This window comes from Streptomyces sp. NPDC046915 (assembly GCF_040644935.1).
In the GTDB taxonomy this organism is placed as follows: Bacteria; Actinomycetota; Actinomycetes; order Streptomycetales; family Streptomycetaceae; genus Streptomyces.
In genome coordinates this window covers 1-57,365 of record NZ_JBEYXB010000019.1, presented here as the reverse complement: position 1 = coordinate 57,365, position 57,365 = coordinate 1, and the positions used below count along the sequence as shown (strand labels likewise).

The window sequence follows — 57,365 nt, the reverse complement described above, 5'->3', positions numbered from 1 at the left end:
TCCTCGGCAAGACCAACATGGACGAGTTCGCCATGGGGTCCTCCACCGAGAACAGCGCCTACGGGCCGACCGGCAACCCCTGGGACCTCACCAGGATCCCCGGCGGCTCCGGCGGCGGCTCCTCCGCCGCCCTCGCCTCCTTCCAGGCGCCGCTCGCCATCGGCACCGACACCGGCGGCTCCATCCGCCAGCCGGCCGCCGTCACCGGCACGGTCGGCGTGAAGCCGACGTACGGCGCGGTCTCCCGCTTCGGCATGGTGGCGTTCTCGTCCTCCCTCGACCAGGGCGGCCCCTGCGCCCGTACGGTCCTGGACGCGGCCCTCCTGCACGAGGTGATCGCCGGCCACGACCCGCTCGACTCCACCTCCATCGACGCCCCGGTCCCGCCGGTCGTCGAGGCCGCCCGCAACGGCAGCGTGGCGGGCATGCGCGTCGGCGTGGTCAAGCAGTTCCGCGGCGAGGGCTACCAGGCCGGCGTCATCCAGCGCTTCGACGAGTCCGTGGAGCTGCTGAAGGAGCTCGGCGCCGAGATCGTCGAGCTGGACTGCCCGTCCTTCGACCTCGCCCTGTCGGCGTACTACCTCATCGCGCCGTCCGAGTGCTCCTCCAACCTCGCCCGCTTCGACGGCCTGCGCTACGGCCTGCGTACCGGCGACGACGGCGGCCACTCGGCCGAGGAGGTCACCTCCCTCACCCGTGAGGCGGGCTTCGGCCCCGAGGTCAAGCGCCGCGTCATGCTCGGCACGTACGCCCTGTCGAGCGGCTACTACGACGCCTACTACGGCAGCGCGCAGAAGGTCCGCACGCTCATCACGCGCGACTTCGAGAAGGCCTTCGAGCAGGTCGACGTGATCGTCTCCCCGACGACCCCGACCACCGCCTTCGCGATCGGCGAGCGCGCCGACGACCCGATGGCGATGTACCTGGCCGACCTGTGCACCATCCCGACCAACCTGGCGGGCAACGCGGCGATGTCGCTGCCCTGCGGTCTCGCCCCGGAGGACAACCTCCCGGTCGGCCTCCAGATCATCGCTCCGGCGCTGAAGGACGACCGGCTCTACAAGGTCGGTGCCGCTGTGGAAGCCGCCTTCGTGGAAAAGTGGGGGCACCCGCTCCTGGAGGAGGCTCCGTCGCTGTGAGCAAGGCAATGTCGAAGGCCAAGGGCTTCAAGAAGTCCAAGTCCGGCCTGTACCTGTCCATGGCCACCACCGCGTTCGGCGCGTTCGGCGTCGCCAAGCAGGCCAAGCTGGCCCGCGCCGAGAGCGACACGCTCCGCCTGGTCGACGCCGCCGTGTCCGCCGCCGCCATCGTCACCGGCCTCGCCATCCTCTACCGCGAGCTGAAGCGGTTGGGCGACGACGACGTCCTGCTGGGCTGAGAGGGAAGTTTCACCGTGACCACCACGATCGACCTGGTGTCGTACGAGGACGCGCTGGCGTCCTACGACCCCGTCATGGGCCTCGAGGTCCATGTCGAACTCGGCACCAAGACCAAGATGTTCTGCGGGTGTTCGACCGAGCTGGGCGCCGAGCCCAACTCGCAGACCTGCCCGGTCTGCCTCGGCCTGCCCGGCGCGCTCCCGGTCGTCAACGCGACCGGCGTCGAGTCCGCGATCAAGATCGGCCTCGCGCTGAACTGCGAGATCGCCGAGTGGTGCCGCTTCGCCCGGAAGAACTACTTCTATCCGGACATGCCGAAGAACTTCCAGACCTCCCAGTACGACGAGCCGATCGCCTTCAACGGCTACCTCGACGTGCAGTTGGAGGACGGCGAGACCTTCCGCGTGGAGATCGAGCGCGCCCACATGGAGGAGGACACCGGCAAGTCGACGCACGTCGGCGGCGCGACGGGCCGTATCCACGGCGCCTCGCACTCGCTGCTGGACTACAACCGCGCCGGCATCCCGCTCATCGAGATCGTCACCAAGCCGATCGAGGGTGCCGGCGAGCGTGCTCCCGAGGTCGCCCGCGCGTACGTGCGTGAGCTGCGCGAGCTCATCAGGGCGCTCGGCGTTTCGGAAGCCCGCATGGAGATGGGCCAGATGCGCTGCGACGTGAACCTGTCGCTGCGCCCGAACGGCACCGAGAAGTTCGGCACCCGTTCCGAGACGAAGAACGTCAACTCCCTGCGGTCCGTGGAGCGCGCGGCCCGCTTCGAGATCCAGCGGCACGCGGCCGTCCTGTCCTCCGGCGGCACGATCATCCAGGAGACCCGGCACTTCCACGAGGACACGGGGTCGACGACCTCGGGCCGCGTGAAGGAAGAGGCCGAGGACTACCGGTACTTCCCGGAGCCGGACCTCGTCCCGGTGGCCCCGTCCCGCGCATGGGTCGAGGAGATCCGGGCCGCGCTGCCCGAACTGCCGCTGGCCCGCCGTACCCGGCTGCTCGCCGAGTGGGGCATCTCCGCCACCGACATGCAGGCGATCATCAACGCCGGTGCGCTGGACCCGATCGTCGCCACGATCGACGCCGGCGCCGACGCGGCCTCCGCCCGCAAGTGGTGGATGGGCGAACTGGCGCGCAGCGCCAACGAGTCCGGCACGTCCCTGGACGAGCTGGCGATCACGCCGGAGCAGGTCGCCCGGGTCACCGAGCTGGTCTCGAAGGGTGATCTGAACGACAAGCTGGCCCGCCAGGTCATCGAGGGCGTCCTCGCGGGCGAGGGCACCCCGGACGAGGTCGTCGACAAGCGCGGCCTGAAGGTCGTCTCCGACGAGGGCGCGCTCACCGCCGCCGTCGACGAGGCCATCGCCGGCAACCCGGCCATCGCGGACAAGATCCGCGGCGGCAAGGTGGCCGCGGCCGGCGCCCTGGTCGGCGCGGTCATGAAGGCCACCCGGGGCCAGGCCGACGCGGCCCGCGTCAAGGAGCTCATCCTGGAGAAGCTGGGCGTCAGCGAGGGCTGAGTCCCCATGGTGTACGGCCCCGGAGGCAGGACCTCCGGGGCCGTTCGCCTGCCTACGGCGTTGAACGGGCTCCTCGCGTGCTGCGTAGGGAAAGGGTATGCGCAAGAGTTCGATGGCAGTCGAAGCCGCTCCCCGTACCTGGACCACTCAGCGACAGGTACTACGCTCGCCCGCCATGAGTGGACGTACTGATTCCGGCACACGAACCGAGATAGCCGAGGTGAACGACGTAGCGGGCCCTGCCGAGGAACCCGCGGGAGACCCTGCCGAGGGCTCCGCGGAGGACCAGGCCGAGGACCTCGCGGAGGACCAGGCCGAGGACCTCGCGGAGGACCCCGCCGAGGACGCGCGCCGGGCTCGCTGGACGGCCGGCGGCACCGGAGCCGTGCTGACGCTGGCCGGTGTCACCGCGTCGCTGATGCGCCTGAGCGGTGTACCGGCCCTCGTGCCGGCCGCGTACGCCGTCGGGGCCGGTGTGTGCGCGCTCGCCGGTGTGCTGGGCGCCAAGGGCCGTACCCGGCGAGCGCTGTGGCTGCTGATCGTGGGCACGATGATCATGGCGCTCGGAGACCAGTTCGACTGAACTGCGCCGAGGGGTGACAGAGTTCGCGTGACTGTCCTGTGATGTGCCTCCCAGTCGTGTGAACAAGCCCGTGAACGCGGCGATCGGTCACTTTCTCCTGCAAGAGTTGCACTCCCCTTGCTCACACGTTCTTTGCGGGCTGTTCCGTTTCTGGACGATCGTTCCCGGCCAAAGACCCACATTCTGCCCCTGGGAGCACGTCCGTGGCATTCCTTGCCCGTTGGTGTGTCCGGCACCGCCTGGTAGCCGTCCTGCTGTGGCTCCTCGCCCTCGGCGGGGCGACCGCGGCCGCGGCCGTCACCGGCTCGGCCTACTCGAACGACTACGAGGTACCCGGCACCGAATCCGGCCACGCCGCCCAGCTGTTGCGGCAGGGCTTCCCGGGCCTGGCCGGCGACGACGACACCGTCGTCTGGCACACCACCTCCGGCACGGTCCGCGCCGCCGACGTCGAGCAGACCATGACCCACGCCCTCGACAGGATCGCCGACCTGCCGGGCGTGGCCTCCGTGACGAGTCCCTACGACGGACAGGGCACCGGCAGGATCAGCCGTGACGGACACACCGCGTACGCCACCGTCACCTTCGACCGGCAGGCCGAGGACGTCAGCGGGTCCGAGGCCCAGGCCGTCGTACGCGCCGCCAAGTCCGCCGAGGCCGACGGGCTCCAGGTCGAACTGGGCGGCAGCGCCATCGCGCTGACGAAGTCCTCCGGCGGCCACCTGGCCGAGGCGGCCGGCGTGGTCGTGGCCGCGGTCGTGCTGTTCCTCGCCTTCGGCTCGCTCGCCGCCTCGCTGCTGCCCATCGCCACCGCCCTGGTGAGCGTCGGCACCGCGTACGCCGCGACCGTGCTCCTCGGCCACGCCATGACCGTCGCCGACTTCGCCCCCATGCTCGGCATGCTGATCGGGCTCGGCGTCGGCATCGACTACGCGCTGTTCATCGTGACCCGGCACCGGCGCGGACTGAAGCGCGGCCTGGAGGTCACCGAGGCCGCGGTGGACGCCGTCGCCACCACCGGACGTGCGGTCGTCTTCGCGGGCGCCACGGTGTGCATCGCCCTGCTGGGGATGTTCATGCTGCGGCTGGGCTTCCTCGACGGCGTCGCCGTCGCCGCCTCGCTGACCGTGGTGCTCACCGTCGCGGCGGCCGTGACCCTGCTGCCCGCGCTGCTGTCCTTCATCGGCCCGCGCGCCCTGAGCCGGCGCGAGCGGCGCCGGCTGGCCGAGCACGGGCCGCAGCCGGAGCTGCCCACGGGTCTCGCCGCCCGCTGGTCCGCCTTCGTCGAACGCCACCCCAAGCTGCTCGGCTCCGCCGCCGTGGCCGTCATCGCCCTGCTCGCACTGCCCACGCTCGCGCTCCGCCTCGGCACCTCCGACCAGGGCAACGACCCGAAGTCGTCCACCACGCGCCAGGCGTACGACCTCCTCGCCGAGGGCCTCGGACCCGGCGTCAACGGGCCGCTCACCTTGGTGACGCGCGTAGACGACGGCGCCGGCAGACTCGCCCTCGACAACCTCGACGCCACCCTGCGCGCCACCGAGGGCGTCGCGTCCGTGACACCCGTGCGGTACGACAGCGGCGGCGACACCGCCTACCTCACCGTCGTCCCCGACTCCGCGCCCCAGTCGCAGCGGACCAGCGAGCTCGTCGACCGGCTGCGCACCGAGGTCCTCCCGCGCGCGGAGACCGGCACCTCGCTCGATGTGCGCGTCGGCGGGGTGACCGCGAGCTACGACGACTTCGCCGGCGTGATCGTCGGCAAGCTGCCCCTGTTCGTCGGAGTCGTCATCGGGCTCGGCTGCGTGCTGCTCCTGGTCGCCTTCCGCTCGCTCGGCGTCCCGCTGAAGGCCGCCGTGATGAACATCGCCGCCGTCGCCGCCGCCTTCGGCATCGTCGTCGCCGTCTTCCAGTGGGGCTGGGGCAGCGAGCCGCTGGGCCTCGGCAGGGCGGGCCCGATCGAGCCCTTCCTCCCCGTGATCATGGTGTCGGTGCTCTTCGGTCTCTCCATGGACTACCAGGTCTTCCTGGTCAGCCGGATGTACGAGGAGTGGCTCGAGACCGGTGACAACCGGCGGGCCGTCCGCGTCGGCCTCGCCGAGACCAGCCGGGTGATCAACTCCGCCGCGGTCATCATGATCTCGGTCTTCCTCGCCTTCGTGCTCAGCGGCGACCGTGTGATCGCCATGTTCGGCATCGCGCTGGCCTCCGCCGTCGCCCTGGACGCCTTCGTGCTGCGCACCCTCCTCGTCCCCGCCCTGATGCACCTCCTCGGCAGCGCCAACTGGTGGCTGCCGCACTGGCTGGAGACCCGTCTCCCGCGCATCAGCATCGAGCCGCCCGAGTGCCGGGTCCCGCATGAGAGGCTCACGGAGGCCGTGGTGGAGCTTCAGAGGGAGCAGCAGCGCGATGTACGCGATACCGCTGGGTGACGACGGTGCCGAGCTTCGCCCCCTGGAGACCTGGCACGCCGGGGAGCTCATCGCCAACATCGACCGGGGGCGGGAGTTCATCGGCCGCCACGTCGGTCTGCCGGACGTGGTGACCGACCTGGCGGCGGCCCGTGCCTGGCTGCGTGTCTACGCCGACAAGCGCGCCGCCGACGCCGGCAGCCTGCACGGGGTGTGGCTGGACGGCACGCTCGTCGGCGGGCTGCTGTTCCGCGTCTGGGACACGGCCGGCGGGGTCTGCGAGGCCGGCTGCTGGGTGGAGCCCTCCGCCGCCGGGCGCGGGCTGGTCACGCGCGGTATGCGGGTGCTGCTGGAGTGGGCGTTTGACGAGCGTGGCATGCACCGTGTGGAGTGGCATGTGTCGTCGGCCAACGAACCCAGCATCAACGTGGCGCGGCGGCTGGGCATGACCCGCGAGGGCGTGCTCAGGGATAACGATCTCTACCGGGGCGTGCGCACCAGCACCGAGATCTGGTCGGTGCTCGCCCCCGAGTGGCGTGCGGCACGCGCGCGTGCCGCCCACAACGACGATCATTAAGAGACCTCTCAGACAGCGTCCGTACGGTGCGAGGCATGGGAACGAAGACAGTGGACGAAGCCGAGACCGCCGCCGAGGCCAAGAAGGGCGAGGCGACGGCAGACGTCACCAAGACCGATGAGGAGCGGAACGAGGAGCGCGCCGCCGCCGAGGTGACGGCCGAGAACGAGGAGACGGACGCCGAGGAGCCGGCCGAGGCGACCGAGGAGGCGGGCCCCTCCGGTGTCGGACAGGGTGCCGGTGCCGTGGTCTCCGCCGCCCTGGGCGTGGTCTCGCTCACCGGCGGCTGGATCGGCACCGTGGCCGCCGCGCGGGAGACCCTCGTCGGCCAGTTGCAGACCTCCTCGGGAGCGAGCGTCGCCAAGCAGGTCAAGGAGGTCTACGGCGACGCCTGGCAGACCACCGCGCTCTGGGGCGGCCTGTTCGCCCTGGCCGCGCTGATCACCGGCGTCGTGGTGCTGGCCCGGCCCGCCTTCGGCGCCCCCGGGAAGCCGCAGGCCGCGTGGATCAAGTCGGTCGCCTGGGCGGGCGTCTCCCTCGGCGTCATCGGCCTGCTCCTGGCCGTCCTGAAGTACTCCGACGCTCTGCTCGCCCTGCCCTCCACGAGCTGAACCACCGCAGACCCGAGAGACCTTAGGAGTCTGTAGGGGCCTTAGGCCGTCCGTGAACGCCTTACGGACGGCCTGAGGCCCCTTACGTGTGTCCCGGCCCCGTCGGCCCGCCGAAGATGCGGCACTTTCCCGATGTGGCACACCCCCCTGGGAGACGAAAGTAGAGGCATCACCGGAACCGATCCGGAAACCACCTCTCACCAGGGAAGTAACCATGTTCGAGCTCGAACTGCACCATGTCCGTTCCGCCGAACTGCTCCGCCGGGCCGAGGCCGAGCGCCTGGTCCGCGAGGCCGTTCGCGGCCGGCGCCAGGCCCGCCGCGAGGAGGCGGCCCGCCGCGCCGCCGAGACCGAGGCCCATACCCGCCGCCCACGCCGGGACCGGCTCGCCCGCGCCGCATGAGGGCGGGAGAGGAGGAGGGCGGCCGGACGGGGGTCGGCCGCCCCCTCCCGTACGGTCGTACGACGAATATGCCGGCGCTGTGGAAAACCCGTGCCACGCCATCCGGCCCGCATGCGATGCTCTGGCCCGTGGAGACCAGATCCGTCAGTCCCGTCTTCGTCGGCCGCACCGACGAACTGGGCGTCCTGAACGACGCGCTCGCCCGTGCCGCCGCCGGGGAGCCGCAGGCGTTGGTGGTCGGCGGCGAGGCGGGCGTCGGCAAGACACGCCTGGTCGAGGAGTTCGCCACCAGCGCCTGCCGCCACGCCGCCGTCGTCGCGCTGGGCGGCTGTGTGGAGATCGGCGCCGACGGGCTGCCCTTCGCCCCCTTCTCCACCGCCCTGCGCACCCTGCGCCAGGCCCTCCCCGGCGAACTGGCCGCAGCGGCCGCCGGACAGGAGGAGGAACTCGCCCGGCTGCTGCCCGAACTCGGCGAGGCCACCTCCAGCCGGCACGACGAACAGGGCATGGCCCGCCTCTTCGAACTCACCGCCCGCCTCCTCGAACGCGTCGCCGCCGAACGCACCGTGGTCCTCGCCCTCGAGGACCTCCACTGGGCCGACGCCTCCACCCGCCACCTCCTCGCCTATCTCTTCCGCACCCTGCGCACCGGCCGGCTCGTCGTCCTCGCCACCTACCGCTCCGACGACATCCACCGCCGCCACCCGCTGCGCCCCCTGCTCGCCGAACTCGACCGGCTGCGCACCGTCCGCCGCCTCGAACTCGCCCGCTTCACCCGCGAAGAGGTCGGCCGCCAGATCGCCGGCATCCTCGCCACCCAACCCGACCCCGCCCAGGTCGACGAGATCTTCGAACGCTCCGACGGCAACGCCTTCTTCGTGGAGGAACTCGCCGTCGCCTCCAGCGAAGGCTGCTGCACGGGCCTCACCGACACCCTGCGCGATCTGCTCCTGGTCCGCGTCGAGGCACTGCCCGATCCCGCCCAGCGGGTCGCCCGGATCGTCGCCGAAGGGGGCTCCACCGTCGAATACCGGCTCCTCGACGCCGTCGCCCGGCTGCCCGAGGACGACCTCATCGAGGCGCTGCGCGCCGCCGTGAACGCCAACCTCCTCAGCGCCACACCCGCCGGCGACGGCTACCGCTTCCGCCACTCCCTGGTCCGCGAGGCCGTCGCCGACGACCTGCTGCCCGGCGAGCGCTCCCGCCTCAACCGCCGCTACGCCGAGGCCCTGGAAGCAGACCCGGCGCTCGTCCCCGCCGACGCACGCGTGATGCGCCTGGCCAGCTACTGGTACCACGCCCACGACGCCGCCAAGGCCCTGCCCGCCGTCCTGGACGCCTCCGTCGTCGCCCGCCGCCGGCACGCCTACAGCGAGCAACTGCGCCTGCTGGAGAGGGCGATGGAGCTGTGGGACACCGCCCCCGAGGACGTACGGGCCGCCCTGCGCCCCGTCGACTACACCGATGTCTATCCTCCCTGCGGCTGCGACCCCGCCACCACACCCCTGCGCTACCTCGACCTCATGGCGGAGGCGGCCGTCGCGGGCCGCTTCTGCGGGGAACGGGAACGCGCCATGAAGATCGCCAAACGGGCGGTGCGGCTGCTGGAGGACGAGGGCGACCCGCTGCGCGCCGCCTGGTTCTGGGTGCAGCGCTCCCGGCTGGTCCAGGCCCTGGCCCGCGGCGACGGCTGGCGGGAACTCGGCACCGCCCAGGAGCTGGTGCGCGGCCTGCCGCCGTCCGAGGTGCACGCCGAGGTACTGGCCAACGTCGCCAACTGGTCCATGCTCCACGAACCCGGCCCGGAGGCCTTCGCCGCGGCGGAACGGGCCGTGGAGTACGCCCGGATGGTGGGCGCCCGCGAGATCGAGCTCAACGCGCGCCTCACCCTCGGCGGACTCATGGTCGACGCGGGTGACGTCGAGGCCGGACTGGCGGAGATGACCCGGGTCAAGGAGGCCGCGCTCCAGGAAGGCGTGGCGCAAGTCGCGGGCCGTGCCTATGTGAACCTGCCGTCCGAACTGGAGGCGGTCGGCCGCTCCCGGGAATCCGCCGCGCTCCTGCGCGAAGGCCTGGCCTTCACCCGCAGGTTCGGGCTGCTGGATCCGGAGGCATGGATCTGGGGCAACCTCGCCGACTCGCTGTACGCGATGGGCCGGTGGGACGAGGCCGCCGAGGCCGCGACGGGGGCCCTCGGCTCCACGGCCAGCGCCAAGCCCCGAGGCTCCGGCGCCCTGCACCTCGCCCATCTCGCCCTCGCCCGGGGCGACATCGCCGAGGCCGGCCGCCAGCTGTCCGTCGCCTGCGCCCACCTCGGCACCCATGACCCCATGCCCCAGCAGTCGCTGCCCGTGGCCCGCGTCACCATCGGCGTCGCCGCCGGGGAAGGCCGCCTCCTCGACGCCCGCGCCGAACTGCACCGCGCCCTGGAGGCAGGCTTCCCGCCCGGCACCCAGCGCTACGCCTGGCCCCTGCTGCTGGCCGCCGCCACCGCCGAGGCCGACGCCCACGCCCTGCCCACGGCGGCCGAGGGCCGCGCCGAGGTCCTCGACCGGCTCACCGAAGCCGTCCGCAAGCTCACCACCAGCGCGCTCATCTGGCAGGCGTACGAGCGCTGGACCCGCGCCGAACTGCACCGCGCCCGGGGCACCGACACCGCCGCGATGTGGTCGGACGTGGTCACCGACTTCGAGCGCCTGGAGCGCCCCTACGACCTCGCCTGGGTCCGCCGCCGTCTCGCCCAGGCCCTGCTCGAAGAGGCGGCCGGCGACGAGGAACGCGATCGTGCGACGGAACTCCTCCGCCTGGCCGGGGCCGTCGCCGAGCACCTGGGCGCCCGCCCGCTCGCCGAGGCCGTCACCCTGCTCGCCCAGCGCGCCCGCCTCACCACGGCCCGTGCCCCGCGGCCGGAACTCGCCGCCGACCCCGCCGAGGCGCTCGGCCTCACCAGCCGGGAGCGGGACGTCCTGCGCCTGGTGTCCGCCGGCCGCACCAACCGTCAGATAGCCGAGGAACTGTTCATCTCCCCGAAGACGGCAAGCGTCCACGTGTCGAACATCCTGGGCAAGCTCGGCGTCTCCGGACGGGGGGAGGCGGCGGCGGTGGCGCATCGGCAGGGGCTGTTTCCGGCCGAAACGCCCACCTCCCGATCAGCGGGGTGAGGCTTACGCTGTACGGGACGTCGGCCCAGGGAGGCAGCGCGTGTTCAACCCCTTCGAGGAACTGTTCACGCCCGGCCGCAAACACACCCACGACGAGCAGAACCGGCTGGAGCTGACCCGGGAGGACGTAGGCGACGGCGATCCCGGACGCGGGCCGATAGACCTCGCCTCCGGAAAGGTCGTCGTACGGCCGCCGCGGCAACCCGAGGAGGACACCGCCGGGGAGTGAGCGGCGCCGCCCCTACTTCACCTCCAGCTCCAGGATCCGGTCGTCCCCGCTCCGGGGCTTGCCGCGGCCGTCCGTGTTGCTCGTGACCAGCCACAGCTTGTCGCCGTCCGCCGCCGCCACCGTGCGCAGGCGGCCGTACTCGCCGGTGAGGAAGGCCTGCGGGTCCGCCGAGGCCTTCGTGCCGTTCAGCGGGATGCGCCACAGGCGCTGCCCCTTCAGGGCGGCCATCCAGATGACGCCGTCCACGTAGGCGATGCCGCTGGGGGAGGCGTCGTCGGTGTGCCACTGGGCGATGGGGTTGCGGAACCGGGAGTCGTCCGACCTGCCCTCGGCGTCCGGCCAGCCGTAGTTGCCGCCGGGCTTGATCGCGTTCAGCTCGTCCCAGGTGTCCTGGCCGAACTCCGAGGCGAACAGGCGCTGTTTGCCGTCCCAGGCGAGACCCTGCACATTGCGGTGCCCGTAGCTGTACACCGGCGAGCCGGGGAAGGGGTTGCCCGGCGCCGGTTCGCCCTCCGGGGTCATCCGGAGGATCTTGCCGCCCAGCGACTTCTTGTCCTGGGCCAGGCCCCGCTGCCCGCTCTCACCCGTACCCGCGTAGAGCATGCCGTCCGGGCCGAAGGCGATCCGGCCGCCGTTGTGGATGTAGCCCTTGGGGATGCCCTTGAAGATCGTGTCGGGGGCGCCCAGCTGTTCACCGGCGGGCTTGTGCTCGTCGTAGAGCATACGGACGATGCGATTGTCCGAGGCCGAGGTGAAATAGGCGTAGACCATGTGGTCCGAGGCGTAGTCGGGGGAGAGGGTGATGCCCAGGAGGCCGCCCTCGCCGGCCGGGGAGACCCCCGAGACCCTGCCCAGCTCCGTCTTCCTGCCCGTCTTCTCGTCGACCCGGACGACCGTCCCGTCGTCCCGGGAGGAGACGAGCAGGCCGCCATCCGGCAGGGGAGCGAGGCCCCACGGGGACTTCAGGCCCTCGGCGACCGTGCGCACCACCTTGACCGTGCCCTTGGCGGGCGGTGTCCGCTCGGCCGCCGGCCCCGAGGGGGACGCGGCGGACGACGTTCCCCCCGCCGTCGTACTCCCGCCCCCGCCCGGCGACGACCCGCCGTCCGAGGAGCAGCCGGCCGCCAGCAGGAGCGAGGCAGCGGCCAACACGGCCGTCACAGCTCGACGTTGCACGATCATGGTCCCTTCACAGCGGCGGTTCCACCGGAACCTCCACTCTCCCTCACACACCGCTCACGAGGGCCCGGGTTCCCACTCCGCGCCCCCGCATCCGGCGCGGCGCCCGCTCAGTCCCACGACCCCTGGGCCGCGGGCAGACCCGACACCTCCGCCAGGTCCTCCGGGGTCAGGCGGAGCCCGGCCGCCGAGGCGTTCTCGGCCACCCAGCGCTCCTGCTTGGCGCCGGGCACCGGGACGACGTGGCGGCCCTGGGCCAGCACCCACGCCAGGGCCACCTGGGCGGCGGTCACCTCCCCGCCGTGCCGGCGGGCGATGCGGCGCAGGCCGACGACGATCGGCTGGTTGGCGGCCATCATCTCGGCCGTGAACCGGGGGTGGCGCGCCCGGACGTCGTCCCGCTCGAAACCCTCGCCCGGCGTCAGCGTCCCGGTCAGGAAGCCGTTGCCCAGCGGCATCGCTGCCAGGAAACCGACACCCCGGGCCTCGCACCAGGGCAGCAGCCCGTCCAGCGCCTCCGGTGACCACACCGACAGCTCGGCCTGCACCGCGCTCACCGGGAAGACCTGCTGCACCCGTTCGAGCTGGCGGAGCGTGGCGTCGTGCAGCCGGCGGCCCGAACGGCGGCCGGCCCGCGCACCCACGGCGCACAGGCCCAACGCCCGTACCTTTCCGGCCCGGACGAGCTCCGCCATCGCGCCCCACGTCTCCTCGACCGGCACCTCGGGGTCCGCGCGGTGGAGCTGGTAGAGGTCGATCACGTCCGTCTGGAGCCGGCGCAGCGACGCGTCGCACGCCCGCCGCACATATCCCGGCCGTCCATTCGCCACGATGTGCTGCTCGCCGACCAGCAGGCCGACCTTGGTCGACACGAAGGCGTCCGCACGCCGTTCCTTGAGCACCCGGCCCAGCAGCAACTCGTTGGTGAACGGCCCGTACATGTCCGCCGTGTCCAGGAGCGTCGAGCCCAGGTCCAGCGCCCGGTGGACCGCCCTGACCGACTCCTCGCCCCGCTGCCGCGACCCGCTGTACGCCCAGCTCATCGGCATGCACCCGAGTCCGACGGACCCCACCGCGAGCGCCCCCGCGCCGATCGTCCTGCGCTCCACCTGCCGTGAACCTCCCTCTGACCGGCCCCCAACCTAACCTCTGCACCCTCACGCGCCTGACATAGCCTCCAGAGCATGACTGCTGACGTGTGGCTCCCCATTCCGGCCGAGGAGATCGAGGGGCTTCCCGAGGGACTCCGGTACCGGTTCTGGAACGGGGAGGAGGAGTTCCCCGCGGACCCGGCCGAGTGCGCCTTCTACGTCGTGCCCTATATGAAGCCCAGCGCCCTGTGCGTACGCCCGCTGCCGTACATGCGCTCGCTACAGGTCGTGCAGACGCTCTCCGCCGGTGTCGACAACGTGCAACGGGGGCTCGGCCGGATGCACCCGGGCGTGCGGCTGTGCAACGCGCGCGGGGTGCACGAGGCCAGCACCGCCGAGCTCACGCTCGCGCTGATCCTCGCCTCGCTGCGCGGCATCCCCGACTTCGTACGGGCCCAGGACAAGGGGGAGTGGCGCGCCGGTTTCCGTCCGGCCCTCGCCGACCGGACCGTCCTCATCGTCGGCTACGGAGCCATCGGCGCCGCCATCGAGGACCGGCTCGCGCCGTTTGAACTCGCGCGGGTGGCGCGCGTCGCGCGCTCAAGGCGCACCACGGCGCGCGGTCCGGTGCACCCGCTCACCGAACTGTCCTCCGTGCTCCCGGAGGCCGATGTCGTCGTCCTGTCCACCCCCTTGACACCGGAGACCCGGGGCCTGGTCGACGCCGATTTCCTGGCCCGGATGAAGGACGGAGCGCTCCTGGTCAACGTGTCCCGGGGGCCCGTCGTCGACACCGAGGCGCTGCTCGCGGAGCTGGACAGCGGGCGCATCACCGCCGCCCTGGACGTCACCGACCCGGAGCCGCTGCCCCCGGCGCACCCCCTGTGGCGGGCCCCAGGTGTGCTGATCAGCCCGCATGTGGGCGGCCCCACCTCGGCGTTCCTGCCGCGCGCCGAGCGGATGCTGGCAGACCAGTTGCGCCGTTTCGTGAACCGGGAGCCACTGCGCAACGTGATCCTTACAACAGGCTCCTCGGCCGAGGCGTAATCCGCTTCGCGTACCCTCAGCGACCTTGTGGACGCAGTGCGTACGCGTCTTGCCATTGATCGTCACGGAGCGTAGAGAAGCTATGTCCCTGAGTGACGAGACTGGTGTATCGTCCCGACAGGGGCTGCGCCGCGGACCGTTCGGCGCCGGGGATGGACATTTCAGAATTTGTGAGGGGGGCGACGGGCGATGCACGGCCTATGGACGAACGATCCGACGCGGCGGAGCCGCCGACGGCGACCCTGGCGCAAGGCCACGCGCGAGCGCGGCCATCACACCAGCCACCACCACACCACCCACCACTCGCGGACCGGGAGGGCCCGGTGAGCCCCCCGCCCGTGACGACCCTCGACACGGCGCTGCGTCCGCAGCGCCCGTCGGGGACGCTGCTGCCCCGTCCGCCGGTCTCCGGCGACGGCTCACGCCTGGTCCACCAGCTGGCCCTGGCCCTGATCTGCGCGGGATACGCCGTCGGTTCCGCGTTCGGCTGGGGCTCGAACGAAGTGGCGCTGTTCATGGGCGACTTCGGGCTCACCGGCGCGGCCGGCACCGCCGCGATCTCCTGCTTCCTCTACGCCCGCAGCCCCAGAGTCCGCTTTCGACCCGCCTGGCTGTTGTTCGCCCTCTCGTCGGCGATGGCGGCCCTGGGCAACGCGGTCTGGGGGTGGTACGAGGTCGTGCTGGACCAGCCCGTGCCCAGCCCCAGCTACGCCGACCTGTTCTTCCTGTGCTTCGCGCCGCCCGCCATCGTGGGGCTGCTGGTCCTCGCCAAGCGCCCGGCGACCAAGGCGGGCTGGATCTGTCTGACGCTGGACGCCTGGCTGATCGGCGGCTCGCTGCTCACCCTGTCCTGGAGCCTCGCGCTCGCCCAGGCCGCCCGTTTCGAGGGGCCGAGCGTGGCGCACGCCGCCCTGTCGCTGGCGTACCCGCTGCTCGACATCGCGCTCGTCAGCATGGTGCTCGCAACGCACTTCCGGCGCGCACCGGGCAACCGCACGGCGGTGAACACCGCCATCGGCGCGCTCGCCCTGACCGTGTTGTGCGACGCCCTGTTCACCTCACCGCTGCTGCACAGCAGTTACCACTCGGGCCAGCTGCTGGACGCGGGCTGGTTCGCCGGCTCCCTGCTCCTGGCGTACGCCCCCTGGGCCGCTCCCCGGCACCAGGGTCAGCAGAACGCCGACCGTGACCGGCGCGGCTCGGACGGCCACTCGCGCGTGATCCACGAGCACGTGCCCGGCCAGCGCGGCGGCGGCCACCCCCAGGGGCAGGCGTCCCCTCCCGAGCCCGCGCCGGGGGGTGATCACAGCCGGTACCCGGCGGGCCCGCCCCTCACCGGCTCCCTGGCCGCGCTCACCCCGTACCTGGCCGCCGCGGTGTGCACGCTGGGCATCCTGTACAACGTCCTCGACGGCCGCAGCCCCGACCACGTGGTGCTCATCACCGCCGGCTGCGTGGTGCTCGCGCTCGTCGTGCGCCAGGGGATCATGCTGCTCGACAACATCACGCTCACCCATGAACTGGCCCATCAGGAGAACCACTTCCGTTCCCTGGTGCAGGGCTCCAGCGACGTCATCATGATCGCCGCACCCAACGGCATCCTCCGGTACGTCTCCCCGGCCGCCGCCGGGGTCTACGGACGGCCCGCCGAGGCGCTGGTGGGCACGGAACTGGCCGGTCTCATCCACCCGGAGGACCTGGGCTGCGTGGTGCACGAGGTGCGCCGCTTCCTCGCCGCCAGCCCGCTCGAGGAACCCACCACCCGCATCGAGTGCCGCTTCCGGTCCGGCGGTGGGGGAGGCTGGCTCAACGTCGAGTCCACCGTCAACCGCCACCACGGCGGCCTCATCTTCAACAGCCGGGACGTGACCGAGAGAGTGCGGCTACAGGCGCAGCTCCAGCACAACGCCGAGCACGACCCGCTCACCGACCTGCCCAACCGCTCCCTGTTCACCAAGCGCGTGCAGCAGGCCCTGTCCGGCCGCCGCGCCTCCGACCGCGGCGCCCATCTGCGCGGCACGGCCGTCCTCTTCATCGACCTGGACGGATTCAAGGCCGTCAACGACACGATCGGGCACCAGGCAGGGGACGAACTGCTCGTCCAGGCCGCCCGCAGACTCCAGGACGCGGTCCGGCACGGGGACACCGCGTCCCGGCTGGGCGGCGACGAGTTCGCGGCCCTGATCGTCGGGGACGGCACCCGTGACCGTGCCGCCCGGGAGCGGAACATCCTGGAGCTCGCCGACCGCCTCAGGGTGACCCTCTCCCAGCCGTACCTCATCGACGGCAACGACGTCCGGGTCAACGCCTCCATCGGCGTCGCCTTCGCCGAACCCGGCCTCGGCGCGGGCGAGCTGCTGCGCAACGCCGACCTCGCGATGTACCGGGCCAAGTCGGCCGGCAAGGGCCGCGTCGAGCTGTACAAGCCCCAGATGCAGCAGGACGTGGTACGCAAGGCGGAGCTGGCCACGCGGCTGCGTGCCGCGCTGCACGACGGCGAGTTCGCGCTGCTGCACCAACCGGTGGTGTGCCTGGAGAACGGCCGGATCACATCCGTGTCCGCGCAGGCCCGCTGGCGCTCCTCCCAAGGGGTGCTGTTCACCCCGGCGGAGTTCCTGCGGGTGGCCGAGGACAGCGACAAGACCTCGGAACTCGGCCGCTGGATCCTCGAGGAGGCCGTGGAGCAGGCCGCCGAGCGGACCGCGACCGGAATCACCGTGCCCGTGTCCGTCCGGATGAGCGCCCGGCGGCTGCTGGACCGCTCCATGCCGCTCGGCTCGGTGGAAGCCCTCCTCACCCGGCACGGGCTGCCCTCCGGCTCGCTGATCCTCGAACTGTCCGACACCGATCCCCGGGTCAGCCTGGACGAGCTGGAGCGGCGCCTGACCGCCCTCAGCCGGCTCGGCGTCCGTATCGCGCTGGACGGCTTCGGCAGCGGCTACGCGGCGATCACGGCACTGCGCAGGCTCCCCGTGGACGTACTGAAACTCGACCGCGGTCTGGTCGAGGGCGTCGTGGAGTCGGCACGGCTGCACAAGATCACAAGTGGGCTGCTCCGCATCGCCACCGACCTCGGGCTCCAGTGCGTGGCCGAGGGCGTGGACCTGCCCGAGCAGGTCGCGGCGCTGCGCGCGATGGGCTGCACACACGGGATGGGCATGGCCTTCTCCGGGCCGCTGGACGAGTACCGGCTGCGCAGAGCGCTCGGATCCGGCCATTATCCGGTTCCGCACGCACCGGCCGAGCCGGCGCCGGCCTTCGCCGGCGGTGCGGCGGGGGTGTACACCAGTGGTGTCACCGGCGGTGTCTCCGCGGTGTTCGGAGGCGGCAGTGCCCTACGCTCACATAATGAGACTCCCGTCCCACCCACTTGACACGTGGTGCGCGTCGGGGGGAGGGTCAGTGCCATGCGCACCCGAATTCTCGTACTTGGACAGCGCGTCGGCTGAGCTGGGACCCACCGGAGGACGTTCCGGAAACCCCAGCGACCCTCACCGGCGCGCTCCCCTCGCTTGCCTTACGGCACGAGGGGTTTTTTGTTGCACGGGCACCTGCCGTACAGCAGTCGTACACCGCACAAACCTCGCAAAAACCCTCGCAAAAACCTCAGCATCGAGAAGAGAATGCCGATGACCGAGCAGGCCTCCGGGGCCCACCATCCGCAGCCCCGGCCCCGATCCGGAGGACAGCACTCCGCCCCCGTCGAGCACGTCACGGGCGCGCAGTCCCTCATCCGCTCCCTCGAGGAGGTCGGCGCTGACACGGTATTCGGCATTCCCGGCGGCACGATCCTCCCGGCGTACGACCCGCTGATGGACTCCACCAAGGTCCGCCACGTGCTGGTCCGGCACGAGCAGGGCGCCGGCCACGCGGCCACCGGCTACGCGCAGGCCACCGGCAAGGTGGGCGTCTGCATGGCGACCTCGGGACCCGGCGCCACCAACCTGGTCACCCCGATCGCCGACGCCAACATGGACTCGGTGCCGCTGGTCGCGATCACCGGGCAGGTGGTGTCCTCCGCGATCGGTACGGACGCCTTCCAGGAGGCGGACATCGTCGGCATCACCATGCCGATCACCAAGCACAGCTTCCTGGTCACCAAGGGCGAGGACATCCCGCGGGTGATCGCGCAGGCGTTCCACATCGCCTCGACCGGCCGCCCCGGACCGGTCCTGGTGGACATCCCCAAGGACATCCTCCAGAAGAAGACCGTCTTCTCCTGGCCGCCCGTCATGGACCTGCCCGGCTACCGCCCGGTGACCAAGCCGCACGCCAAGCAGATCCGCGAGGCCGCCAAGCTGATCACCTCCGCCAGGCGGCCCGTCCTCTACGTCGGCGGCGGCGTGCTCAAGGCCCGCGCCACCGCCGAGCTCAAGGTCCTCGCAGAGCTCACCGGAGCGCCCGTCACCACCACCCTGATGGCGCTCGGCGCGTTCCCCGACAGCCACCCGCTGCACGTGGGAATGCCGGGCATGCACGGTTCGGTCACCGCCGTCACCGCGCTGCAGAAGGCCGACCTGATCGTCGCCCTCGGAGCCCGCTTCGACGACCGCGTCACCGGCAAGCTGGACAGCTTCGCCCCGTACGCGAAGATCGTCCACGCCGACATCGACCCCGCGGAGATCGGCAAGAACCGCGCCGCCGACGTGCCGATCGTCGGTGACGCCCGCGAGGTCATCGCCGACCTGATCCAGGCGGTGCAGAAGGAGCACAGCGAGGGCAACAAGGGCGAGGCCGCCGAGGCCAGGTACGCGGCCTGGTGGAAGGACCTCAACCGCTGGCGCGAGACCTACCCGCTCGGCTACGACCAGCCCGAGGACGGCTCCCTGTCCCCGCAGCAGGTCATCGAGCGCATCGGGCAGCTCGCGCCCGAGGGCACGATCTTCGCGGCGGGCGTCGGCCAGCACCAGATGTGGGCGGCGCACTTCGTCCAGTACGAAAAGCCCGCCACCTGGCTGAACTCCGGCGGCGCCGGAACCATGGGCTACGCGGTCCCGGCCGCGATGGGCGCCAAGGCGGGCGTGCCCGACCGGGCGGTCTGGGCGATCGACGGCGACGGCTGCTTCCAGATGACCAATCAGGAGCTCACCACCTGCGCCCTGAACAACATCCCGATCAAGGTCGCCATCATCAACAACGGCGCCCTCGGGATGGTCCGCCAGTGGCAGACCCTCTTCTACAACCAGCGGTACTCCAACACCGTGCTGCACTCCGGCCCGGGTGACGAGCCCAAGGGCCCGAGCGCCGGCACTCGCGTCCCCGACTTCGTGAAGCTGTCGGAGGCCATGGGCTGCCACGCGATCCGCTGCGAGTCCCCCGAGGACCTCGACAAGGTCATCGAAGAGGCGAACTCCATCAACGACCGCCCGGTCGTCGTGGACTTCATCGTCCACGAGGACGCGATGGTGTGGCCGATGGTCGCCGCCGGCACCTCCAACGACGAGATCATGGCCGCCCGGGACGTCCGCCCCGACTTCGGCGACAACGAAGACGACTGAGCCAGGAAGAGCGAAGAGGAAGACCAGACATGTCCAAGCACACGCTCTCCGTCCTGGTGGAGAACACGCCGGGCATCCTCGCCCGGATCGCCGCGCTGTTCTCCCGCCGCGGCTTCAACATCGACTCGCTCGCCGTCGGCGTCACCGAGCACCCCGACATCTCCCGCATCACCATCGTGGTGCAGGTCGAGGACCTGCCGCTGGAGCAGGTGACCAAGCAGCTCAACAAGCTGGTCAACGTGCTGAAGATCGTGGAGCTGGAGCCCACGCAGGCGGTTCAGCGCGAACTCGTCCTCGTGAAGGTGCGCGCCGACAACGAGACGCGCTCCCAGATCGTCGAGATCGTCCAGCTGTTCCGCGCCAAGACCGTCGACGTCTCCCCGGAGGCCGTGACGATCGAGGCCACCGGCAGCAGCGACAAGCTTTCGGCCATGCTCAAGATGCTGGAGCCGTACGGCATCAAGGAGCTGGTCCAGTCCGGCACGATCGCCATCGGCCGCGGCGCCCGCTCGATCACGGACCGGTCGCTGCGCGCGCTCGACCGGTCGGCGTAATCCTCGTCGGTGCGGCCGGGTGACACCGGCCGCCCGTATTGCGAGATCCCGAGACCTCCCTTCCGCCCGCCGTCATACGGTGGGAGCAACACCTGCACACCAAGGAGAGAACCCAAAGTGGCCGAGCTGTTCTACGACGCTGACGCCGACCTGTCCATCATCCAGGGCCGCAAGGTCGCGGTCATCGGCTACGGCAGCCAGGGCCACGCCCACGCGCTGTCGCTGCGCGACTCGGGTGTCGACGTGCGGGTCGGTCTGCACGAGGGCTCCAAGTCCAAGGCCAAGGCCGAGGAGCAGGGGCTGCGCGTGGTGACGCCGTCCGAGGCCGCCGCCGAGGCCGACGTCATCATGATCCTGGTTCCGGACCCCATCCAGGGCCAGGTCTACGAGGAGCACATCGCCCCGAACCTGAACGACGGCGACGCCCTGTTCTTCGGTCACGGCTTCAACATCCGCTTCGGCTTCATCAAGCCCCCGGCCGGCGTGGACGTCTGCATGGTCGCCCCGAAGGGCCCGGGCCACCTGGTCCGCCGCCAGTACGAGGAGGGCCGCGGCGTTCCCTGCATCGCCGCCGTCGAGCAGGACGCCTCGGGCAACGCCTTCGCGCTCGCCCTGTCGTACGCCAAGGGCATCGGCGGCACCCGCGCCGGCGTCATCAAGACCACCTTCACCGAGGAGACCGAGACCGACCTGTTCGGTGAGCAGGCCGTCCTCTGCGGTGGCACCGCGGCGCTGGTCAAGGCGGGCTTCGAGACCCTGACCGAGGCCGGCTACCAGCCGGAGATCGCCTACTTCGAGTGCCTGCACGAGCTGAAGCTGATCGTGGACCTCATGTACGAGGGCGGCCTGGAGAAGATGCGCTGGTCCATCTCCGAGACCGCCGAGTGGGGCGACTACGTGACCGGCCCGCGCATCATCACCGACGCCACCAAGGCCGAGATGAAGCAGGTCCTCGCCGAGATCCAGGACGGTACGTTCGCCCAGCAGTGGATGGACGAGTACCACGGCGGCCTGAAGAAGTACAACGAGTACAAGCAGCAGGACTCCGAGCACCTGCTGGAGACCACCGGCAAGCAGCTCCGCAAGCTGATGAGCTGGGTGAACGAGGAGGCGTAGGCTTCCACGCAGGCCCCTAGGGGCCGGAGCGGACTGCTCCGGCCCCCTTGGCCTTTGGCTTGGCCAAACCGTCCTGCCACGGACGGGTGATCTCTCCGCAGAGGCGTAAGACACCTCCTGCCACGCCACTACACTGCTGCACAACACGCGTCAGGCCCACAGCGTCGTGCGTCTTCCGCGGCTAAGCGACCCCGAGAAATTTCCGGCACACCCCCACGCCGCCCGGCACGCACTATCGCCGACCGACGCGGGAGCGCACCGGAAATTCCCCGGCGCCGCTCCCCTCCACCGCCTGCGGCCGTCGGGACGGCCGTCCGCATTGGACTTGTGAGGACCTCACGTGAGCTCGAAACCCGTCGTACTCATCGCTGAAGAGCTTTCGCCCGCGACCGTCGACGCGCTCGGCCCGGACTTCGAGATCCGGCACTGCAACGGCGCCGACCGTGCCGAGCTGCTGCCCGCCATCGCCGACGTGGACGCGATCCTGATCCGCTCCGCCACCAAGGTCGACGCCGAGGCGGTCGCCGCCGCGAAGAAGCTGAAGGTCGTCGCGCGCGCCGGCGTCGGCCTGGACAACGTGGACGTCTCCGCCGCCACCAAGGCCGGCGTGATGGTCGTCAACGCCCCCACCTCGAACATCGTGACCGCCGCCGAGCTGGCCTGCGGTCTCCTCGTCGCCACCGCCCGCCACATCCCGCAGGCCAACGCCGCGCTCAAGAACGGCGAGTGGAAGCGCAGCAAGTACACGGGCGTGGAGCTCGCCGAGAAGACCCTCGGCGTCGTGGGCCTCGGCCGCATCGGCGCGCTCGTCGCGCAGCGCATGTCCGCCTTCGGGATGAAGGTCGTCGCCTACGACCCCTACATCCAGCCCGCCCGCGCCGCGCAGATGGGCGTCAAGGTGCTGTCGCTGGACGAGCTGCTCGAGGTCTCCGACTTCATCACCGTGCACCTGCCCAAGACGCCCGAGACGCTCGGCCTGATCGGCGAGGAGGCGCTGCGCAAGGTCAAGCCCTCGGTGCGGATTGTCAACGCCGCGCGCGGCGGCATCGTCGACGAGGAGGCGCTGTACTCCGCCCTCAAGGAGGGCCGCGTCGCCGGCGCCGGCCTGGACGTGTACGCGAAGGAGCCGTGCACCGACTCCCCGCTGTTCCAGTTCGACCAGGTGGTGTGCACCCCGCACCTGGGCGCGTCGACCGACGAGGCCCAGGAGAAGGCCGGCATCGCCGTCGCCCGGTCCGTGCGTCTCGCCCTCGCCGGTGAGCTGGTGCCGGACGCGGTCAACGTCCAGGGCGGTGTCATCGCCGAGGACGTCAAGCCGGGCCTGCCGCTCGCCGAGCGCCTCGGCCGGATCTTCACCGCGCTCGCGGGCGAGGTCGCGGTCCGCCTCGACGTCGAGGTGTACGGCGAGATCACCCAGCACGACGTGAAGGTGCTGGAGCTCTCCGCGCTCAAGGGCGTCTTCGAGGACGTCGTCGACGAGACCGTCTCGTACGTCAACGCCCCGCTGTTCGCCCAGGAGCGCGGTGTCGAGGTGCGCCTGACCACCAGCTCCGAGTCGACCGACCACCGCAACGTGGTCACCGTGCGCGGCACGCTCGCCGACGGCGAGGAGGTGTCGGTCTCCGGCACCCTGGCCGGCCCGAAGCACCTCCAGAAGATCGTCGCCGTCGGGGACTACGACGTCGACCTCGCGCTCGCCGAGCACATGGTCGTCCTGCGGTACGAGGACCGGCCGGGCGTCGTCGGCACCGTCGGCCGGATCCTCGGTGAGGCGGGCATCAACATCGCCGGTATGCAGGTCGCCCGCGCGGCGGCCGGCGGCGAGGCGCTGGCCGTGCTGACCGTCGACGACACGGTGGGCACCGGCGTGCTGGCCGAGGTCGCGGAGGAGATCGGTGCCACGTCGGCCCGTTCCGTGAACCTCGTCTGATCCGGTAGGACACAGCAGTACGAAAGCGCCGGTCGGGCTGGTGATCCAGCCCGACCGGCGCTTTCGCTTTCCGCCGTCTGCTCAGGCGGCCACCTTCTCCGGCTCCTCGGTCTTCGGAACCTCCCGCACGTGGATCCGCCGCAGCGTCGCGGCCGCTCCGACCGCGGACAGGGCCAGGACGGCCGCCCCGGCGATCGCCGCGCCGTGCATCCCGCTGGTGAAGGCCTCCCGGGCCGCCGTCGCCAGGGCGTCACCCGCACGTCCCGGCAGCTGCCCGGCGACCGCCAGCGCGCCGCCGAGGGTCTCGTGGGCCTCGGCCGGGGCCGAGGAGGGGATGTCGTGGCGGTAGATCGCCGTACCGATGGAGCCGAGCACCGCCATGCCCAGCGCGCCGCCGAACTCCTGGCCGGTCTCCAGCAGTGAGGCGGCCGAGCCCGCCCGCTCCACCGGGGCCGCGCCGATGGCCAGGTCGGTCATCTGCGACATCACCATGACGATGCCGGAGGCGAGGACGCCGCTCGCGGCCAGGACCAGCCAGAGCGAGTCCGTGCCGGTCAGGGCCAGCATCCCGTAGCCCGCCGCGGCGATCGCGAAGCCCGCGGTGACGACGTAGGCGCGGTTGACGCCCTTCTGGACCAGGGTGGTGGCCAGCGGGGCGGCCATGCCGATCGGCACGGAGGGCAGCAGCGCCCACAGGGCCGCCTCCATGGCGCTCTTGTCGAGCACCGACTGGAGGTACTGCGTGGTGAAGAACGCCGAGCCCATCATGCCGAACGCGGAGACGAGGTTCAGGGAGACGGCGGGGGCGAAGCCGTGGCCGCGGAACAGGGCCGGCGAGATCATCGGCGAGGCCGCGGTGCGCTGACGCAGGACGAACAGGACCGCGAAGACCAGACCGACGGTGATCGAGACGACGTACTGCGGGTGCCAGCCCTCGGAGGGGATCTCCTTCAGGCCGTAGATCACGGGGAGCACCGCCGCCATCGACAGCGGCACGCTGATCAGGTCGAAGCGGCCGGGCTCGGGGTCCTTCGACTCGGGGAGCAGGAACGGGCCGAGGACCAGCAGCAGAGCCATCGCGGGCAGGTTGACCAGGAAGACCGAGCCCCACCAGAAGTACTGGACCAGGATGCCGCTCAGCACCGAGCCGAGTGCGATGCCGCCCGTCATGACGCCGGACCAGATGCCGATCGCCTTCGCCCGCTGCCCGGGGTCGGTGAACATCGTGCGCAGCAGCGCCATCGTGGACGGCATGAGGGTGGCCCCGCCGATGCCGAGGACCGCGCGGGCCGCGATCAGGGTTTCGGCGCTGTTCGCGTACGCCGCCACCAGGGAGGCGGTCCCGAAGGCGGCCGCGCCGATCAGCAGCAGTTTGCGCCGGCCGATGCGGTCGCCCAGGGAGCCCATCGTCATCAGCAGGCCGGCCAGGACGAACGCGTAGATGTCGAAGATCCACAGCTGCTGTGTGCCGCTGGGCTTCAGATCCGCGCTGATCGCCGGGATGGCGAAGTAGAGGACCGAGACGTCCATCGAGACCAGGAGCAGCGGCAGCATCAGCACGCCGAGGGCGGTCCATTCGCGGCGTCCGGCGCGGGTGGGGGTCGGGGGTGTGGTCGCGGAGGTGCTCTTCGAGTTCGTCATGCCAACGAATGTACGCGCGTCTTAAACGCTTGTCTAGAACGAATGTATAAGTCATCCGTCTAGGACGTCCGTATGGATCGGCGGTAGGGTGGGCGGCATGGGACACCGTGAGGATCTGCTCGAAGGCGCCAAGCGCTGCCTGCTGGAAAAGGGCTTCGCGCGCACCACCGCGCGCGACATCGTCAAGGAGTCGGGGACCAACCTCGCCTCGATCGGCTACCACTACGGCTCGAAGGACGCGCTGCTCGCGCAGGCCTACATCTCGCTGGTGGAGGGCATGTCCGACGGCTTCGGCGCGGCCGGGGACGACGGGATCGACGGGGCCCCCGGCTCGCTGGAACGGTTCCGCGCCGTGTGGAAGAGCATCGTCGCCAGCATGCGGGAGCCCGGCTCGATGTGGCGGCTCAGCATGGAGGTCATGACCATCGAACTGCCCGAGGTCCGCGACACCTTGGCCCGTGCCCAGCGCGAGGGCGGCCGGGGCCTCGTCGCGCTGCTCATGGGCGTACCGGAGGAGGAGGTGTCCGACGAGATCGCGGACACCCTCGGACGCTTCTACCTCACCCTGATGACCGGCCTCATCGCACAGTGGACCTTCGACCCGAAGACCGCCCCCGACGCGGACGCCCTCACCGAGGGCCTCCGCCAGGTGATCGAGGGCGCGACCCGCTCCTAGGGGCCTGTCGCGAAAGCCCGTCGGGCGGACGGCGGGACTCGCGACGGGCCCTGGTCACGTGCGGGTACGCGCGTCCCGTACCGCCGGGGCCGTCGCGAGCAGCATCGTGGTGGCCGTCAGCGCGAACGCCCACGCGTACCCCGTGTGCGCGGCGAGCAGGCCGAAGCCCGCCGCGCCCACGCCCATCCCGCCGTCGTACGCGAGGTTCCACAGGGCGGTGACCGTGCCGTAGGAGGGCCGGGAGGTCCTCGCGTACATCAGCGTGAGCGTGGCGTTCTGCGTGACACCGAAGCCGACGCCGAACACCGCCGCCCCCGCCACGACGGCGACCGGATGCGCGGTCGGCACGATGAGCAGCATCCCCGCGGCCGACAGCAGCAGACCGGGCACCACGAACCGCGCGCTGCCGTGCCGGTCGCCGTACCGTCCCGTCACCCAGCGGGCCGCCGTCGAGGCCCCGGGCTGCACCACGAGCGCCACGGAGACCACCCAGCCGGACCCCGACGGAACGGCCAGCGGCAGGAACGTCACCAGAATGCCGGCGGCGAGGGCGGTGGTGGCGAACACCAGGGCGGGCCGCCGCAGGGCGGAGCCGCGCAGGGCGGCGGTCATCCCCAGGGGCCGGTCCGACGTGGGGGAGGCTCCGGCCGTCGGCCTCCCGTCCGGCAGCCCCGGCACCGACGCGATGGCGGCCAGCGCCGCCACCCCCGCCGCCACCGCGACCGGCCCGTAGCCCACGTGCCGGGCCAGCCAGAGCCCCAGCGGCAACGCCACCAGCGACGACGCGCCCCCGACCAGCCCGACCAGCGCCAGCCCCTCGCCCCGCCGCTCGGCCGGGATCAGCGAGGCCGTCAGGGCGCCGCCCGCGACGAGCGTCAGGGCGAAGCCCAGACCGCGCACCAGGCAGACGGCCACGATCCAGACCATGCCGTCGGAGACGGTCAGCACCAGCGCGGGCACGCCGAGCAGGAGCAGCCCCGCCGTCAGCGGCAGCCGGTTGCCCCAGCGGGCGACCAGCCGGGGGGAGACCAGTTCACCGAGGACCGTGGACAGCATCAGGGCACCCGTGGCGAGACCCGCGCCGCCCCCGCCGCCCGCCGCCTCGGCGTACGCCGGCACGGTCGACAGCAGCAGGAAGAAGCTGACCGAGGAGCCGACCATGCTCACGAAGCGCAGCAGCAGCGCCCGGGTCAGCAGCGGCGCTCGGGACCCTCCCGAAACGGGGGCGCGCACAGGGGAGTTCGCGGATGTCGTCATGGCGTCGACGCTAGGGTCCGACCGGCCCCCCGGTAAGCTCCAATTCCATGCCACCGCAGTGGGCCGGTCTGTCTCCCGAACTGCTTCTGACCGTCGACCGGGACGGCGGCGAACAGCTGCGTGCCCAACTGGAACGGCAGCTCCGCGACGCCATCCGCACGGGCCGCCTCCAAGCCGGCGAACGCCTGCCCTCCTCCCGTGAACTGGCCCGCGCCCTCAGCCTGTCCCGCGGACTGGTCCAGGACTGCTACGCCCAGCTCCGGGCCGAGGGCTACCTGGTCACCCACGTCGGCTCGGCCACCCGCGTGGCACCGTGCGCGCAGGTGCCACCGGAGCCCGCGGCCCCGCCCGCTCCGCCGCCCCGGCTGCTCGCCGACTTCCGGCACGGCGTCCCGGACCTGGCCTCCTTCCCGCTCACCGACTGGCTGTGGGCGACCAGGGAGGCGGCCCGCGCACTGCCGACGGCGGACCTCGACTACGGCGATCCCCGCGGCAGCCGGCACCTCCGCGAGGTCGTCGCCGCCTACCTGCGCCGGGTCAGGTCGGCCGCCGCCGACCCGGGCCGCACCGTCGTCTGCTCCGGCTACGCCCAGGGGCTGAGCCTGACCTTGCAGGCGCTGGCGCGCGCCGGCGCCCGTGCGGTCGCGTACGAGGACCCCGGCGCCCCCGGCACCGTGATCGCGGCGGCGACGGCGGCGGGCCTGGAGGCGCTGCCCGTCCCGGTCGACGCGCACGGCATCGACGTGACCGCGCTGGAGGCGACCGGGGCGGCGGCGGTGATCGTCACCCCGGCCCACCAGTGGCCGACGGGGGTGCTGCTGGCTCCGTCCCGGCGCATGGCCCTGATCGAGTGGGCGGCACGCCGGGACGCCTACGTCATCGAGGACGACTACGACGCCGAGTTCCGCTACGACCGCGAACCCGTCGGCTCGCTCCAGGGCCTCGCCGCCGACCGCGTGGTCGGCATCGGCACCGTCAGCAAGTCCCTCGCCCCCGCCCTGCGTATCGGCTGGCTGCTCTGCCCGCCCGCGCTGACCGCATCGCTCACCGAGCTGAAGCGGATCGCCGACCGCGGCACCCCGACCCTCGACCAGCTGGCCCTCGCCCGCCTGATCGAGTCCGGCCGCTACGACCGCCATCTGCGCCGCATGCGCACCCTCTACTCGGCCCGCTGCGAGACCCTGCGCGCCGCCCTCGCCCGGCACGCCCCCGACGTGCGGCTGACCGGCCTCGCGGCGGGCTTCCACGCGGTGGCCCACCTGCCGCACGGCGCCGACGAGCGGACGGTGATCGCCGCGGCCCGGTCCCGGTCCGTCGGCCTGTACGGCATGAGCGCCTGCCGCGCGTCCCAGGCCACCGACCCGCCCCAACTCGTCCTCGGCTTCGGCGACGTGCCGGAACGCGCCATCGCCGAGGGCATCGCGGCCGTGGGCGACCTGCTGGCCGCCGGCGGCCAGGTGTGCTGTCCGGACCCCTAGAGCCGCGCCCCCTTCAGCACCATGTGCAGCAGCAGCCGGTCCTCCCCGTCGTCGAGGTCCAGACCCGTCAGCTGCTCGACCCGGGACAGCCGGTAGTACAGGGTCTGGCGGTGGATGCCCAGTTCGGCGGCGGTGCGGGCGGCCTGGCCCGCGCAGTCGAGGTAGACCTCGGCGGTGCGGGCCAGCTCCCGGTGGGCGGGGGTGAGGAGCGGGGCTGTGACGGGATCGTGGGCGACCTCGGGCGGCAGCGAGGTCAGCAGCCGGTACGGGCCGATCTGCGCCCACTCGGCGACCGGCCCGAACCGGGGTTCGGCCAGCGCCGCACGGGCCGCCGCGGACGCCTCCTGCCAGGCGGCCCCCAGCTCGGCGAGCCCCAGCCGGGCGGCGGCGACCCCCGCGGCGACGGCCCCGCCCCCGCCGTCCGTCCGCTCCAGCAACCGCCCCGCCGCCGACACCGCCGGGGTCACGGCCTGCGTCGACCGCAGCCGCACCAGCAGCGCCAACGACTGCGCGGACAGGCCCCACGGCACCGTGCACAGCGCGGTCGCGCCCGGCAGCGTACGCACCGACGGCGCGTCGGCCGGGTCGGCGGACGGCCAGGGCGCCACGCACACCACCGTGTGCGGACCGTCCGCGCGGGAGCCCAGGGCGGTGCGCAACTCGGCCACCGCCATGTCCCGCGGCCAGCCCCGTTCGGCGGTGAGCACCGCCCGCAGTTCCCGGGTGAGGTCGGCGCCGTGCTGCGCCTCGTCCGCCAGCAGCGCCCCGATCCGGGCCGCGACCGCCATCGCCGCGGTCAGCTGCCGCTCGCTCGGGCCCGGGTCGTCGTCCAGCAGCCAGACGTATCCGAGGACGACACCGCGATGGCGTACGGGGAGACAGATGCGCCCCCGGTACACCCCCGCCTCCGGGGTCGGCGGGATGCGGACCGGACCGGTCGCCCGTGTGATGCCGAAGCCCTCGAACCACGTCCGGACCGCGGCCGTGGACCGCCGGGTCAGGATCGAGCGGGTGCGCACCGGGTCCAGCGCCGAGGCGTCCAGCTCGTCCTCGCTGTCGTAGGCGCCGAAGGCGATCAGCTCGAAGTCGCGGTTCTCCAGGGTCGCCGGAACGCCCAGCAGCTCCGAGATCTCGTCCACCAGCTCCTGGTAGTCGCCCACGTTCTTGAACGGCGGAGTATCGGCTGCCATCCGGGCATTCTGCCGCATATCCGCGCCGCTTCATACATCTGTCTGAGATCCGGTGAACGGATGCGTGACAGCTGTCGATGGCTGACCATCGGAGGGATCCTTAGATTTCACGGTGGTTCTCCGTGCCGTACCCGGATGGTCGGGCAGCGGCCCTCTTTGGTCCTGTTGTGGAGGTGCCCCGTGCTGGGTCCCGTGATTCTCGCCGCGTCGCGCAGCGACCGGATGCGACGCCTGATCTCGGCGGCCCCGGTGACGAAGCAGGTCGTCGACCGTTTCATCCCCGGCGAGACGGTGTCCGACATCGTCCCGATCATCGAGGAGCTCACCGCCAAGGGCCTGGAACTGACCATGGACGTGGTCGGCGAGGACATCACCACCCCCGAGCAGGCCGCCGCCGCCCGTGACGCCTACCTGGGGCTCGTCGAGCGGCTGGGGGAGCTGGAGCTCGGCGAGAAGGTCGAGATGTCCGTCAAGCTGTCGATGTTCGGCCAGGCGCTGGACGGCGGCCACGAGCTGGCCCTGACCAACGTCCGTCCGGTCGTCGAGGCCGCCGCCGCCATCGGTACGACCGTCACCCTGGACGCCGAGGACCACACGACCCTCGACTCGATGTTCGCCATCCACGAGGAGCTGCGGAAGGACTTCCCGCAGACCGGCTGCGTCATCCAGGCCTACCTCTTCCGCACCGAGGCCGACGCCCGCCGCCTCGCCGCGAGCGGCAGCCGGGTCCGCCTGGTCAAGGGCGCCTACAAGGAGCCCGCCGAGGTCGCCTACCAGCAGAAGCACGAGATCGACAAGGCGTACGTCCGGATCCTGAGGATCCTGATGGACGGCGAGGGGTACCCGATGGTGGGCTCCCACGACCCGCGCCTGATCACGATCGCCCAGGAACTCGCCCACCGTGCCGGGCGCAAACTGGACGAGTACGAATTCCAGATGCTCTACGGCATCCGCGGCGAGGAGCACCTGCGGCTGGCCGCCGAGGGCCACCGCATGCGCGTCTACACCGCCTACGGCACCGACTGGTACGGCTACTTCATGCGCCGCCTCGCGGAGAAGCCCGCCAACCTGCGCTTCTTCATGCGGTCGATGGTCAGCAAGGGCTGAGCCCACCCCCGCCCGCCCCCAAGCTCGCAACACCGCTCAGTAAGGAGTAACGGAACCAATGGACGCTGTGACCCAGGTCCCCACCCCCGTCAACGAGCCGGTGCACGGCTACGCCCCCGGCTCGCCCGAGCGTGCCCGGCTCGAGGCCAAGCTGAAGGAGCTGGCCGAGAACCCGGTCGACCTGCCCTGCACCATCGGCGGTGAGAAGCGGATGGGCGGCGGCGAGGCCTTCCAGGTCGTCCAGCCGCACAACCACAAGGCCGTGCTCGGCACCTACCGCAACGCCACCCAGCAGGACGCCAAGGATGCCGTCGACGCGGCCCTGGCCGCCGCGCCCGCCTGGCGCGCGATGTCCTTCGACGACCGCGCGGCGATCATCCTGCGCGCCGCCGAGCTGCTGGCCGGCCCCTGGCGCGAGACCATCGCGGCCTCCACCATGCTGGGCCAGTCGAAGACCGCCCAGCAGGCCGAGATCGACGCTCCGTGCGAGCTGATCGACTTCTGGCGCTTCAACGTCCACTACGCCCGCCAGATCCTGGCCGAGCAGCCCCCGGCCAACTCCCCGGGCGTCTGGAACCGCCTCGACCACCGTCCGCTCGAGGGCTTCGTCTACGCGATCACCCCGTTCAACTTCAGCGCCATCGCGGGCAACCTGCCCACCGCGCCCGCGCTGATGGGCAACGTCGTGGTGTGGAAGCCGTCCCCGACCCAGACCCACGCCGCCGTGCTGCTCATGAAGCTGCTGGAGGAGGCGGGCCTGCCCAAGGGCGTCATCAACCTCGTCACCGGCGACGGCATCGCGGTCTCCGAGGTCGCCCTGGAGCACCGGGATCTCGCCGGCATCCACTTCACCGGCTCGACGAAGACCTTCCAGTACCTGTGGAAGACGGTCGGCGCCAACATCGAGAAGTACCGCTCCTACCCGCGTCTGGTCGGCGAGACCGGCGGCAAGGACTTCGTCGTCGCCCACCCGAGCGCCGACCGCGCCGTCCTCAAGACCGCCCTGACCCGCGGTGCCTTCGAGTACCAGGGCCAGAAGTGCTCGGCGACCTCCCGGGCGTACCTCCCGGCCTCGATCTGGAACTCCGGCTTCAAGGAGGAGTTCGCCGCCGAGATCGACGGCATCGCCATGGGCGACGTCACCGACTTCTCGAACTTCATCGGCGCGGTCATCGACGAGCGCTCCTTCGCCAAGAACAAGGCGGCGATCGACCGCGCGACGGCCGACCCGAGCTGCACGATCGTCGCGGGCGGCAGCTACGACGACTCGGTCGGCTACTTCGTCCGCCCGACGGTCGTCGAGTGCACCGACCCGGAGAACGAGGTCTTCACCACCGAGTACTTCGGCCCGTTCCTCGCCGTGCACGTGTACGACGACAGCTCGGCCGAGAAGTACGACGAGATGCTCGCCCAGATGGAGTCGGTGTCCGACTACGCCCTGACCGGCTCGGTCATCGCGAACGACCGCGCGGCGGCCGCCCACACGATGGAGAAGCTGCGCTACGCGGCCGGCAACTTCTACATCAACGACAAGTCGACCGGCGCCGTCGTCGGCCAGCAGCCCTTCGGCGGCGGCCGGTCCTCCGGCACCAACGACAAGGCCGGCGCCCCGCAGAACCTGACGCGCTGGACCCTGACCCGCGCCATCAAGGAGACGCTGGTCGCGCCGACCGACTACACCTACCCGCACATGGGCTGACCGCCCTCGCGAGCACGGGCCGGGAAGCCTGCCACAAGCGTGGCTTCCCGGCCCGTTTCCATGCCCGTGCCGCGCGCCCCGGGCAGACTCCTCCCATGACATCGGCGCGGAGCCAGAGCCAGAGCCAGAGCGAGCCGGTCGAGACCGACGACGGCGTACGTCTGTGGGCGGCCCGCTCGGGCGGGCGCGGCGCGCCGCTGGTGCTGTGCCACGGCGGGCCGGGCCTGTGGGACATGTTCGAGGACGTCGCCGCACTCCTGGCGGACGTGACCCCGGTCGTCCGCTGGGACCAGCGCGGCTGCGGGCGCTCCCAGCGTTGCGCGGGGCCCTGGACGACCGAGCGGTTCGTGGCTGATCTGGACGCCGTACGACGGCACTTCGGGCTGGACCGGATGGCGCTGCTCGGCCACTCCTGGGGCGCGCAACTGGCGCTCAGCCATGCGCTGGCCCACCCGGAACGGGTGAGTGCGCTGGTCTATGTGAGCGGTACGGGCATCGGCCCCGACGCCGACTGGCACCCCGCCTTCGCGGCGAACTTCCGCGCCCGGCTCGGCGAGCGTCCCGAACGGCTCACCCGGTGGCAGGAGTTGACCGACCGCCCCGGGCGCACGGAGGCCGAGGACCGGGAGCGCGCGGTGCTCCAGTGGTCCATCGAGTTCGAGGACCGGGAACGCGCCCCGCACCACGCCGGCCGCATGGCCGACCCCTGGTTCGCGATCAACACCGACTGCAACGACGCCCTCGACGAGGAGCGGAAGCGGAGCTGTGGCACTCCCGAGCTGTTCACCGCCTGCGAGGCCCTGGACCTGCCCGTGACGATCATCGACGGCGCCCGGGACATCCGCCCCCGCACGGCCGTCGACTCCCTGGAGCGTGCCCTGCCCCGGGTGCGCCGGGTGGTCCTGCCGGAGGCCGGGCACCTGCCGTGGGTCGAGGATCCGAAGGGTTTCCGGGAGGCGCTCGGGCAGGCGCTCAGGCAGTGAGCAGGTGCCGGTCGAGGAAGTCGGTCATGAGCCGCGCGATCTGCGGCGCGTGCGTTTCCAGGGCGAAGTGGCCGGTGGGGAGCAGATGCACCTCCGCCTTCGGCAGGTCCCGCTGGAAGGCCAGCGCGCCAGCCGGCACGAAGATCTCGTCGTGCGCGCCCCACACCGCCAGCAGCGGGACCCCGCTGGTGCGGAAGTACTCCTGGAAGGCCGGGTACAGCGCGAAGTTGGCGCCATAGTCGGAGATCAGGTCGAGCTGGATCTCCGGCTGGCCGGGACGGGCCATCAGCGCGGTGTCGTGCTCGTACGCGTCCGGGCTGACCGCCGACGGGTCCGGCACGCCGTGCAGGTACTGCCATCTGATCCCGTCCGGGCCGCTGATCTCCCGCACGGGCGCCTCCGTCCCGGGCGTCCGCTCCTCGATCAGCGCCAGCACCGGCGCCCAGGCCTCCTTGCCGAGCCCCTCCTCGTACGCGTTGCCGTTCTGCGTGACGATCGCGGTCACCCGCTCGGGGTGGGCGAGGGCCAGGCGCAGGCCGATCGGCGAGCCGTAGTCCTGGATGTAGAGGGCGAACTCCGTCAGCCCCAGCTGCTCGGTGAACTCCTGGGTGACGGCGGCCAGTTCGTCGAAGGTGTAGGGGAACTCCGAGGCCGCGGGCGCCGACGACCGGCCGAAGCCGATGTGGTCCGGAGCGATCACCCGGTAGCGGCCGGCGAGCAGCGGGATCAGCTCGCGGAACATGTGCGAGCTGGTCGGGAAGCCGTGCAGGAGCAGCAGGACCGGGGCGCCGACGGGCCCCGCCTCCCGGTAGTACACGTCGAGGCCGCGCACGGTGGCGGTGCGGTGGTGGGTCCGGTGTGTGGTCATGGCGTCAGTGCACCACGGCCGTATCTAACCGGTCAAGCGAAAATAGAAGGTTAGATTGGAGGGCGGGTGATGAATACTGGACTCCATGACCACCCGCCTCCGCACCGCCCACACCGCCGACCTCGACCCCGCCGAACTCCGGGCCGCCCGCGCCCTCCTCCACGACGCCTTCGACGGCGACTTCTCCGACGAGGACTGGGAGCACGGACTCGGCGGCATGCACGCCCTCGTGCACGACGACACCGGGCTCGCCGCACACGGCTCGGTGGTCATGCGCCGCGCCCGGCATCGGGGCCGCTGGCTGCGCGTCGGGTACGTCGAGGCCGTCGCGGTACGCCCGGACGCGCGCCGCACCGGACTGGGCGGGCGGGTGATGGGCGCCCTGGAGCGGATCGTCGACCGGGCGTACGACCTCGGCGCGCTCTCCGCGAGCGAGGACGGCGCCCCCCTCTACACGGCACGCGGCTGGCAGCTGTGGACCGGCCGGATCCACGCCCTCTCCCCGGACGGGATCGTCCGCCTACCCGACGAGGAGGACACCACCTATCTGCGCCCCGCACTCGCCGGCCCGCCCGACCCCGCGCACGAACTGCTCTTCGACTGGCGGGACGGGGACGTCATGTGAGAGGCCGTCAGGCCCCGGCCGCCCGCACCAGGATCTTCCCCGTGTTCCCGCCCCGCAGCATCCGCAGGAACGCCTCCACGATCCGCTCGAACCCGTCCACCACCGTCTCGTCCGCCACGAGGGCCCCGCTGCGCAGATGCGGTACGGCGAACTCGTACAACTCCTCCTGCACATCGGCGTAGTCACGCACCAGGCACGCGCGCGTGGTGGGCGGCCCAGGACTGGATCCCGGCCGCGACCGTGCGCGCCGAGGACGACGGGGCGGTGCTGTCCATGGTGGGCAGCGGCCTCGGCATGGCGATCATGCCCGCGCTGTCCCTCACCGCCGCCCCGCCCACGGTCGAGATCACCGACCTCGGGCCCGGCCGCCCGACCCGCTCCGTCGGCTACGTCACCACCCCGGAATCGGCCACGACGGCAGCCGTGCGGGCCCTCGTCAGGGAGCTGCGTTCACTCCATCCGCGCACGAGGAAACCGCAGGTCACAGCGGTGTGACCCGGTTCGCCGTCTCAGATAGTAGGAAGTCCGACTAATTGTAGAGACAGAAGCGCGGCACTCCCTTACTTTTGTAGGAGCCGAACGTCTCGCTCGACCAAGCGAATGGCGGTCGTGAGCCGGGCCCCGTGCAGGCAACCCCTGCGGCACCGCTCCCCGCCCCATCCGGCGTCTCGTAACCCCTTGTCTCTCCGCACCCCCGTGTGCCGAAGGAGTCGATTTCCATGGCCGAGACGACCGTCCGCCGCCGAGTCCGCCACGTGTCCCGCACGAGCGATTCCGACCGCAAGAACGCCGCCGCCGCCCTCCAGCGCGCCCTCGACCGCCGCGACAACGGCGGCGAGACCGGCCACTGAGCCGGCCGGCCGCCGCACCCCACGAACCGGGAGCCGCACCCGTTCGAGGTGCGGCGCGGCCTCACCCGCCGCGTCGCACCTCGAAGTGGTCCACCCGCTTGCCGTCCTGCGCCAGCGCCGACACCTTCAGCCGCGGTGACGCGCCCGCCCGCGCCTCGACCGACAGCAGCGAGAAGCCGGTGTACCGCACCCGGGACCACTCCACCGCCTCCGCCTGCGGGTTCTTCCCCTTGGTCCAGTAGAAGGTCTTCACCGCGTCGTGCCGGGTGACATGGCCCTCGTAGCTGTCCTTCACGCCCGACGGGAACGAGTAGAGGTTCCGGCCGCCGCCGCCCGCGGTGACGTACACGATCCCGTCCCGCGTGGGGTCCGTGGACCCGCCGATCGGCACCGCCCTGGCGACCCGCCCGTTCTTGATGGCGTCCGTCCGCTCGTACACGTGGTTGTGCCCGTTGATCACCAGGTCGACCTTGTGCTTGGCGAACAGTGGCAGCCACTCCTTGCGGATGCCGCCGTCGGAGGCGTGCTGCGAGGTCGAGTAGGCGCAGTGGTGGAAGAACACCACCAGGAAGTCGACGCCCTTCGCCGCCCGCAGCTCACCGAGCCTGCTGTCCAGCCATCTGGTCTGCCGGCCGCCGGTGTAGCCGAAGTTGGCGGGGATCTCGTACGACACGTCGTTGGCGTCCAGGGCCACGAAGCCGACGTTGCCGTACGTGAACGCGTACACGCCCGGCGCCGTGTGCGGGTCGAAGCCGCTGTCCGGGAGGGAGAAGCGGGCCAGCTGGCCGCCGTAGCCGTCCGGTGAGTACCAGGCCTCCATGTCGTGGTTGCCGGTGGTCACCATCCACGGCACCGACTTCGCCACCGGCTCGGTCTGCTTCAGGAACATGTCCCAGAACGTGGGGTCGTAGCCGTCCGTCTTCGAACCGGCCCCGTTGACGTCCGCGTAGCAGATGTCGCCCGCGTGCAGATGGAAGGCGGGCTTCAGCCGCAGCAGCAGATGGTCGTTGCCGTTCGCGGCGGTGCCGACGCCCTGGTCGCCGAAGGCGGTGAACACGAAGCTCTCCGGACTCGCGGGCGCGGTCCGGAAGGAGGCGATGGTCGAGCGGTGGGCGGGGGAGGTGGGGTCCCAGCCGTCGTGCCCGACGCCGTAGTAGTACGTCGTGCCGGGCTTCAGGCCGTCCAGGGCCGCGTGCACGTAGTACTGTTCGACCGTCGGCCGCACCCCCTGCACCCCGGCCGTGTGCAGATGGCGCACCTCGGCCTCGATCCGGCGGCCCAGGTCGTCCGGCCGCAGGCCGACGCGCACGTACGGCTTCTTCACCGGGAACGGCACCTGCCAGGAGATCCGCATCCGGGTCCTCGGGTCGGCGCCGAAGGCCAGATGGCGGCCGAACGGGGTGACGACCGAACCGGACACGCGGGAGGCGGTGGGGGCGGGCGCGCCGGACGTGCGGGACGGCGTCCCGGTGCCCCCGCAGCCGGTCAGCAGCCCGCCCGCCACCGCGCCCGCCGTCACCAGCGTGCGGCGCCGGGTGAGCCGGGTGCGCAGGTACTCGTACTGCTCGGCCATGCTCATCCGCTCCGCGAGCCGCCGCGGAATGCCGAAGTCGGGGGTCTCCATGCCGTCAGAAGTTCCCAGCGAATCCCAACGCCGGGCCCACATACGGGTGAACGGCGGCCAACAGGATGACGCCGACCCCCCACCCGGGTGCCTCCACCCCTGCCCGATGCCGTCCGTATGGCGGACAGTCCATGTCATCCCATGGGACGAGGAGTAGGGTTCCCGGCATGTCTCGCAGCATCGATCTCGCAGTGATCCCCGGTGACGGCATCGGCCAGGAAGTCGTGGCCGAAGGCCTCAAGGTCCTCTCCGCCGTCCTTCCCGAGGACGTGAAGCTGGAGACCAAGGAGTACGACTTCGGTGCCAGGCGCTACCACGCCACCGGTGAGACCCTCACCGACGCCGACCTCGACGCCCTCGGGCAGCACGACGCCATCCTGCTCGGCGCGATCGGCGACCCGTCCGTGCCGTCCGGCGTCCTGGAGCGGGGCTTCCTGCTCAAGCTCCGCTTCGCCTTCGACCACCACGTCAACCTGCGCCCCTCGAAGCTCCTGCCGGGTGTCGCCACCCCGCTCGCCGGCGAGCCGCAGATCGACTTCGTCGTGGTCCGCGAGGGCACCGAGGGCCCGTACACCGGCAACGGCGGCACCATCCGCAAGGGCACCGAGCACGAGGTCGCCACCGAGGTCTCCGTGAACACGGCCTTCGGTGTCGAGCGGGTCGTCCGCGACGCCTTCGCCCGCGCCCAGGTCCGCCCGCGCAAGAAGCTCGCGCTGATCCACAAGAACAACGTGCTGACCTTCGCCGGTCACCTGTGGACCAACATCTTCAACAAGGTGGCCACGGAGTTCCCCGAGGTCACCACCGAGTACATGCACGTCGACGCGGCCACCATCTACCTGGTCACCCAGCCCGAGCGCTTCGACGTCATCGTCACCGACAACCTCTTCGGCGACATCATCACCGACCTCGCCGCGGCCGTCTCCGGCGGCATCGGTGTGGCCGCCTCCGGCAACATCAACCCCGGCCGCGAGTTCCCGTCCATGTTCGAGCCCGTCCACGGCTCGGCCCCGGACATCGCCGGCCAGGGCAAGGCCGACCCCACCGCCACGGTCCTGTCCGTCGCCCTGCTGCTGCGCCACCTCGGCTACGAGGCCGAGGCGACCCGGATCGAGGAGGCGGTCTCCGCCGACCTCGGCGAGCGCGGCCGGCTGCCCGCCCGCTCCACCTCCGAGATCGGCGACGCGCTCGCCGTACGAGTAGCCGGCTGACCCGCCGCGCCATTTCGAACCTCTCGAAGCCGCCGGGTCGCATCAGCGCCCGGCGGCTTCCCCCATGTCCCCGCCGGGTGCCACCATCAACCCCGGGGCCGCATTCACCCCGATTCCTTCCATCGCAGCTCCCCACGCGATAATCGAACGCGGAGCCGCGGTACGAAGGAATGCTCGGACGTCCTAGCACTGGCCGGAAGGCCGTACGGGCGTGAGCGCGGCCCGTCACTACAACCGGTGAAGGACAAGCACCCATGACGACGCCCACGATCGAGCTCAAGCCGTCCGCCCATCCGCTCCCCGCCGCCGAGCGGGAGGCGATCCTGACGAACCCCGGATTCGGACGCCACTTCACCGACCACATGGTGACGATCAAGTGGACCGAGGGCCGGGGCTGGCACGACGGCCAGCTCGTTCCGTACGCGCCGATTCCGCTCGACCCGGCCACCAACGTGCTGCACTACGCCCAGGAGATCTTCGAGGGGCTCAAGGCCTACCGCGGCCCCGACGGCTCCGTCGCCACCTTCCGCCCGGACCAGAACGCCAAGCGCTTCCAGCGTTCCGCCAGGCGCCTGGCCATGCCCGAGCTGCCCGTCGAGACCTTCATCGAGGCCTGTGACGCGCTGGTCCAGCAGGACAAGGGCTGGGTGCCCGCCCACGGTGGCGAGGAGTCCCTCTACCTGCGCCCCTTCATGATCGCGACCGAGGTCGGCCTGGGTGTGAAGCCCGCCAACGAATACCTGTTCCTCGTGATCGCCTCCCCGGCCGGCGCCTACTTCCCGGGCGGCGTCAAGCCCGTCTCCATCTGGGTCTCCGAGGACCGCGTCCGCGCCGTCCCCGGCGGCATGGGCGACGCAAAGACCGGCGGCAACTACGCCGCCTCCCTGCTCGCCCAGGCCGAGGCCGCCGCCCACGGCTGCGACCAGGTCTGCTACCTCGACGCCGTGCAGCACCAGTGGGTGGAGGAGCTCGGCGGCATGAACCTCTACTTCGTGTACGGCGCTGCATCCAATGAAAAGCCGGTGATCGTCACCCCGACGCTGACCGGCTCCATCCTCGAAGGCGTCACCCGCGACTCCCTCCTCACCGTCGCCCGCGACCTCGGTTACGAGGCCGAGGAGGGCCGCGTCTCCGTCGAGCAGTGGCAGCGCGACGCCGAGAACGGCACCCTCACCGAGGTCTTCGCCTGCGGCACCGCCGCCGTCATCACCCCCGTCGGCAAGGTCAGGCGCAGCACCGGTGCCGAGTGGAAGCAGTCGGGCGGCGAGCCCGGCGAGGTCACCGTGAAGCTCCGCCAGGCCCTGCTGGACGTCCAGCGCGGCATCACGGAGGACACGCACGGCTGGATGCACAAGCTCGGCTAGCCGCCGTCCGCCTTCGTCAGGGCCGCCCCGGACTCCTCGTCCGCGGCGGCCCTGACGTGTTCGGGGACACCGCGGCCCCGACATGTTTAGAGTGGTGTTCTAACATTAGAGTGCCGCTCTAAAGACAGGAAGGCGAGGAGGTGCCCCGGCATGAGGCTGACCCCCACCGAACGTGACCGGCTGCTGCTGTTCTCGGCCGCCGAGCTGGCCCGCAGCCGCAAGGCCCGGGGGCTCAGGCTCAACGTGCCGGAGGCGACCGCGCTGATCGCGGACACCGTCTGCGAGGCCGCCCGGGACGGCAGGCGCCTCGCGGAGGCCGTCGAGGCGGCCCGGTCGGCACTGGGCCCCGCCGACGTCCTGCCGGGCGTCGCCGACGTCGTCACCGAGGTGCATGTGGAGGCCGTCTTCGACGACGGCTCCCGGCTCGCGGTGGTCTCCGATCCGATCGGCGGCGGGCTGGGGGAGGAGGGGCCGGGCGCGCTGCTGCCGGGACCGGAGCACGCCGAGCCCGAGCCCGTCGTCACGGTCACCGTCACCAACACGGCGACCGTGCCCGTCTCCGTCACCTCCCACTTCCACTTCTTCGAGGCCAACCCGCGCCTCGACTTCCCCCGCGCCGCCGCCTACGGGATGCGGCTCGCCGTGCCCGCCGGCTCGTCGGTCCGCTTCGGGCCGGGGGAGAGCGCCGAGGCCGGTCTGGTGCCGATCGGGGGCGAGCGGATCGCGATCGGCTTCGCGGGGCTCGTCGACGGGCCGCTGGACGCGCCGGGCGCGAAGGAAGAGGCCCTGCGCAGGGCCGCCGCCTGCGGATACCTGGGAGCCGAGGCATGAACCCGTACGAGTACGCCGCCACGCACGGCCCGCGCGCGGGCGACCGGGTCCGGCTGGGCGACTCCGGTCTGACCGTCCGCGTCGAGTCCGACTCCCAGCACTACGGCGACGAGTTCCTCGCCGGCTTCGGCAAGACCGCCCGCGACGGACTGCACCTCAAGGCCGCCGCCGTGCGCGCGACCTGTGACGTCGTGATCAGCAACGTCGTGGTGATCGACGCGGCCCAGGGCATCCGGAAGGTGTCCATCGGCATCCGCGAGGGGCGGATCTGCTCGATCGGGCGGGCCGGGAACCCCGACACCCTCGACGGGGTCGACGTGGTCGTCGGCACGGGCACGTCGATCGTGTCCGGGGAAGGGCTGATCGCCACCGCCGGGGCCGTCGACACACACGTTCACCTGCTGTCGCCGCGCATCATGGAGGCCTCGCTCGCCTCCGGCGTGACCACGATCATCGGGCAGGAGTTCGGCCCGGTGTGGGGCGTCGGCGTCAACTCGCCGTGGGCGCTCCGGCACGCGTTCGGCGCCTTCGACGCCTGGCCGGTCAACATCGGCTTCCTCGGCCGGGGTTCGTCGTCCCACTCCGCTCCGCTGATCGAGGCGCTGGCCGAGGGCGGGGCGAGCGGCTTCAAGGTGCACGAGGACATGGGCGCCCACACCCGGGCGCTGGACACCGCCCTGCGCGTCGCCGAGGAGCACGACGTCCAGGTAGCCCTGCACAGCGACGGGCTGAACGAGTGCCTGTCGGTCGAGGACACGCTGCGGGTGCTGGAGGGCCGCACCATCCACGCCTTCCACATCGAGGGCTGCGGCGGCGGACACGTGCCGAACGTGCTGAAGATGGCCGGAGTCCCGAACGTCATCGGCTCCTCCACCAACCCGACCCTGCCCTTCGGCCGGGACGCGGTCGCCGAGCACTACGGCATGATCGTCTCCGTCCACGACCTCAAGACCGACCTGCCCGGCGACGCGGCGATGGCCCGCGACCGCATCCGCGCCGGCACCATGGGCGCCGAGGACGTGCTGCACGACCTGGGCGCGATCGGCATCACCTCCTCCGACGCGCAGGGCATGGGCCGGGCGGGGGAGACGGTCCGCCGTACGTTCGCGATGGCCGGGAAGATGAAGGCCGAGCTCGGCGCCCCCGAGGACCACGACAACGAGCGCGTCCTGCGCTACATCGCCAAGCTGACCATCAACCCGGCCATCGCGCACGGCCTCGCGCACGAGGTCGGCTCGATCGAGGTCGGCAAGCTCGCCGACATCGTGCTGTGGCGCCCGGAGTACTTCGGCGCCAAGCCGCAGCTCGTCCTCAAGGCGGGCTTCCCGGCCTACGGCGTGGTCGGCGATCCCAACGCGGCCACCGACACCTGCGAACCCCTGGTGCTCGGCCCGCAGTTCGGGGCGCACGGGGCGACCCCGGCCGAGATCTCCGTCGCCTTCGTCGCCCAGGCCGCCCTCGACCAGGGCGGCGACCGGATGCCGACCCGCCGCAGAAGGGTCGCCGTCCGCGGCACCCGTGGCATCGGCCCCGCCGACCTGCGCCTCAACTGCCGTACCGGAGCGGTCGACGTGGACCAGAGCACCGGTCTCGTCACCCTCGACGGCGAACCGATCCGCTCCGAGCCCGCCGGCTCGGTCTCCCTCAACCGTCTCTACTTCCTCTGAGGACCCCTGATGTCCGCTGCCGCCGACGGCTTCCGCATGCCCCCCGAGTGGGCCCCGCACGAGCGCACCTGGATGGCGTGGCCGGGCCCGAACCCCACCTTCGACGACCCCGACGACCTCGCCGCCTCCCGTGCCGCCTGGGCGTCGGTCGCCCGCGCCGTCCGGCGTTTCGAACCGGTGACGGTGGTGTGCGGCCCCGGGCAGTCCGCCGAGGCCCGCGCCCTGCTCGGCCCGGACGTCGACACCGTCGAGCGCGACCTCGACGACGCCTGGATGAGGGACATCGGTCCCACGTTCCTGACCAACGGCAAGGGTGAACTGGCCGCCGTGGACTGGACGTTCAACGGCTGGGGCGCCCAGCACTGGGCCCGCTGGGAGCACGACGCGAAGATCGCCGCGTACGTCAGCGACCTCGCGGGCGCCAGGACGTACGCCTCGCGGCTGGTCAACGAGGGCGGCGCGATCCACGTCGACGGCGAGGGCACGGTCCTGCTGACGGAGACGGTCCAGCTGGGCCCGGAGCGCAACCCGCACTGGTCGAAGGAGGAGGTCGAGGCCGAGATCCACGCCCAGCTCGGCACCCGCAAGGCGATCTGGCTCCCGCGCGGCCTCACCGGCGACTACCCCCCGCACGGCTTCGGGACCCTCGGCCATGTCGACATCGTCGCCGCCTTCGCCCGTCCCGGTGTCGTCGTCGCCCACCACCAGCCGGACCCGGCGCACCCCGACCACGAGGTGACCAAGGAGGTCATCGGCCTGCTGCGGGCGCAGACCGACGCCCACGGCCGCCCTCTGGAGGTCGTCGAGGTGGCCGCCCCCACCGTCCTGGAGGCCGACGGCCACTGGGCCGACTACTCCTACATCAACCACTACCTCTGCAACGGGGGAGTCGTGCTGTGCGGCTTCGACGACCCGCGCGACGAGGACGCCGCCGGGATCTTCCGCCGGCTGTTCCCCGAGCGGACGGTGACCCTGGTGGACGCCCGCACCGTCTTCGCGGGCGGAGGCGGTATCCACTGCATCACGCAACAGCAGCCGAAGACCCGGTGACGGTCGGGGTCGGGTAGAACAGACGGGTGAACGTCCTGGTCTGCGCGGCCTGCGGCCGCCGTCTCAGCGAGCCGCTGCGGCTGCTTCCCGTGCTGCCCGAACGCCCCTGGTACGACGGGCGGAAGGGCCCCGACGGCTCGCGGCACGCCCCGTCGACCGTGCCGCGCGGCACCTACGCGGTCGACCCCGAGCCGAGCGGAGCGCCGTACGTGCCGCACCCGGACCCGGAGTGGATGGGGGCCGCGGTCCCCGGCCTGGTCGTCGCCGACCCCGACGGACCGGGTTGCCTGATGTCCGCGGGGCCGCGCGACACCCTGGTGGTCCACCCCGACGACACCCGCGGCTTCCTGGAGCGCAACCCGGCCTTCGTCGAGGTCGGGTGCTGCGGCCCCCCTGGTCAGGAGGGGCCGAACGAGCTGTGCCCGGGGTGCGGGGCGGAGGCGGCGACGCTGTTCGCCGACTGCTCCGGGCCGTACGAGACCCACTTCCTGCCCGACGCCGTACGGACGGTCCCGGCATGAGCGCGACCCCGTCGCCCCGCCGGCGCACCCCCGCCCCACCCCGCGAGGAGGTCCTCGCCGCGGCCATGGACATGATCGCCGAGCGCGGTCTGGAGCAGCTCACCATGGCGGCGCTCGGCCGCGAGGTCGGCATGAGCAGCGGCCACCTCCTCTACTACTTCCACTCCAAGGACGAGCTGCTGCTCCAGACCCTGGAGTGGAGCGAAGGCCGTCTGGGCGCCGAGCGGGCCCGGCTCCTCACCCGGCCGGGAACCGCTCGCGAGCGCCTCGACGCCTACGTCGACCTGTACGTGCCCGACGGCCACCGCGACCCGCACTGGACGCTGTGGCTGGAGGTCTGGAACCGCTCGCAGAACGCCGCCGACGACGCCCGCGACCGCCAGGCCGCCATCGAGGGCGCCTGGCACCGCGACCTGGTCGCCCTGCTCGCGGACGGCGTCACCCGCGGAGAGTTCCGCCCCGTGGACGCCGACCGCTTCGCCGCCCGGCTGCGCGCCCTCCTCGACGGCTTCTCCATCCATGTCGCGGTGGGCCTGCGCGGCACGGACCGGGGGCAGATCCTCGGCCACGTACGGGAGTTCCTGGACGACTCACTCGGCCGGCCGAAGCTCACGGACTGTTGATCACCCGTACGCGTACCGCATCCTGAGACGGTCCGTGAGTCGGGGGCGGGGCTGTGCCAGACTGCCGCCGTGCTCTCGTTCGCCATGATTATTGGCAGCAGGCGCGCCGGTCCGCAGTGACCACCACGTACGACCAGGTACGGGTGGCCATCGTCGTCCTCGACCCGCGCGCAGACCTCTCGCACCCGCGAGGGGTTTTTTCGTTTTCCGGCCCACCTTCAGCCGGAGACGGAGCGTGAGGGAGTATGAGGGGACGGTGGAGCCGGTCATTCCGGTAAGACCGAGATTCAAAACAGGAGCCCTGAGACCATGACCGAAACCAGCCGGCTGGACGATACGTTCCACGTCTTCGACACCACCCTGCGCGACGGCGCCCAGCGCGAGGGCATCAACCTCACCGTCGCCGACAAGCTGGCCATCGCTCGGCACCTGGACGACTTCGGCGTGGGCTTCATCGAGGGCGGCTGGCCCGGCGCCAACCCGCGGGACACCGAGTTCTTCGCCCGCGCCCAGCAGGAGATCGACTTCAAGCACGCCCAGCTGGTCGCCTTCGGCGCCACCCGCCGCGCGGGCGCCAAGGCCGCGGACGACCCCCAGGTCAGGGCCCTGCTCGCGTCCGGCGCCCCGGTGATCACCCTGGTCGCCAAGTCGCACGACCGGCACGTGGAACTGGCGCTGCGCACCACCCTGGACGAGAACCTGGAGATGGTCCGCGACACCGTCTCCTTCCTGCGCGAGCAGGGCCGCCGGGTCTTCGTCGACTGCGAGCACTTCTTCGACGGCTACCGGGCCAACCCCGAGTACGCCAAGGCGGTCGTCCGGGCGGCCTCCGAGGCGGGCGCGGACGTGGTCATCCTCTGTGACACCAACGGCGGCATGCTCCCCGCCCAGGTCCAGGCGGTCGTCTCCACGGTCCTCGCCGACACCGGCGCCCGGCTCGGCATCCACGCCCAGGACGACACCGGCTGCGCGGTCGCCAACACCCTCGCCGCCGTCGACGCGGGCGCCACCCACGTCCAGTGCACGGCGAACGGCTACGGCGAGCGCGTCGGCAACGCCAACCTCTTCCCGGTCGTCGCCGCCCTGGAACTGAAGTACGGCAAGAAGGTCCTCCCCGACGGCCGGCTCCGCGAGATGACCCGCATCTCGCACGCCATCGCCGAGGTCGTCAACCTCACCCCCTCCACCCACCAGCCCTACGTCGGCGTCTCCGCCTTCGCCCACAAGGCCGGCCTGCACGCCTCCGCCATCAAGGTCGACCCCGACCTCTACCAGCACATCGACCCCGAGCTGGTCGGCAACACCATGCGCATGCTGGTCTCCGACATGGCGGGCCGCGCCTCGATCGAGCTGAAGGGCAAGGAGCTCGGCATCGACCTCGGCGGCGACCGCGAGCTGGTCGGCCGGGTCGTCGACCGGGTCAAGGAGCGGGAGCTCAAGGGCTACACGTACGAGGCCGCCGACGCCAGTTTCGAGCTGCTGCTGCGCGCCGAGGTCGAGGGCAGGCCGCTGAAGTACTTCGACGTGGAGTCCTGGCGCGCCATCGTCGAGGACCGCCCCGACGGCACCCACGCCAACGAGGCCACCGTCAAGCTGTGGGCCAAGAGCGAGCGCATCGTCGCCACCGCGGAGGGCAACGGCCCCGTCAACGCCCTCGACCGGGCCCTCAGGGTCGCCCTGGAGAAGATCTACCCACAGCTGGCCAAGTTCGAGCTGGTCGACTACAAGGTCCGCATCCTCGAGGGCAAGCACGGCACCTCGTCCACGACCCGCGTACTGATCTCCACCTCCGACGGCGCCGGCGAGTGGTCCACGGTCGGGGTCGCGGAGAACGTCATCGCGGCATCCTGGCAGGCCCTGGAGGACGCCTACACGTACGGCCTGCTCCGGGCGGCCGTGGAGCCCGCGCAGTGACCACGGCGGAGGCCTGACCGAGGACGACGGCGACCCTCTGGCCCGCCCGCCAGGGGGTCAGGGGGCCCGCCAGATGTTGTCGAAGGCCGCGTTCTCGATGCGCCGCCGCTCACGCACGGCCCCCAGCTCCGTCACCGCGTCGCCGACGGCCAGCACGACGGTGGCGACCGCCTCGTCGGCGGGCTCCTCCTCCGGCGGCCGCTCGCCCTCGATGCCCAGGGTGGCGGCGAGCCCGGTGAGCACGGGCTCGCGGGACCACCACCGGTCGGCGGCGTGCCGCCGGGCCGGGGTGTCGGCCGCCGCCGCCCTGTCGGCCCGGCGCGGCCACCAGGGCCGTTTCCCGGACAGCTGCCCCTCGGCGTCCAGGACGTCGCGATAGGCCGTGACCAGTCCCTGACCCCGGCGCCACAGCCAGTCGTCGACCGACTCGTACGGCTCGTTCCGCACGAGCGCCGCCTGGGCCTCGTCCAGCATCCGGTCATCCGTGGTCAGCGCGGTGCCGGGCACGATGTGCTCACCGTCCAGGGTGAGCGCCCGTGCGCCGAGGAGGTCGACCAGCTCGGCTCCCGCGAGCGCGAGCGACAGATCGCCCGGCTCGACGGGATGATCGCCGGGCACGTCGAGGGTGACGAGGAACAGATCCCGCGGTGTGCTCATACCCCTACCATGTGCCGGGCCGGCCCGCGGCGCAGCCCGGCAGCACCGGCTTTCCGTCCTACTGGAGCTTCCACTTCTGGTTGGCGGCCCCGGTGCAGGACCAGATCTGGGCCCGTGCCCCGTTGGCCGAGGAGTTGTCGGTGACGTCCAGGCACTTGTTCGCCGCCGTGTTCACCACGTCACCGGTCGAGGCGTTGTACGACCACTGCTGGGCTCCGGTGCCGTTGCAGTCGTAGAGCTGCACCTTCGCCCCGTCCGCCGTCGACGCCGACGTCACGTCCAGGCACTTGCCGAGCGCCTGCACCGACCCGTCGGACACGACGGTCCACTTCTGCGCCGTCGAGCCGTTGCAGTCGTAGAGCTGCACCGCCGTGCCGTTGGCGCTCGAACCGCCCGCCACGTCCAGGCATTTGCCGGCGAGGCCGACGAAGGCGCCGCTCGTGCTCCCGCCGCCGGACTGGGTGCCGGACCAGGTGAAGGTGGCGGAGGTTTTGCCCGGCAGCGAGTAGGTCGCGTGCTGGGAGCCCCAGTCGATCGTGACGGTCTTGGCGGAGGACGAGTCGTTGTAGGCGATCAGGGCCTTCGAGCCGTCCGGGTTGCGCCAGGCCACGTTCGGCACGGAGGTGGACGCCGTCGAGGCGATCCGCTGCGCACCCGGCCGTACGAACTTGGTCAGCTGGCCCATCGTGTAGTACTCGACGGTGTAGTCGACGGTCCCGCTCGCGCCGTCCCCGTCGTGCACGGTGATCAGGCCGGTGCAGGTGCCGCAACCGCCGTTGTGCGGGCCCATGTTCTGGTCCACGGCCAGCGACCACTTGGTCACCGACTTCGCCCAGTTGCGGGTGTAGTCGATGATGTTGTTCATGTCCTCGCGCTGCTGGTTGGCGACCCAGGTGCCGCCGGAGTGCTCGGTGCCGAACGCGTCCAGGTTCGGGTACTGGTTGTGGACGGTGGTCTGCTTGGAGACGCCGCTGATGTCGCTGTAGCCGTGCCAGGCGATCCCGCCGAAGTTGGGGTGGTTGCGGATCGTCGAGTCGTCCACGGACGCGGCCGCGTAGGAGTCGTAGACGTCCCAGTTCCAGTCGTGCGCGAGGACCTTGGTGGACAGCCCGGCCGACTGGAGCTGCGGCAGCAGGTCGTTCTTGAGGAAGTACTGGAGGCCCGAGGCGTTCCAGCTCATCGACGGATAGCCGGAACAGCAGGTCGGCTCGTTCTGCGGGGTCACGTAGGAGACGTTGACGCCCTGGTTCTTGTACGCCTGGAGGTACTTCACGAAGTAGGCGGCGTACGCCGCGTAGTCCTCGGACTTCAGCCAGCCCCCGTTGAGCGAGCCGCTGTCCTTCATCCAGGCCGGAGCCGTCCATGGCGAGGCCATGACAGTCAGAGAGGGGTTCAGCTGGAGGGCCTGCTTGGTGAGCGGGACGACGTCCGCGAGGTCGTGCGAGAGGGAGAAGCTGTTCAGGTTCGGGTCCGTCTGCCCGGCCGCCACGTCGTCGTACGTGTACCCGTAGCGCGCCAGGTCGGAGGCGCCCATCGGGTTGCGCAGGAACGACAGCCCGATCCCGTCCGTCGGCGAGAACAGCTTCCGCATGGTCGCGTCCCGCGTGGACTGGGACAGCGCGCCGCTGCTGTTCATCAGCCAGGCGGCGGTGTCCGTGAAGGACGCGCCGCCGCCGGTGAAGGTCTGGTACCGGGTGTTCTCGTCGACGGTGATGTTCTCGCCACTGCCACCGCTGCCCGACTGGAAGGCGAACGGCGTCTGCGCCTGGAGCCCGCGCGTGACATGGCGTCCGGCGGAGTCGTCGGTGGTGGTGAGGTACGCGGTGACCTGCTCGCCGGCCGCGTGCGCGGAGGGCATGCCGAGCGTCGTGAGCCCGGCGGTGGTCAGCAGGCCGGTGAGCAGCAGCCGGACCGTTCGCAAAGGTCTTCTCATGGAGCGCCGCCCTTCGTGTGGTGGGGGATGGGGGCGTGCGAGCCGTGAGTAAATGACGGCTTCCTATAGACGTCAAGAGGTCGCGCATTCAAAAACCAAACACACAACAGCCGTGATCCGGCCGCGTGTTGGTCCTGCACCACTTCTGACGTGAAGTATTGACGGTGCCACGCGACGCGCGTTAACTCACGGCGTGATCTAAGTCATGAGTGAACCAAGAGCCGAGGGAAGGTCCATGCGAAGAACCGCCCTGCTCGTCTCCGCCGCACTCCTCACCGGTCTGCTCCCCTGGGCGACCGCGCGAGCCGCCGACGACCCGGCCCCCGTTCCCGTCGACCGCTTCGAGGGCGAGGTCCCCTTCGCCGCCCAGCCCGCCGAGGGCATCTTCACCTGGGGCGGCGACACCGACGACCCGCCCACCCTGCAACTCGCCGCCCGCCCGGACGCCCCCGAGGGCGAGAAGGTCCTCGCCGGCAGCTACGACATCAGCGGCTACGGCGGCTTCACCCACGACTACGCCGCGACCGAACCCGCCCACGACTGGTCCGCCCACAAGGGCATCCGCTTCTGGTGGGACGGCCGGGGCAACGGCAAGAAGATCGCCTTCGAGATCAAGGACGGCGGCGCGAACGGCGAGGCCTCGGAGCTCTGGACGACCTCCTTCACCGACGACTTCACCGGCTGGAAACAGGTCGAGATCCCGTTCGCCGACTTCACCTACCGAACGGACTACCAACCGGTCGGCGGCATCGACCACATCCTGGGCCTCACCCAGATGTGGGGGTACTCCGTCACGCTCCCCACCGGCGTCAAGGGCACCTTCGCCATGGACGACGTCGAGCTGTACGGCAAGGCCGACCAGTCCCTGCGCGCCTCCGTCACCACCGACTCCGCCGTCCATCCGGTCAAGGAGGGCCGCACGGCCGCGGTCCAGGTCACCGTGGCCACCACCGGCGCCGCCCCGGTCGACGAGCCCGTGACGGTCACCTACGAGACGACGGCCACCGGGACCGCCACCCCCGGCAAGGACTACACCCCGGTCTCCGGCACCCTCACCTTCCCGGCCGGCACGGCCTCCGGCACCTCGCGGACCATCAAGGTCCCCACCCTCAAGGACCGGACGGCCGAGTCCGCCGAGACGATCCCCCTGAAGCTCACGGTGACCGGCGCCAAGGCCCCCGCCGAGACCCCGCAGATCGTCATCGACGCCCACGGACTGCCCTACCTGAACAGCAAACTGCCGGTCAGGAAGCGCGTCGCGGACCTCGTGTCCCGCATGTCCCTGGCGGAGAAGACCGGCCAGATGACCCAGGCCGAGCGCGGAGCCGTGGGCAACGGGGCCGACCTCGCGACGTACGCCCTCGGCTCGCTGCTCTCCGGCGGCGGCTCCACCCCGACGCCCAACACCCCCGAGGGCTGGGCGAAGATGATCGACGCCTTCCAGCTCAGGGCGCAGGCGACCCGCTTCCAGATCCCCCTGATCTACGGCGTGGACGCGGTCCACGGCCACAACAACCTGGTCGGCGCCACGATCATGCCGCACAACATCGGCATCGGCGCCACCCGTGACCCCCGCCTCGCCCAGCGGACGGGCGCGGTGACGGCCGCCGAGGTCCGGGCCACCGGTATCCCCTGGGACTTCGCCCCCTGCCTCTGCGTCACCCGCGACGAACGCTGGGGCCGCTCCTACGAGTCCTTCGGCGAGGACCCGGCCCTCGTCCAGTCCATGGAGACGATGATCCAGGGCCTCCAGGGCCGGGCGAACGGCGGCGACCTCAGCCGCAACGACAGGGTCCTCGCCACCGCCAAGCACTTCGTCGGCGACGGCGGCACCGAGTACGGCTCCTCGACGACCGGGACGTACAAGATCGACCAGGGCGTCACCAAGGTCACGAGGCAGCAGCTGGAGGCCATCCACCTGTCCCCGTACCAGACCGCCGTCGACCGGGGCATCGGCACGGTCATGCCGTCGTACTCGTCCCTCGACATCCTCGGCGACGGGCAGGGCCCGGTGAAGATGCACGCCCGAGCCGACATGATCAACGGCGTGCTCAAGGGCCGCATGGGCTTCGACGGCTTCGTCATCAGCGACTGGAACGCCATCGACCAGCTCCCCGGCGACTACGCGTCCCACGTCCGCACCTCGGTCAACGCGGGCGTGGACATGATGATGGTGCCGTACGGCTACAAGGACTTCACCGCCGCGCTGACCGGCGAGGTGGACGCGGGCCGGATCAGCGAGAAGCGGATCGACGACGCCGTCTCCCGCATCCTCACCCAGAAGTTCGAGCTGGGCCTCTTCGGGCACCCCTACGCCGACACCACCGGCGCCGCGCAGATCGGTTCGCCGGCCCACCGCGCCGTCGCCCGGCAGGCGGCCGCCGAGTCGCAGGTGCTGCTGAAGAACGCGGGCGGCCTGCTGCCGCTGCGCAAGAACCAGAAGGTGTACGTCGCCGGATCCAACGCCGCCGACATCGGCAACCAGACCGGCGGCTGGACGGTCACCTGGCAGGGCTCCTCCGGGAACATCGTCCCCGGCACGACGATCCTGGACGGAATGCGCGGGGCCGGCGGGGACATCACCTACTCCAAGGACGCCTCCGCCCCGCTGACCGGCTACGACGTCGGCGTGGTCGTGGTCGGCGAAACCCCGTACGCCGAAGGCGTCGGAGACGTCGGCAACGGCCACGCCCTGACCCTCTCCGCCGCCGACCAGGCAGCGGTGGACAAGGTGTGCGCCGCCATGAAGTGCGCGGTGCTGATCGTCTCCGGCCGCCCGCAACTCGTCGGCGACCGGCTCGGGAAGATCGACGCCCTGGTCGCCTCCTGGCTGCCGGGCACCGAGGGCGACGGCGTGGCGGACGTCCTCTACGGCAGGCGGCCCTTCACCGGACAGCTCCCCGTCACCTGGCCCAGGTCCGAGGCCCAGCTGCCGATCAACGTGGGCGACACCTCGTACGACCCGCAGTTCCCGTACGGCTGGGGCCTGACCACCCTCACCAAGGTCCCGCGGGGTGACACACCGACGCTGCGGGCACTGGCCGCCGCCGCGACGGTGGCCGAGAGGAAGGGCGCGGACGAGGCCGGACGCCGACTGGTCACCGAGGCGCGCCTGATCGTCCAGAACCGACTGGGGCAGCGGATGACCCCGGCGGTGGCGAAGCCCTTCGCCGACGCGGACCACCTGCTGCTGACCGGACGGTACGGGCAGGCGGCGAGCAAACTGCTGGAGGCCTACCGGGCGGCATAGACCCGACCGGTTTTGGGAGGCTTCGGGTAGCTTCGAACCATGAAGGGTGTACGGACCCGAAGCCTCCCAGGGCTGCTGCTGGCCCTGGCACTCGCGGTCATGACCGTGCTCGCCCCGCAGGCCACGGCCGCCACGCAGGTCACGGCCGCCACGCAGGTCACGGCCGCCACCAGCGTCTCGACGATCGCCGCGGCCCTTCGCCAGAGCCCCGTCTACGTCGACTCCGCGGCCTCCGCCCAGCTGTCGGCGGCGGACTCCGGCGCGCTGGCCCGGCGGATCGAGAGCGCCGGCAAACCACTCTTCATCGCGGTCCTCCCGGCCGACTACCCCACCCGCAATCTCTTCACCGACCTGCGCACCGCCACCGGCGTCACCGGCCTGTACGCCATCCGCCTCGGCGACCGCTTCGACGCCCGAGCCGACTCCTCCGTCATGCCCCGAACGGCCGTACGCAACCTGGTCACCAGCGTCCAGGGCGAGAACGCCAAGACCCAGCTGACCGACTTCACGAACCGCGCCCTGGCCAACATGGGCGGGAAGGCCCCCGCGTCATGGGGCACCTCCTCCAACGGCGCCACCGGAGTCTCCACCACCGCCCTGATCACCACGGCGGCCGTCCTGGTGGCCGGCGGCGCGGGCGCGTACGCGATCGTCCGCCGCAACCGCCGCCGCCACGCCGAGGAACAGCGGGCCGCCCTGGACCGCCTGCGGGTCGTCGTCGACGAGGACATCACCGCCTTCGGCGAGGAACTGGACCGCCTCGAATTCCACCCGGCCGAGCCGCGCGCCGACGACGCCATGCGCGCGGACTACGAGCGGGCCCTGGACGCCTACGAGAACGCCAAGCAGTACATGGCCGACGCCCGCAAACCCGAGGACGTACGCGCCGTCACCCAGACCCTGGAGGACGGCCGCTTCTCCCTCGCCCAGCTCGCCGCCCGACGCGAGGGCCGCCCCCTGCCAGAACGCCGCCCGCCCTGCTTCTTCGACCCCCGCCACGGCCCCTCGGTCAGCGACGCCGCCTGGACCCCGCCCGGCGGAGCCCCCCGCGAGGTCCCGGTCTGCGCGGCCGACGCCACCCGCCTCGCCGACGGCCGCGACCCCGTCGTCCGCGAGGTCGACACCGACTACGGCCGCCGCCCCTACTGGGACGCGGGCCCCGCCTACGGCCCCTGGGCGGGCGGCTACTTCGGCGGCGGCATCCTGCCCGGCCTCCTGATCGGCACGACACTGGGCAGCATCATGGCGGCCCCGGCGTACGCGGCCGACTACGGCGCCGGGTACGGGGACTTCGGCGGCGGGGACTTCGGCGGCGGGGACTTCGGCGGCGGTTACGAGGGCGGGGACGTGTCCGGGGCGGACTTCGATCCGGGGGACTTCGGGGGCGGGTTCGGGGACGGTGGGGGGTTCGGGGACGGCGGGGGAGGTGGGGGAGGGGACTTCAGCGGTGGGTTCTGAGGGCGGGGACCGACGGTGGCTTCTGAGGGTTGGTCCTCAGGGGCGGCCGCCTCCGGTGCTTGCCCCAGCCGCTCCATCAGCGCACCCGCCAGCATCAGCACCCCCCGCTCCGTCTCGCTGAGCGAAGCCAGCGCCCCGGCCAGCCAGGCGTCACGCTCGGCCATGTCCCGCTCCAGCACCCGCCGCCCCTCAGCGGTGAGCGTCAGCACGGACTGACGCCGGTCGACGCGGCCCGCTTCCCGCACGATCAGCCCGTCCTCCTCCAACTCGGCGAAAACCCGGGTCAGCGACTGCGGCCGCTGCCGCTCCGCCGCCGCGATCGCACCGGGTGTGGCCGACCCGTGCCGGTGCAGATACCCAAGCACGACGAGCTGGTTGGCGCTCAGGCTCCCGTCACCGCGTTCCTGCCGGAGGCGACGGTTCAGACGGACGATGCCGCTACGGAGACGGGCGGCTTCGGGGAGATGGTCCATGCCGTGAATCATACGCGACTACTTACTATCACTGAGGGCTGGTGGCCGCTATTGTCGGCATGTGACCGCCAAACTGATACGCAACGCGTACGAAGCGGCCCTGACGATGACCGCCGTCCTGCTCTCCTGGAGCGCCGCCCTGTGGCTGGAGCGCACCGCCGGACTGCACACCGACGTGCTCGTCCTCGCGGTCGCCCTGACCTTGACCCTGTCCTCCACCCAGCGCACCGCGAACACGCGCCGCCGCCTCACCGCGCTGCTCCTGCTCCCCGTGACGGCGGCCGTGGCCCAGCTGCTCGGCCGCCTCATCGCCACCCACTACGCCGCCGGAGCGGCCGCCTACACCGCCGCGATCTCCCTGGCCATCTGGCTCCGCCGCTACGGCCAGACCGCCACCAAGGCCGGCACCCTCATGACCCTCCCGCTCGTCGCCCTCCTCGTCGTCCCGGGCCCGGCACTGCCGCCCGAGGCCCAGGGAGCGCTGGTGAACTGGGCATGGTCGGCGCTGATCGGAGTGCTGGCCTGCGTATGCGTGTGGCTCGTGCAGGCACTGGCCGACCGATACGGACCCTGGCCCGCCGACGCCGAGGTGACCGAGCCCCGCCGGGCCTCTCGCCTCCACCCCCGCCCCAGCACCCGCATGGCCGTACAGATGGCGGCCGCCGTCGCCGCCGCCTTCGCACTGGGACGGTCCCTCTTCGACCACCACTGGCCATGGCTGGTGCTCACCGCATACGTCGCCGCGAGCGGCAACCGCGGCCGAACGGACGTACTCCGCAAGGGAATCGAACGGCTCGCGGGTGCCTGCGCGGGCACGCTGCTGGCCACGGGCGTGGCGGCGGCCGGTGCGACGGGCCGGACCTCGGTGGCGCTGATGTTCGCCGTCCTGGCAGTGGCGTTGTGGCTACGCCCGCTCAACTACGCCTACTGGGCAGCCGGCATGACCACTGCCCTCTCCCTGCTCCTCGGCTACTTCGGCCAGGACGCGACCAGCCTGCTGCCCACCCGGCTGGAGGGCATCGCGGTGGGCGCGGCCTTGTCGGTGGCGTCGGCCTGGTGGTTGCTACCGGTTCCGAAACGGCGGGCGGTTACCGTGCATACCGGGCCGCATACCGCTCCCCGGCCGCATGCCACCACGCCGGCGGAGACACCCCGTTCACCACAGCCGTCGGCTGATCCGGATGCAGCCCGAGCCGCCACAGGGCCCGAGCATCGACGGAGAGACTGACCCGGCCGTACGGGTCCCCGTCGGTCATCCGCATGCAGAAGAGGTCGCACCGAAGCTCTTCCGATGCGAAGGGCATCCAGTCGATGCCGCGTTCTCGCAGTCAACCCAAGAGGACGTGCATGGGGTGGGGTTGCCCCGGCGCCTTGCTGCACGAGACGAGGAAGACCCAGTCGGTCTCTTCAGGAGGGGATGCAGCCAAGGAACTCGCTCCAGGTGGAGGGGGAGAGGGCGAGGGTGGGGCCGGTGGGGGTTTTGGAGTCGCGGATGTGGATGGTGGTGGGGGTGGTGGCCACTTCCAGGCAATTGCCACCCTCGCTGCCGCTGTAGCTGGACTTGTGCCAGTCGTATGCGATTTCGACACAGTCGCCGCCTTCGCTGCCGCTGTAGCTCGACTTGAACCATGCCAGGTCATCCGAGCGCTTCTGCTGTCGTGCTGCGGTGGTCATGACTCTCCTAGCAGTCCGTTCAAGAGACGCACACTCTCCTCGGGAGAGAGGGCCTGCGACCGCAGCATTCCATACTTGTGGTGATAGTCGCTGACCTCGTCGGGATCGTCCACGAGGAAGCTCGCGCGCTGCACCTCCAGGTACACAAGACGCTCGAATTCGGGGGTCTCCAACAGGACCATGGGGCCATCGAGACAAGAGTGCGGCGTGCGATCCATCGGCATGATCTGCATGCTCATGTGGACGGGCTCGGCGTACTCCAGGACCTGGCGGATCTGCCCCCGCATTACTTCCGGCCCACCGACCCGGCGCCGCAGGATGCTCTCCTCCAGGATGAAGTGGCCCACGGGCGGCTCGTCCCGCTGCCAGACCAACTGCCGGTCCATGCGCGTGTTCACCCACTGCTCGGCGGTCTCGCTGCCCAGCGCCGGATACCGGTAGTCGAAGACGGCCCGACAGTAGTCCCGTGTCTGAAGCAGCCCCGGAACGACCAGGCTCTGGTACGACATGATGCTGACCGCTTCTTGCTCGTGCTCCACGAGCCCCTGCGCGAACTGAACGACCCGCTCCCGCACGGGCATCTTCTCCACCAGCACGGCCAACGCCCCGCCCGTACCCAGGAGCTCGTCGAACTGCTCGGCCCGGTCCGGCTGCAAGGCCAAGCGCCCCTGCTCGATGGACCTCACCGTGTCCACGTGGACGTTGGCGGCCTCGGCTAACCGCTCCTGGGTGAGTCGAGCCTGCTTCCGGTAGTGGGCGACCACCGCGCCGATCGCCTGCCACGAACCGACCTTCTTGGGCTTCTTCGCCGAGTGCATGCCGGTCCTCTTCCCCCGTCGTTCCGCGAAGTCCTCGTAGTGGAGTCGTAGTAATCAGCACTACGACTTCACCCATTGGTCCACTTTAGTGACGGACAGTGACACTGGCGTCATGAACGCGGAATTCCAACACCCCCACACCCGCGAGGCGTTCTATCGCCGAGACCGCAGATCGGTGGGCCTGGCAAGGCACTTCGCGCGTACGGCGCTGGCGGAGTGGGAGATCAAGGAGCGCGCGGACGACGTGCTGCTCTGCGTGAGCGAACTGGCGACCAACGCGCTGCTCCACGGCGTCCCGCCGGGCCGTGGCTTCGCGCTCCGCCTGACGCGGCATCCCGACGGTGTCCTCCGGGTCGAGCTCCACGACAGCGGAGGGGGCGAGGTCCAAGTCCCGGACCAGTGCCCGGAGTCGGAACACGGCCGGGGTCTACTGCTGGTGGCGGCGCTGGCTGACAAGTGGGACGTCGGTGAACGGAACCCGGGCAAGATCGTGTGGGCGGAATTCGAGAGTGACCGTGAGGGTGCGGGTGGTGGGCGATGTGGACGCCTGTCGTGAAGTGCCCGTGGGGGCCGCTCGCTTCTCCTGATTGTCGTGCTTCCGCGTCCCGCCTCAAGGGCGCTGCG

At 71.4% G+C, this 57,365-nt stretch carries 46 protein-coding genes and 3 pseudogenes (1 of these 49 running past the window's edge); 36 read left to right on the top strand and 13 right to left on the bottom strand.

Annotated features, from left to right (window positions below; all coding sequences use genetic code 11):
* From gatA to ABZ915_RS37030, 10 genes are all read left to right on the top strand, one after another.
* On the top strand, window positions 1-1,139 hold the 3' portion of the coding sequence (gene gatA / locus ABZ915_RS37075; protein WP_361812613.1) for an Asp-tRNA(Asn)/Glu-tRNA(Gln) amidotransferase subunit GatA. Its footprint begins 355 nt before the window's first position; 1,139 of the gene's 1,494 nt are visible here — the last part of the coding sequence; its start codon lies beyond the left edge, outside the window; the stop codon is at window positions 1,137-1,139.
* Window positions 1,136-1,378, top strand: a complete 243-nt coding sequence (locus ABZ915_RS37070) for a hypothetical protein (protein ID WP_361812611.1) — start codon at window positions 1,136-1,138, stop codon at window positions 1,376-1,378. Before gatA ends, ABZ915_RS37070 begins: the two co-directional genes overlap by 4 nt.
* A 15-nt stretch (window positions 1,379-1,393) precedes the next feature.
* Window positions 1,394-2,908 carry an Asp-tRNA(Asn)/Glu-tRNA(Gln) amidotransferase subunit GatB gene (gene gatB, locus ABZ915_RS37065; protein ID WP_361812609.1) on the top strand — a complete coding sequence of 505 codons (1,515 nt, stop codon included), beginning with the start codon at window positions 1,394-1,396 and terminating at the stop codon, window positions 2,906-2,908.
* Between the two features lie 175 nt (window positions 2,909-3,083).
* A complete protein-coding gene (locus tag ABZ915_RS37060) occupies window positions 3,084-3,491 on the top strand; it encodes a hypothetical protein (RefSeq protein WP_361812607.1) in 408 nt (135 codons plus the stop codon).
* Window positions 3,492-3,694: 203 nt separating this feature from the next.
* Window positions 3,695-5,923, top strand: coding sequence for an MMPL family transporter (locus ABZ915_RS37055; protein WP_361812605.1), 2,229 nt, complete (start codon window positions 3,695-3,697; stop codon window positions 5,921-5,923).
* Window positions 5,901-6,479, top strand: a complete 579-nt coding sequence (locus ABZ915_RS37050; protein ID WP_361812603.1) for a GNAT family protein — start codon at window positions 5,901-5,903, stop codon at window positions 6,477-6,479. Before ABZ915_RS37055 ends, ABZ915_RS37050 begins: the two co-directional genes overlap by 23 nt.
* A gap of 35 nt (window positions 6,480-6,514) precedes the next feature.
* On the top strand, window positions 6,515-7,090 hold the full coding sequence (locus tag ABZ915_RS37045) for a hypothetical protein (RefSeq protein WP_361812601.1): 576 nt from the start codon (window positions 6,515-6,517) through the stop codon (window positions 7,088-7,090).
* Window positions 7,091-7,304: 214 nt separating this feature from the next.
* Complete coding sequence (locus tag ABZ915_RS37040) at window positions 7,305-7,493, top strand: hypothetical protein (RefSeq protein WP_361812599.1); 189 nt, start codon at window positions 7,305-7,307, stop codon at window positions 7,491-7,493.
* A gap of 116 nt (window positions 7,494-7,609) precedes the next feature.
* Window positions 7,610-10,654, top strand: coding sequence for an AAA family ATPase (locus tag ABZ915_RS37035; RefSeq protein ID WP_361812597.1), 3,045 nt, complete (start codon window positions 7,610-7,612; stop codon window positions 10,652-10,654).
* A gap of 40 nt (window positions 10,655-10,694) precedes the next feature.
* The gene (locus tag ABZ915_RS37030) at window positions 10,695-10,883 is read left to right on the top strand and encodes a DUF6191 domain-containing protein (RefSeq protein WP_361812595.1); all 189 of its coding nucleotides are present in this window, start codon (window positions 10,695-10,697) and stop codon (window positions 10,881-10,883) included.
* Between the two features lie 12 nt (window positions 10,884-10,895).
* Here the strand turns inward: ABZ915_RS37030 and ABZ915_RS37025 are convergent, their stop codons facing one another.
* Window positions 10,896-12,065, bottom strand: coding sequence for a PQQ-dependent sugar dehydrogenase (locus ABZ915_RS37025; RefSeq protein WP_361812593.1), 1,170 nt, complete (start codon window positions 12,063-12,065; stop codon window positions 10,896-10,898).
* 107 nt (window positions 12,066-12,172) lie between these two features.
* Window positions 12,173-13,171, bottom strand: a complete 999-nt coding sequence (locus ABZ915_RS37020; protein ID WP_361812591.1) for an aldo/keto reductase — start codon at window positions 13,169-13,171, stop codon at window positions 12,173-12,175.
* 75 nt (window positions 13,172-13,246) lie between these two features.
* Between ABZ915_RS37020 and ABZ915_RS37015 the strand changes: the two genes are divergently transcribed.
* The 6 genes from ABZ915_RS37015 to serA all read left to right on the top strand — a co-directional run bounded on the left by ABZ915_RS37015 (window position 13,247) and on the right by serA (window position 23,298).
* A complete protein-coding gene (locus ABZ915_RS37015) occupies window positions 13,247-14,200 on the top strand; it encodes a 2-hydroxyacid dehydrogenase (RefSeq protein WP_361812589.1) in 954 nt (317 codons plus the stop codon).
* A gap of 323 nt (window positions 14,201-14,523) precedes the next feature.
* Window positions 14,524-17,574: an EAL domain-containing protein gene (locus tag ABZ915_RS37010; protein ID WP_361812587.1), complete on the top strand. Its 3,051-nt coding sequence runs from the start codon at window positions 14,524-14,526 to the stop codon at window positions 17,572-17,574.
* Between the two features lie 255 nt (window positions 17,575-17,829).
* The gene (locus ABZ915_RS37005) at window positions 17,830-19,698 is read left to right on the top strand and encodes an acetolactate synthase large subunit (RefSeq protein WP_361812585.1); all 1,869 of its coding nucleotides are present in this window, start codon (window positions 17,830-17,832) and stop codon (window positions 19,696-19,698) included.
* Window positions 19,699-19,727: 29 nt separating this feature from the next.
* Entirely contained in the window at window positions 19,728-20,252 is a 525-nt protein-coding gene (gene ilvN / locus ABZ915_RS37000; protein WP_361812583.1) for an acetolactate synthase small subunit, read from the top strand.
* Window positions 20,253-20,369: 117 nt separating this feature from the next.
* On the top strand, window positions 20,370-21,368 hold the full coding sequence (gene ilvC / locus ABZ915_RS36995) for a ketol-acid reductoisomerase (protein WP_361812581.1): 999 nt from the start codon (window positions 20,370-20,372) through the stop codon (window positions 21,366-21,368).
* Between the two features lie 340 nt (window positions 21,369-21,708).
* On the top strand, window positions 21,709-23,298 hold the full coding sequence (gene serA, locus ABZ915_RS36990) for a phosphoglycerate dehydrogenase (RefSeq protein ID WP_361812579.1): 1,590 nt from the start codon (window positions 21,709-21,711) through the stop codon (window positions 23,296-23,298).
* Window positions 23,299-23,379: 81 nt separating this feature from the next.
* Here the strand turns inward: serA and ABZ915_RS36985 are convergent, their stop codons facing one another.
* On the bottom strand, window positions 23,380-24,939 hold the full coding sequence (locus ABZ915_RS36985; RefSeq protein ID WP_361812577.1) for an MFS transporter: 1,560 nt from the start codon (window positions 24,937-24,939) through the stop codon (window positions 23,380-23,382).
* 97 nt (window positions 24,940-25,036) lie between these two features.
* On the opposite strand from ABZ915_RS36985, the gene ABZ915_RS36980 reads away from it, so the two are divergent.
* A complete protein-coding gene (locus tag ABZ915_RS36980; protein ID WP_361812575.1) occupies window positions 25,037-25,615 on the top strand; it encodes a TetR/AcrR family transcriptional regulator in 579 nt (192 codons plus the stop codon).
* A 54-nt stretch (window positions 25,616-25,669) separates the two neighbouring features.
* On the opposite strand, the gene ABZ915_RS36975 is transcribed toward ABZ915_RS36980, so the two are convergent.
* On the bottom strand, window positions 25,670-26,872 hold the full coding sequence (locus tag ABZ915_RS36975) for an MFS transporter (protein WP_361812573.1): 1,203 nt from the start codon (window positions 26,870-26,872) through the stop codon (window positions 25,670-25,672).
* A gap of 47 nt (window positions 26,873-26,919) precedes the next feature.
* Between ABZ915_RS36975 and ABZ915_RS36970 the strand changes: the two genes are divergently transcribed.
* Window positions 26,920-28,350: a PLP-dependent aminotransferase family protein gene (locus ABZ915_RS36970; protein ID WP_361812571.1), complete on the top strand. Its 1,431-nt coding sequence runs from the start codon at window positions 26,920-26,922 to the stop codon at window positions 28,348-28,350.
* Here the strand turns inward: ABZ915_RS36970 and ABZ915_RS36965 are convergent.
* A complete protein-coding gene (locus ABZ915_RS36965) occupies window positions 28,347-29,540 on the bottom strand; it encodes a helix-turn-helix domain-containing protein (protein ID WP_361812569.1) in 1,194 nt (397 codons plus the stop codon). The genes ABZ915_RS36970 and ABZ915_RS36965 overlap by 4 nt on opposite strands.
* 180 nt (window positions 29,541-29,720) lie before the next feature.
* Here ABZ915_RS36965 and ABZ915_RS36960 point away from each other — a divergent pair, with 180 nt between their 5' ends.
* From ABZ915_RS36960 to ABZ915_RS36950, 3 genes are all read left to right on the top strand, one after another.
* On the top strand, window positions 29,721-30,647 hold the full coding sequence (locus ABZ915_RS36960; RefSeq protein ID WP_361812567.1) for a proline dehydrogenase family protein: 927 nt from the start codon (window positions 29,721-29,723) through the stop codon (window positions 30,645-30,647).
* A 58-nt stretch (window positions 30,648-30,705) separates the two neighbouring features.
* Window positions 30,706-32,346: an L-glutamate gamma-semialdehyde dehydrogenase gene (gene pruA / locus ABZ915_RS36955; RefSeq protein ID WP_361812565.1), complete on the top strand. Its 1,641-nt coding sequence runs from the start codon at window positions 30,706-30,708 to the stop codon at window positions 32,344-32,346.
* Window positions 32,347-32,441: 95 nt separating this feature from the next.
* Window positions 32,442-33,329 (top strand): alpha/beta hydrolase, encoded by an 888-nt coding sequence (locus ABZ915_RS36950; protein ID WP_361812563.1) that lies wholly within the window; start codon window positions 32,442-32,444, stop codon window positions 33,327-33,329.
* Here the strand turns inward: ABZ915_RS36950 and ABZ915_RS36945 are convergent.
* A complete protein-coding gene (locus ABZ915_RS36945; protein WP_361812561.1) occupies window positions 33,319-34,197 on the bottom strand; it encodes an alpha/beta hydrolase in 879 nt (292 codons plus the stop codon). The two genes, ABZ915_RS36950 and ABZ915_RS36945, sit on opposite strands and share 11 nt — an antisense overlap.
* A gap of 85 nt (window positions 34,198-34,282) precedes the next feature.
* Here ABZ915_RS36945 and ABZ915_RS36940 point away from each other — a divergent pair, with 85 nt between their 5' ends.
* Window positions 34,283-34,822 carry a GNAT family N-acetyltransferase gene (locus ABZ915_RS36940; RefSeq protein ID WP_361812559.1) on the top strand — a complete coding sequence of 180 codons (540 nt, stop codon included), beginning with the start codon at window positions 34,283-34,285 and terminating at the stop codon, window positions 34,820-34,822.
* A gap of 7 nt (window positions 34,823-34,829) precedes the next feature.
* Here ABZ915_RS36940 and ABZ915_RS36935 read toward each other — a convergent pair.
* Window positions 34,830-35,015, bottom strand: a pseudogene (locus ABZ915_RS36935) (NADP-dependent oxidoreductase); the annotation flags it as partial.
* A gap of 2 nt (window positions 35,016-35,017) precedes the next feature.
* On the opposite strand from ABZ915_RS36935, the pseudogene ABZ915_RS36930 reads away from it, so the two are divergent.
* Together ABZ915_RS36930 and ABZ915_RS36925 are read left to right on the top strand one after the other, a co-directional pair.
* Window positions 35,018-35,317: pseudogene (locus tag ABZ915_RS36930) on the top strand (LysR substrate-binding domain-containing protein); the annotation flags it as partial.
* A 224-nt stretch (window positions 35,318-35,541) separates the two neighbouring features.
* Window positions 35,542-35,673 carry a hypothetical protein gene (locus ABZ915_RS36925; RefSeq protein WP_294004210.1) on the top strand — a complete coding sequence of 44 codons (132 nt, stop codon included), beginning with the start codon at window positions 35,542-35,544 and terminating at the stop codon, window positions 35,671-35,673.
* A gap of 61 nt (window positions 35,674-35,734) precedes the next feature.
* On the opposite strand, the gene ABZ915_RS36920 is transcribed toward ABZ915_RS36925, so the two are convergent.
* On the bottom strand, window positions 35,735-37,297 hold the full coding sequence (locus tag ABZ915_RS36920; protein ID WP_361812557.1) for a metallophosphoesterase family protein: 1,563 nt from the start codon (window positions 37,295-37,297) through the stop codon (window positions 35,735-35,737).
* A 167-nt stretch (window positions 37,298-37,464) separates the two neighbouring features.
* Between ABZ915_RS36920 and ABZ915_RS36915 the strand changes: the two genes are divergently transcribed.
* The 8 genes from ABZ915_RS36915 to cimA all read left to right on the top strand — a co-directional run bounded on the left by ABZ915_RS36915 (window position 37,465) and on the right by cimA (window position 46,478).
* Entirely contained in the window at window positions 37,465-38,508 is a 1,044-nt protein-coding gene (locus ABZ915_RS36915; RefSeq protein WP_361812555.1) for a 3-isopropylmalate dehydrogenase, read from the top strand.
* A 254-nt stretch (window positions 38,509-38,762) separates the two neighbouring features.
* On the top strand, window positions 38,763-39,872 hold the full coding sequence (locus ABZ915_RS36910) for a branched-chain amino acid aminotransferase (RefSeq protein ID WP_361812553.1): 1,110 nt from the start codon (window positions 38,763-38,765) through the stop codon (window positions 39,870-39,872).
* Between the two features lie 150 nt (window positions 39,873-40,022).
* Window positions 40,023-40,703, top strand: coding sequence for an urease subunit gamma (gene ureA / locus ABZ915_RS36905; RefSeq protein WP_361812551.1), 681 nt, complete (start codon window positions 40,023-40,025; stop codon window positions 40,701-40,703).
* Window positions 40,700-42,370, top strand: a complete 1,671-nt coding sequence (locus ABZ915_RS36900; protein WP_361812549.1) for an urease subunit alpha — start codon at window positions 40,700-40,702, stop codon at window positions 42,368-42,370. The genes ureA and ABZ915_RS36900 overlap by 4 nt, the downstream gene beginning before the upstream one ends.
* Before the next feature lie 9 nt (window positions 42,371-42,379).
* A complete protein-coding gene (locus ABZ915_RS36895; RefSeq protein WP_361812547.1) occupies window positions 42,380-43,420 on the top strand; it encodes an agmatine deiminase family protein in 1,041 nt (346 codons plus the stop codon).
* Between the two features lie 26 nt (window positions 43,421-43,446).
* Complete coding sequence (locus ABZ915_RS36890; protein ID WP_361812545.1) at window positions 43,447-43,941, top strand: hypothetical protein; 495 nt, start codon at window positions 43,447-43,449, stop codon at window positions 43,939-43,941.
* Window positions 43,938-44,564, top strand: coding sequence for a TetR/AcrR family transcriptional regulator (locus tag ABZ915_RS36885; protein ID WP_361812543.1), 627 nt, complete (start codon window positions 43,938-43,940; stop codon window positions 44,562-44,564). The genes ABZ915_RS36890 and ABZ915_RS36885 overlap by 4 nt, the downstream gene beginning before the upstream one ends.
* A gap of 309 nt (window positions 44,565-44,873) precedes the next feature.
* Window positions 44,874-46,478 (top strand): citramalate synthase, encoded by a 1,605-nt coding sequence (gene cimA, locus ABZ915_RS36880; RefSeq protein WP_361812541.1) that lies wholly within the window; start codon window positions 44,874-44,876, stop codon window positions 46,476-46,478.
* Window positions 46,479-46,535: 57 nt separating this feature from the next.
* Here the strand turns inward: cimA and ABZ915_RS36875 are convergent, their stop codons facing one another.
* Together ABZ915_RS36875 and ABZ915_RS36870 are read right to left on the bottom strand one after the other, a co-directional pair.
* Window positions 46,536-47,135, bottom strand: coding sequence for a GPP34 family phosphoprotein (locus tag ABZ915_RS36875; protein ID WP_361812539.1), 600 nt, complete (start codon window positions 47,133-47,135; stop codon window positions 46,536-46,538).
* Window positions 47,136-47,193: 58 nt separating this feature from the next.
* Complete coding sequence (locus ABZ915_RS36870) at window positions 47,194-49,068, bottom strand: ricin-type beta-trefoil lectin domain protein (RefSeq protein ID WP_361812537.1); 1,875 nt, start codon at window positions 49,066-49,068, stop codon at window positions 47,194-47,196.
* A gap of 235 nt (window positions 49,069-49,303) precedes the next feature.
* Between ABZ915_RS36870 and ABZ915_RS36865 the strand changes: the two genes are divergently transcribed.
* Both ABZ915_RS36865 and ABZ915_RS36860 read left to right on the top strand, forming a co-directional pair.
* Window positions 49,304-52,318: a glycoside hydrolase family 3 N-terminal domain-containing protein gene (locus tag ABZ915_RS36865; protein WP_361812535.1), complete on the top strand. Its 3,015-nt coding sequence runs from the start codon at window positions 49,304-49,306 to the stop codon at window positions 52,316-52,318.
* A 39-nt stretch (window positions 52,319-52,357) separates the two neighbouring features.
* Window positions 52,358-53,776, top strand: coding sequence for a hypothetical protein (locus ABZ915_RS36860; protein ID WP_361812533.1), 1,419 nt, complete (start codon window positions 52,358-52,360; stop codon window positions 53,774-53,776).
* 224 nt (window positions 53,777-54,000) lie between these two features.
* On the opposite strand, the pseudogene ABZ915_RS36855 reads toward ABZ915_RS36860, so the two are convergent.
* Window positions 54,001-54,249: pseudogene (locus ABZ915_RS36855) on the bottom strand (MarR family transcriptional regulator); the annotation flags it as partial.
* A 61-nt stretch (window positions 54,250-54,310) separates the two neighbouring features.
* On the opposite strand from ABZ915_RS36855, the gene ABZ915_RS36850 reads away from it, so the two are divergent.
* Window positions 54,311-55,477 carry an FUSC family protein gene (locus ABZ915_RS36850; protein ID WP_361812531.1) on the top strand — a complete coding sequence of 389 codons (1,167 nt, stop codon included), beginning with the start codon at window positions 54,311-54,313 and terminating at the stop codon, window positions 55,475-55,477.
* A gap of 179 nt (window positions 55,478-55,656) precedes the next feature.
* Here ABZ915_RS36850 and ABZ915_RS36845 read toward each other — a convergent pair whose 3' ends face one another.
* Together ABZ915_RS36845 and ABZ915_RS36840 are read right to left on the bottom strand one after the other, a co-directional pair.
* Complete coding sequence (locus tag ABZ915_RS36845; protein ID WP_361812529.1) at window positions 55,657-55,923, bottom strand: DUF397 domain-containing protein; 267 nt, start codon at window positions 55,921-55,923, stop codon at window positions 55,657-55,659.
* Complete coding sequence (locus ABZ915_RS36840) at window positions 55,920-56,741, bottom strand: helix-turn-helix transcriptional regulator (RefSeq protein WP_361812527.1); 822 nt, start codon at window positions 56,739-56,741, stop codon at window positions 55,920-55,922. Before ABZ915_RS36840 ends, ABZ915_RS36845 begins: the two co-directional genes overlap by 4 nt.
* Before the next feature lie 112 nt (window positions 56,742-56,853).
* Here ABZ915_RS36840 and ABZ915_RS36835 point away from each other — a divergent pair, with 112 nt between their 5' ends.
* Window positions 56,854-57,297, top strand: a complete 444-nt coding sequence (locus ABZ915_RS36835; protein WP_361812525.1) for an ATP-binding protein — start codon at window positions 56,854-56,856, stop codon at window positions 57,295-57,297.
* Window positions 57,298-57,365 lie beyond the last annotated feature (68 nt).

Excerpts from the sequence above, each read along its gene's own strand:
- ABZ915_RS37060 (WP_361812607.1), top strand. The coding sequence starts at position 3,084 with ATGAGTGGACGTACTGATTCCGGCACACGAACCGAGATAGCCGAGGTG.
- ABZ915_RS37050 (WP_361812603.1), top strand. The coding sequence starts at position 5,901 with ATGTACGCGATACCGCTGGGTGACGACGGTGCCGAGCTTCGCCCCCTG.
- ABZ915_RS37045 (WP_361812601.1), top strand. The coding sequence starts at position 6,515 with ATGGGAACGAAGACAGTGGACGAAGCCGAGACCGCCGCCGAGGCCAAG.
- ABZ915_RS37040 (WP_361812599.1), top strand. The coding sequence starts at position 7,305 with ATGTTCGAGCTCGAACTGCACCATGTCCGTTCCGCCGAACTGCTCCGC.
- ABZ915_RS37035 (WP_361812597.1), top strand. The coding sequence starts at position 7,610 with ATGCTCTGGCCCGTGGAGACCAGATCCGTCAGTCCCGTCTTCGTCGGC.
- ABZ915_RS37025 (WP_361812593.1), bottom strand. The coding sequence starts at position 12,065 with ATGATCGTGCAACGTCGAGCTGTGACGGCCGTGTTGGCCGCTGCCTCG.
- ABZ915_RS37015 (WP_361812589.1), top strand. The coding sequence starts at position 13,247 with ATGACTGCTGACGTGTGGCTCCCCATTCCGGCCGAGGAGATCGAGGGG.
- ABZ915_RS37005 (WP_361812585.1), top strand. The coding sequence starts at position 17,830 with ATGACCGAGCAGGCCTCCGGGGCCCACCATCCGCAGCCCCGGCCCCGA.
- ilvN (WP_361812583.1), top strand. The coding sequence starts at position 19,728 with ATGTCCAAGCACACGCTCTCCGTCCTGGTGGAGAACACGCCGGGCATC.
- ABZ915_RS36985 (WP_361812577.1), bottom strand. The coding sequence starts at position 24,939 with ATGACGAACTCGAAGAGCACCTCCGCGACCACACCCCCGACCCCCACC.
- ABZ915_RS36980 (WP_361812575.1), top strand. The coding sequence starts at position 25,037 with ATGGGACACCGTGAGGATCTGCTCGAAGGCGCCAAGCGCTGCCTGCTG.
- ABZ915_RS36975 (WP_361812573.1), bottom strand. The coding sequence starts at position 26,872 with ATGACGACATCCGCGAACTCCCCTGTGCGCGCCCCCGTTTCGGGAGGG.
- ABZ915_RS36970 (WP_361812571.1), top strand. The coding sequence starts at position 26,920 with ATGCCACCGCAGTGGGCCGGTCTGTCTCCCGAACTGCTTCTGACCGTC.
- ABZ915_RS36965 (WP_361812569.1), bottom strand. The coding sequence starts at position 29,540 with ATGGCAGCCGATACTCCGCCGTTCAAGAACGTGGGCGACTACCAGGAG.
- pruA (WP_361812565.1), top strand. The coding sequence starts at position 30,706 with ATGGACGCTGTGACCCAGGTCCCCACCCCCGTCAACGAGCCGGTGCAC.
- ABZ915_RS36950 (WP_361812563.1), top strand. The coding sequence starts at position 32,442 with ATGACATCGGCGCGGAGCCAGAGCCAGAGCCAGAGCGAGCCGGTCGAG.
- ABZ915_RS36945 (WP_361812561.1), bottom strand. The coding sequence starts at position 34,197 with ATGACCACACACCGGACCCACCACCGCACCGCCACCGTGCGCGGCCTC.
- ABZ915_RS36940 (WP_361812559.1), top strand. The coding sequence starts at position 34,283 with ATGACCACCCGCCTCCGCACCGCCCACACCGCCGACCTCGACCCCGCC.
- ABZ915_RS36925 (WP_294004210.1), top strand. The coding sequence starts at position 35,542 with ATGGCCGAGACGACCGTCCGCCGCCGAGTCCGCCACGTGTCCCGCACG.
- ABZ915_RS36920 (WP_361812557.1), bottom strand. The coding sequence starts at position 37,297 with ATGGAGACCCCCGACTTCGGCATTCCGCGGCGGCTCGCGGAGCGGATG.
- ABZ915_RS36915 (WP_361812555.1), top strand. The coding sequence starts at position 37,465 with ATGTCTCGCAGCATCGATCTCGCAGTGATCCCCGGTGACGGCATCGGC.
- ABZ915_RS36910 (WP_361812553.1), top strand. The coding sequence starts at position 38,763 with ATGACGACGCCCACGATCGAGCTCAAGCCGTCCGCCCATCCGCTCCCC.
- ureA (WP_361812551.1), top strand. The coding sequence starts at position 40,023 with ATGAGGCTGACCCCCACCGAACGTGACCGGCTGCTGCTGTTCTCGGCC.
- ABZ915_RS36900 (WP_361812549.1), top strand. The coding sequence starts at position 40,700 with ATGAACCCGTACGAGTACGCCGCCACGCACGGCCCGCGCGCGGGCGAC.
- ABZ915_RS36895 (WP_361812547.1), top strand. The coding sequence starts at position 42,380 with ATGTCCGCTGCCGCCGACGGCTTCCGCATGCCCCCCGAGTGGGCCCCG.
- ABZ915_RS36885 (WP_361812543.1), top strand. The coding sequence starts at position 43,938 with ATGAGCGCGACCCCGTCGCCCCGCCGGCGCACCCCCGCCCCACCCCGC.
- cimA (WP_361812541.1), top strand. The coding sequence starts at position 44,874 with ATGACCGAAACCAGCCGGCTGGACGATACGTTCCACGTCTTCGACACC.
- ABZ915_RS36875 (WP_361812539.1), bottom strand. The coding sequence starts at position 47,135 with ATGAGCACACCGCGGGATCTGTTCCTCGTCACCCTCGACGTGCCCGGC.
- ABZ915_RS36870 (WP_361812537.1), bottom strand. The coding sequence starts at position 49,068 with ATGAGAAGACCTTTGCGAACGGTCCGGCTGCTGCTCACCGGCCTGCTG.
- ABZ915_RS36865 (WP_361812535.1), top strand. The coding sequence starts at position 49,304 with ATGCGAAGAACCGCCCTGCTCGTCTCCGCCGCACTCCTCACCGGTCTG.
- ABZ915_RS36860 (WP_361812533.1), top strand. The coding sequence starts at position 52,358 with ATGAAGGGTGTACGGACCCGAAGCCTCCCAGGGCTGCTGCTGGCCCTG.
- ABZ915_RS36845 (WP_361812529.1), bottom strand. The coding sequence starts at position 55,923 with ATGACCACCGCAGCACGACAGCAGAAGCGCTCGGATGACCTGGCATGG.
- ABZ915_RS36840 (WP_361812527.1), bottom strand. The coding sequence starts at position 56,741 with ATGCACTCGGCGAAGAAGCCCAAGAAGGTCGGTTCGTGGCAGGCGATC.
- ABZ915_RS36835 (WP_361812525.1), top strand. The coding sequence starts at position 56,854 with ATGAACGCGGAATTCCAACACCCCCACACCCGCGAGGCGTTCTATCGC.